Source organism: Paraburkholderia susongensis (genome assembly GCF_900177725.1).
Lineage (GTDB): Bacteria > Pseudomonadota > Gammaproteobacteria > Burkholderiales > Burkholderiaceae > Paraburkholderia > Paraburkholderia susongensis.
The window spans coordinates 115,343-173,013 of the sequence record NZ_FXAT01000004.1 but is presented as its reverse complement, the minus strand read 5'-3'; the positions used below and the strand labels follow the sequence as shown (position 1 = coordinate 173,013).

50 protein-coding genes and 2 pseudogenes (2 of these 52 running past the window's edge) are annotated in these 57,671 nt (G+C 60.8%); 37 read left to right on the top strand and 15 right to left on the bottom strand.

Annotated elements, in window-relative coordinates:
• From B9Z01_RS13685 to B9Z01_RS36220, 25 genes are all read left to right on the top strand, one after another.
• A protein-coding gene (locus B9Z01_RS13685) for a DUF3310 domain-containing protein (protein ID WP_143808933.1) crosses the window boundary here: on the top strand, nucleotides 1–148 show its final stretch. It extends 269 nt beyond the left edge of the window; only the last 148 of its 417 coding nucleotides appear in the window; its start codon lies off the left edge, out of view; it ends in the stop codon at nucleotides 146–148.
• A 109-nt stretch (nucleotides 149–257) separates the two neighbouring features.
• Complete coding sequence (locus B9Z01_RS35860; RefSeq protein WP_085483826.1) at nucleotides 258–449, top strand: hypothetical protein; 192 nt, start codon at nucleotides 258–260, stop codon at nucleotides 447–449.
• A 220-nt stretch (nucleotides 450–669) separates the two neighbouring features.
• Complete coding sequence (locus B9Z01_RS13675; protein ID WP_085483824.1) at nucleotides 670–2,232, top strand: portal protein; 1,563 nt, start codon at nucleotides 670–672, stop codon at nucleotides 2,230–2,232.
• Between the two features lie 181 nt (nucleotides 2,233–2,413).
• Entirely contained in the window at nucleotides 2,414–3,241 is an 828-nt protein-coding gene (locus B9Z01_RS13670) for a capsid assembly protein (protein ID WP_085483822.1), read from the top strand.
• 86 nt (nucleotides 3,242–3,327) lie between these two features.
• Nucleotides 3,328–3,492, top strand: a complete 165-nt coding sequence (locus B9Z01_RS35545) for a hypothetical protein (RefSeq protein ID WP_167387475.1) — start codon at nucleotides 3,328–3,330, stop codon at nucleotides 3,490–3,492.
• 152 nt (nucleotides 3,493–3,644) lie between these two features.
• Nucleotides 3,645–4,586: a major capsid protein gene (locus B9Z01_RS13660; protein ID WP_085483818.1), complete on the top strand. Its 942-nt coding sequence runs from the start codon at nucleotides 3,645–3,647 to the stop codon at nucleotides 4,584–4,586.
• Nucleotides 4,587–4,664: 78 nt separating this feature from the next.
• Nucleotides 4,665–5,279, top strand: coding sequence for a hypothetical protein (locus tag B9Z01_RS13655; protein WP_085483816.1), 615 nt, complete (start codon nucleotides 4,665–4,667; stop codon nucleotides 5,277–5,279).
• Entirely contained in the window at nucleotides 5,279–7,591 is a 2,313-nt protein-coding gene (locus B9Z01_RS13650) for a phage nozzle protein (RefSeq protein WP_085483814.1), read from the top strand. Before B9Z01_RS13655 ends, B9Z01_RS13650 begins: the two co-directional genes overlap by 1 nt.
• Nucleotides 7,588–8,052 carry a hypothetical protein gene (locus tag B9Z01_RS13645; protein WP_085483812.1) on the top strand — a complete coding sequence of 155 codons (465 nt, stop codon included), beginning with the start codon at nucleotides 7,588–7,590 and terminating at the stop codon, nucleotides 8,050–8,052. The genes B9Z01_RS13650 and B9Z01_RS13645 overlap by 4 nt, the downstream gene beginning before the upstream one ends.
• A gap of 17 nt (nucleotides 8,053–8,069) precedes the next feature.
• A complete protein-coding gene (locus tag B9Z01_RS13640; protein WP_208625991.1) occupies nucleotides 8,070–8,588 on the top strand; it encodes a virion core protein, T7 gp14 family in 519 nt (172 codons plus the stop codon).
• 108 nt (nucleotides 8,589–8,696) lie between these two features.
• Nucleotides 8,697–11,540 (top strand): glycoside hydrolase family protein, encoded by a 2,844-nt coding sequence (locus B9Z01_RS13635; RefSeq protein ID WP_208625988.1) that lies wholly within the window; start codon nucleotides 8,697–8,699, stop codon nucleotides 11,538–11,540.
• Between the two features lie 8 nt (nucleotides 11,541–11,548).
• Nucleotides 11,549–15,430 carry a hypothetical protein gene (locus B9Z01_RS13630; RefSeq protein ID WP_085483807.1) on the top strand — a complete coding sequence of 1,294 codons (3,882 nt, stop codon included), beginning with the start codon at nucleotides 11,549–11,551 and terminating at the stop codon, nucleotides 15,428–15,430.
• A gap of 3 nt (nucleotides 15,431–15,433) precedes the next feature.
• The gene (locus tag B9Z01_RS13625; RefSeq protein ID WP_143808931.1) at nucleotides 15,434–15,763 is read left to right on the top strand and encodes a hypothetical protein; all 330 of its coding nucleotides are present in this window, start codon (nucleotides 15,434–15,436) and stop codon (nucleotides 15,761–15,763) included.
• Nucleotides 15,764–15,813: 50 nt separating this feature from the next.
• Nucleotides 15,814–18,255, top strand: coding sequence for a phage tail fiber domain-containing protein (locus B9Z01_RS13620; RefSeq protein WP_085483803.1), 2,442 nt, complete (start codon nucleotides 15,814–15,816; stop codon nucleotides 18,253–18,255).
• A 55-nt stretch (nucleotides 18,256–18,310) separates the two neighbouring features.
• Nucleotides 18,311–18,610 (top strand): phage holin family protein, encoded by a 300-nt coding sequence (locus tag B9Z01_RS13615; protein WP_085483801.1) that lies wholly within the window; start codon nucleotides 18,311–18,313, stop codon nucleotides 18,608–18,610.
• Entirely contained in the window at nucleotides 18,607–18,885 is a 279-nt protein-coding gene (locus tag B9Z01_RS13610) for a hypothetical protein (RefSeq protein ID WP_085483799.1), read from the top strand. The genes B9Z01_RS13615 and B9Z01_RS13610 overlap by 4 nt, the downstream gene beginning before the upstream one ends.
• Before the next feature lie 100 nt (nucleotides 18,886–18,985).
• A complete protein-coding gene (gene terL / locus B9Z01_RS13605; RefSeq protein ID WP_085483797.1) occupies nucleotides 18,986–20,689 on the top strand; it encodes a phage terminase large subunit in 1,704 nt (567 codons plus the stop codon).
• A 1,067-nt stretch (nucleotides 20,690–21,756) separates the two neighbouring features.
• Nucleotides 21,757–21,987 (top strand): hypothetical protein, encoded by a 231-nt coding sequence (locus tag B9Z01_RS13600; RefSeq protein WP_085483795.1) that lies wholly within the window; start codon nucleotides 21,757–21,759, stop codon nucleotides 21,985–21,987.
• Between the two features lie 364 nt (nucleotides 21,988–22,351).
• Nucleotides 22,352–22,639: a hypothetical protein gene (locus tag B9Z01_RS13590; protein ID WP_085483791.1), complete on the top strand. Its 288-nt coding sequence runs from the start codon at nucleotides 22,352–22,354 to the stop codon at nucleotides 22,637–22,639.
• 146 nt (nucleotides 22,640–22,785) lie between these two features.
• Entirely contained in the window at nucleotides 22,786–23,136 is a 351-nt protein-coding gene (locus B9Z01_RS13585) for a hypothetical protein (RefSeq protein ID WP_085483789.1), read from the top strand.
• 9 nt (nucleotides 23,137–23,145) lie between these two features.
• Nucleotides 23,146–23,442 carry a hypothetical protein gene (locus tag B9Z01_RS13580; RefSeq protein WP_085483787.1) on the top strand — a complete coding sequence of 99 codons (297 nt, stop codon included), beginning with the start codon at nucleotides 23,146–23,148 and terminating at the stop codon, nucleotides 23,440–23,442.
• 190 nt (nucleotides 23,443–23,632) lie between these two features.
• Nucleotides 23,633–23,761 (top strand): hypothetical protein, encoded by a 129-nt coding sequence (locus tag B9Z01_RS36645; RefSeq protein WP_275937503.1) that lies wholly within the window; start codon nucleotides 23,633–23,635, stop codon nucleotides 23,759–23,761.
• Between the two features lie 697 nt (nucleotides 23,762–24,458).
• Nucleotides 24,459–24,623, top strand: a complete 165-nt coding sequence (locus tag B9Z01_RS35535; protein WP_167387472.1) for a hypothetical protein — start codon at nucleotides 24,459–24,461, stop codon at nucleotides 24,621–24,623.
• A gap of 17 nt (nucleotides 24,624–24,640) precedes the next feature.
• Nucleotides 24,641–25,027: a MarR family winged helix-turn-helix transcriptional regulator gene (locus B9Z01_RS13565; RefSeq protein WP_085483781.1), complete on the top strand. Its 387-nt coding sequence runs from the start codon at nucleotides 24,641–24,643 to the stop codon at nucleotides 25,025–25,027.
• Between the two features lie 52 nt (nucleotides 25,028–25,079).
• On the top strand, nucleotides 25,080–26,558 hold the full coding sequence (locus B9Z01_RS36220; protein WP_085483779.1) for a tyrosine-type recombinase/integrase: 1,479 nt from the start codon (nucleotides 25,080–25,082) through the stop codon (nucleotides 26,556–26,558).
• Between the two features lie 746 nt (nucleotides 26,559–27,304).
• On the opposite strand, the pseudogene B9Z01_RS36215 reads toward B9Z01_RS36220, so the two are convergent.
• The 6 genes and pseudogenes from B9Z01_RS36215 to katG all read right to left on the bottom strand — a co-directional run.
• A pseudogene (locus B9Z01_RS36215) lies at nucleotides 27,305–27,973 on the bottom strand (dynamin family protein); the annotation flags it as partial.
• Entirely contained in the window at nucleotides 27,970–29,232 is a 1,263-nt protein-coding gene (locus tag B9Z01_RS13550) for a GTPase (protein ID WP_085483775.1), read from the bottom strand. The pseudogene B9Z01_RS36215 and the gene B9Z01_RS13550, both read right to left, overlap by 4 nt.
• 11 nt (nucleotides 29,233–29,243) lie before the next feature.
• Complete coding sequence (catA, locus tag B9Z01_RS13545) at nucleotides 29,244–30,179, bottom strand: catechol 1,2-dioxygenase (protein ID WP_085483773.1); 936 nt, start codon at nucleotides 30,177–30,179, stop codon at nucleotides 29,244–29,246.
• Nucleotides 30,180–30,257: 78 nt separating this feature from the next.
• Nucleotides 30,258–30,548, bottom strand: coding sequence for a muconolactone Delta-isomerase (gene catC / locus B9Z01_RS13540; protein ID WP_085483771.1), 291 nt, complete (start codon nucleotides 30,546–30,548; stop codon nucleotides 30,258–30,260).
• 28 nt (nucleotides 30,549–30,576) lie between these two features.
• A complete protein-coding gene (locus B9Z01_RS13535) occupies nucleotides 30,577–31,713 on the bottom strand; it encodes a muconate/chloromuconate family cycloisomerase (protein WP_085483769.1) in 1,137 nt (378 codons plus the stop codon).
• Nucleotides 31,714–32,063: 350 nt separating this feature from the next.
• Nucleotides 32,064–34,298: a catalase/peroxidase HPI gene (gene katG, locus B9Z01_RS13530; protein ID WP_085483767.1), complete on the bottom strand. Its 2,235-nt coding sequence runs from the start codon at nucleotides 34,296–34,298 to the stop codon at nucleotides 32,064–32,066.
• Nucleotides 34,299–34,932: 634 nt separating this feature from the next.
• Here katG and B9Z01_RS13525 point away from each other — a divergent pair.
• Both B9Z01_RS13525 and B9Z01_RS13520 read left to right on the top strand, forming a co-directional pair.
• Nucleotides 34,933–35,295 carry a hypothetical protein gene (locus B9Z01_RS13525; RefSeq protein WP_338047368.1) on the top strand — a complete coding sequence of 121 codons (363 nt, stop codon included), beginning with the start codon at nucleotides 34,933–34,935 and terminating at the stop codon, nucleotides 35,293–35,295.
• 218 nt (nucleotides 35,296–35,513) lie between these two features.
• Nucleotides 35,514–36,332 (top strand): mechanosensitive ion channel family protein, encoded by an 819-nt coding sequence (locus B9Z01_RS13520; RefSeq protein ID WP_085483763.1) that lies wholly within the window; start codon nucleotides 35,514–35,516, stop codon nucleotides 36,330–36,332.
• Nucleotides 36,333–36,504: 172 nt separating this feature from the next.
• Here B9Z01_RS13520 and B9Z01_RS13515 read toward each other — a convergent pair whose 3' ends face one another.
• Complete coding sequence (locus B9Z01_RS13515) at nucleotides 36,505–37,176, bottom strand: VTT domain-containing protein (protein ID WP_085483761.1); 672 nt, start codon at nucleotides 37,174–37,176, stop codon at nucleotides 36,505–36,507.
• A gap of 229 nt (nucleotides 37,177–37,405) precedes the next feature.
• On the opposite strand from B9Z01_RS13515, the gene mutL reads away from it, so the two are divergent.
• Together mutL and miaA are read left to right on the top strand one after the other, a co-directional pair.
• A complete protein-coding gene (gene mutL, locus B9Z01_RS13510) occupies nucleotides 37,406–39,505 on the top strand; it encodes a DNA mismatch repair endonuclease MutL (protein WP_085483759.1) in 2,100 nt (699 codons plus the stop codon).
• A gap of 49 nt (nucleotides 39,506–39,554) precedes the next feature.
• A complete protein-coding gene (gene miaA, locus B9Z01_RS13505; RefSeq protein WP_085483757.1) occupies nucleotides 39,555–40,502 on the top strand; it encodes a tRNA (adenosine(37)-N6)-dimethylallyltransferase MiaA in 948 nt (315 codons plus the stop codon).
• Nucleotides 40,503–40,630: 128 nt separating this feature from the next.
• Here the strand turns inward: miaA and purM are convergent, their stop codons facing one another.
• Nucleotides 40,631–41,698, bottom strand: a complete 1,068-nt coding sequence (gene purM, locus B9Z01_RS13500) for a phosphoribosylformylglycinamidine cyclo-ligase (RefSeq protein ID WP_085483755.1) — start codon at nucleotides 41,696–41,698, stop codon at nucleotides 40,631–40,633.
• A gap of 293 nt (nucleotides 41,699–41,991) precedes the next feature.
• Between purM and hda the strand changes: the two are divergent.
• The 6 genes and pseudogenes from hda to panB all read left to right on the top strand — a co-directional run.
• Nucleotides 41,992–42,687, top strand: a pseudogene (hda, locus tag B9Z01_RS13495) (DnaA regulatory inactivator Hda); the annotation flags it as partial.
• Nucleotides 42,688–42,886: 199 nt separating this feature from the next.
• The gene (locus B9Z01_RS13490) at nucleotides 42,887–43,573 is read left to right on the top strand and encodes a histidinol-phosphatase (protein WP_085483753.1); all 687 of its coding nucleotides are present in this window, start codon (nucleotides 42,887–42,889) and stop codon (nucleotides 43,571–43,573) included.
• Nucleotides 43,570–45,153, top strand: a complete 1,584-nt coding sequence (pcnB, locus tag B9Z01_RS13485; protein WP_085483751.1) for a polynucleotide adenylyltransferase PcnB — start codon at nucleotides 43,570–43,572, stop codon at nucleotides 45,151–45,153. Before B9Z01_RS13490 ends, pcnB begins: the two co-directional genes overlap by 4 nt.
• A gap of 48 nt (nucleotides 45,154–45,201) precedes the next feature.
• Nucleotides 45,202–45,747: a 2-amino-4-hydroxy-6-hydroxymethyldihydropteridine diphosphokinase gene (gene folK, locus B9Z01_RS13480; RefSeq protein WP_085483749.1), complete on the top strand. Its 546-nt coding sequence runs from the start codon at nucleotides 45,202–45,204 to the stop codon at nucleotides 45,745–45,747.
• Nucleotides 45,744–46,424, top strand: a complete 681-nt coding sequence (locus B9Z01_RS13475) for a deoxynucleoside kinase (protein ID WP_085483747.1) — start codon at nucleotides 45,744–45,746, stop codon at nucleotides 46,422–46,424. Before folK ends, B9Z01_RS13475 begins: the two co-directional genes overlap by 4 nt.
• 46 nt (nucleotides 46,425–46,470) lie before the next feature.
• Nucleotides 46,471–47,286 (top strand): 3-methyl-2-oxobutanoate hydroxymethyltransferase, encoded by an 816-nt coding sequence (gene panB / locus B9Z01_RS13470; RefSeq protein ID WP_085483745.1) that lies wholly within the window; start codon nucleotides 46,471–46,473, stop codon nucleotides 47,284–47,286.
• A 59-nt stretch (nucleotides 47,287–47,345) separates the two neighbouring features.
• Here panB and B9Z01_RS13465 read toward each other — a convergent pair whose 3' ends face one another.
• The 4 genes from B9Z01_RS13465 to grpE form a co-directional block, all read right to left on the bottom strand.
• Entirely contained in the window at nucleotides 47,346–49,316 is a 1,971-nt protein-coding gene (locus B9Z01_RS13465) for a chorismate-binding protein (RefSeq protein WP_085483743.1), read from the bottom strand.
• Nucleotides 49,317–49,340: 24 nt separating this feature from the next.
• Nucleotides 49,341–50,480: a molecular chaperone DnaJ gene (gene dnaJ / locus B9Z01_RS13460; protein WP_085483741.1), complete on the bottom strand. Its 1,140-nt coding sequence runs from the start codon at nucleotides 50,478–50,480 to the stop codon at nucleotides 49,341–49,343.
• A 269-nt stretch (nucleotides 50,481–50,749) separates the two neighbouring features.
• A complete protein-coding gene (dnaK, locus tag B9Z01_RS13455; protein ID WP_085483739.1) occupies nucleotides 50,750–52,708 on the bottom strand; it encodes a molecular chaperone DnaK in 1,959 nt (652 codons plus the stop codon).
• 358 nt (nucleotides 52,709–53,066) lie between these two features.
• Entirely contained in the window at nucleotides 53,067–53,648 is a 582-nt protein-coding gene (grpE, locus tag B9Z01_RS13450) for a nucleotide exchange factor GrpE (RefSeq protein ID WP_085483737.1), read from the bottom strand.
• A 377-nt stretch (nucleotides 53,649–54,025) separates the two neighbouring features.
• Here grpE and B9Z01_RS35530 point away from each other — a divergent pair, with 377 nt between their 5' ends.
• A complete protein-coding gene (locus B9Z01_RS35530; protein ID WP_162842037.1) occupies nucleotides 54,026–54,187 on the top strand; it encodes a hypothetical protein in 162 nt (53 codons plus the stop codon).
• Here B9Z01_RS35530 and B9Z01_RS13445 read toward each other — a convergent pair.
• The 3 genes from B9Z01_RS13445 to hrcA form a co-directional block, all read right to left on the bottom strand.
• The gene (locus tag B9Z01_RS13445; RefSeq protein WP_085483735.1) at nucleotides 54,159–54,566 is read right to left on the bottom strand and encodes an RNA-binding S4 domain-containing protein; all 408 of its coding nucleotides are present in this window, start codon (nucleotides 54,564–54,566) and stop codon (nucleotides 54,159–54,161) included. The genes B9Z01_RS35530 and B9Z01_RS13445 overlap by 29 nt on opposite strands.
• A gap of 8 nt (nucleotides 54,567–54,574) precedes the next feature.
• Entirely contained in the window at nucleotides 54,575–55,645 is a 1,071-nt protein-coding gene (gene hemH, locus B9Z01_RS13440; RefSeq protein ID WP_085483733.1) for a ferrochelatase, read from the bottom strand.
• A 182-nt stretch (nucleotides 55,646–55,827) separates the two neighbouring features.
• Nucleotides 55,828–56,847, bottom strand: a complete 1,020-nt coding sequence (gene hrcA, locus B9Z01_RS13435; RefSeq protein WP_085483732.1) for a heat-inducible transcriptional repressor HrcA — start codon at nucleotides 56,845–56,847, stop codon at nucleotides 55,828–55,830.
• A gap of 279 nt (nucleotides 56,848–57,126) precedes the next feature.
• Here hrcA and B9Z01_RS13430 point away from each other — a divergent pair, with 279 nt between their 5' ends.
• On the top strand, nucleotides 57,127–57,671 hold the 5' portion of the coding sequence (locus B9Z01_RS13430; protein ID WP_085483730.1) for an NAD kinase. The gene runs 358 nt beyond the window's last position; only the first 545 of its 903 coding nucleotides appear in the window; the start codon lies at nucleotides 57,127–57,129; its stop codon lies off the right edge, out of view.

The window sequence follows — 57,671 nt, the reverse complement described above, 5'->3', positions numbered from 1 at the left end:
CGGGCTCAACGCATGTGCTCACACGGCCATCAAGTACATAACCCGTAAGAAGGGCGACAAGGCCAAGCGGCTCGAAGACCTGGACAAGGCCATCCATTCGATTGAGCTTTACAAGCAGTTCATCCTGGACGGAGTTCTGGAAGACTGAGCTGAACCGCTGGGAGCCGCTACCACAGGGCTTCTGGCGGATTAGCAGTGCTTAACCCTGACTCTCGCTCTACGCCAATTTTGCAATGTATTAGAGATACTGAGGCGTAATGTCCGATTCACTCTCATCCCGCATTGGCAGCCTCATCACGCTTGACCTCCTGAAGGCACTTGATGAGCTGTATCCCCTACGCCTCCCCGACCCGAAGGATTCCCCAGCGGAACTCTGGATTAAGGTTGGAGAGCGCCGCTTAGTCGAAGTCCTGCATGCGAAGTACGCAGAGGCTAACGACCCCTCCTGAGGTCCCTCCCCATGTGCATGTCAGCTCCTGACACTCCGAAGAAGCAGACGGTCGCACCAGCTCAAACCCCCAATCCGATGGCGAACCCTGACAACACCCCGAACAGTGCAACTGTAGGCGGTCAACGGGCAGCATCGGCTGGGCGTAATGCGCTGCGTATTGACCTGACCCAGCCAACCACCGCAGCCACAGCCGCGAATGGTCTCACGATTCCCCAAGGATGAGTGAAGCTGAAGGCAGTCTCCGGGGACGCTATGACAAGCTGAGCGGTGACCGGTACGCGTTCCTTGAACGTGGACGTGACTGTGCGAAGCTCACCATCCCCACCCTACTCCCTCCAGAAGGCTCAACGAGTGCAACGAAGTTCCGCACCCCGTACCAGTCCCTGGGCGCTCGTGGCGTCAACAACCTAGCAGCAAAGCTTCTGCTGGCCCTGCTTCCGCCTAACTCACCGTTCTTTCGCCTAGTGGTCGATGACGTGATGCTGGTGAAGCTGACAGGCCAGCAAGGGATGCGCGCACAGGTAGAGAACGCCCTGAGCAGCATGGAACGCTCAGTGATGAGCACCATCGAAACAAGCACTATCCGCACGTCAGCGTTCGAAGGTCTAAAGCTCCTGCTGGTGACCGGCAACGTTCTCTTCTTCCTGGCACCTGAGGGTGGCATGAAGGTGTTCAGGCTGGACCGCTATGTGGTCAAGCGGGACCCGATGGGGAACGTGCTGGAAATCATCACGAAGGAGAATGTCTCGCCTATGGAACTCCCGGCAAACATCCGGGATACGGTACTGGCGAACAAGACCAACGATGACAACAAGGACATCATTGAGGTCTATACCTGCATCAAGCGCACTCTCACGAACTGGGAAGTGTGCCAAGAGGCGAATGGTATCGACCTGCCTGATTCCCGTGGCTCGTACCCTCTGGGCAAGTCCCCCTGGATTCCTCTGCGGTTTATCGCAGTGGATGGGGAAGACTATGGCCGTGGCTTTGTCGAAGAGTATCTGGGTGACATTCAATCCCTGAACGCTCTCCGTAAGGCCATCGTACAGGGCTCCGCAGCGGCAGCCAAGGTTCTCTTCCTGGTCAAGCCGAACTCCACCACGAAGCTCCGAGTGCTCACCGAGAGTGAGTCAGGCGCTGTGAAGGAGGGCAATGCGGATGATGTCACAGTACTTCAGATGAACAAGCAGGCTGACTTCGCAGTAGCGAAGCAGACGTGCGACACCATCACACAAGAGCTTTCATTCGCGTTCTTGCTCAACACCGCAATCCAGCGGGACGGTGAGCGGGTTACTGCGGAAGAGATTCGCTACATGGCCAATGAGCTGGAGAGTTCTCTGGGCGGTGTCTACTCGACACTCAGCCAGGAGTTTCAGCTACCACTCGTACAACGGGTGATGTTCCAGATGGAGCGCCAAGGGAAACTCCCTGTGCTTCCTCAAGGGACCATTAAGCCAGCCATCACCACCGGCATTGAAGCCATTGGACGTGGTAACGACCTCACGAAGCTCCAGCAGTTCATGACCTCGCTTGAACAGCTTGGTCCTCAAGTAGCCCCCACATACGTCAACATGGGTGACCTCATCAAGCGTACCGGAGCATCGCTCGGTATCGACATGAACGGCCTCATCAAGACGGATGAACAGATTGCAGCAGCAGAGCAGCAGGCTCAGATGCAGAACATGCTTCAGACCCTCGGCCCTAACGCAGTGAATCAGATTGGTGGCTTGGCTAAACAACGTATGCAGGGCTCGCAGCAAGCAGCCCCACAAGGACAGTAATGGCAGACGCTATCCCAGCAGCTACCGGCGAAGCTCAAGCTCCGGTAGATGAAGCACCCGCAGCGGCGGCAGCCCCATCGAAGAAGGCTAAGGCCCCCGCAAAGACTCTGGCGGATGGCTTCCAGATTCCTGAAGGCGCTGTTCAGGTTGATTCGCACGAAGCATATCGGGTGGACTTCTGATGACCGAAAAGGCAAACGCGGCAGCCGACCAGGCCGCAGCTACTCCGCAGCCGGGAACTCCTGAACACGATGCAGCGATGGCTGCAAAGTTCGACGCAGCGAATACCGCAGCAGTTACGCCTGAGGCTCCAGCTCGCCCTGAGCATGTCCCGGAGAAGTTCTGGAATGCTGAGACTGGCGCTATCGACACGGCTGCGTGGGCTCAGTCCTACAAGGAACTGGAGCAGAAGCAATCGCAAGCCAAGCCGGTAGAGAACCAACCGGCAGCCGCAGCCGCAGCAGGAGCTGAAGGCGCAGCTACCGATGACGCGGCAAAGGCAGCACTGGAATCGAAGGGCCTCAAGCTGGACGAGTTCAGCACTGAGTTCCAGAAGTCTGGTGCGCTGTCTGAAGACTCGTACAAGAAGTTGGAGGATGCTGGCATCCCGAAGCCGATGGTCGATGCGTACATCGCTGGTCAGCAAGCTCTGGCAGCTCAGGTGCAGGCTCAAGGCTTTGAAGCCGCTGGGGGCAAGGAGCAGTTCGAACAGATGGTCAAGTGGGCAGCTACCGGCCTAACGCCTGGTGAGATTGCTGCCTATGACGCTGCTGTAACGAGCGGCACCGTGGACCAAATGAAGCTCGCTGTGACTGGCCTCCGTGCCCGCTACGAAGCTGCTAATGGCCGCGAGCCTGGTCTTCTGGGTGGCAAGCCTGGTAGCAGCAACGCACCTGGCTACGCATCCCGCGCTGAGATGACCACGGATATGAAGGACCCGCGCTATAGCAAGGACCCTGCATTCCGCGCCAAGGTTGAAGCCAAGCTTGCAGCCACCACGGCCTTCTGAGCATGGGCTTCCTCCACATGAAGGGCGCTACGGTCAACGCTAGTGGCATCCTCATCGCTACCGCTCGTCCCATTGGGACCAACAAGATGGACCTGACTGATGCCTCTCTGGATCACGGAACGTCCATCCTGTACGGTGGTGAAACCATCCCGATTCACGAAGCGATTCGCATGGGTCTCCTGTGGCGCGATGCCACGAACACGCTGGTAGAGCTGAATCAGGCTCAACCCGCCACCCGCACCAACGCTTAACCGCATCACCATCTCAAGCACACCTAGCAAGGAACACTTGGCCTCCCTGAGGGGAGACAACCATGCACACGTCCGAAGCTCTGCTGTAGCTCTGAAGTGAACCCTCCAAGGCCACCCTCTGGCCGCTATTCACTCATTCAAGGATTTACCAAATGGCAGACGCAACAGTCATCCGCCCTGGGCAGGTAAACGGCGCAGGCGCTACCGATGCTCTTTTCCTCAAGGTCTACGGTGGTGAAGTTCTGACCGCATTCGAGCAGAACAACATCGTGATGCCGCTCCATACGGTGCGTACCATCAGCTCGGGCAAGTCGGCTCAGTTCCCGGCAACGTGGCGCGTGAACGCTCGCTACCACACTCCGGGTACGGAAATCGTTGGTCAAGCTTCGAACGTGAACGAACGTGTCATCACGATTGACGACCTGCTGATTGCAGATGCGTTCATCGCGAACATTGACGAAGCGAAGAACCACTACGACTACCGTTCGATTTATTCGGCTGAAACTGGCCGTGCTCTCGCAGCGAACTGGGACAAGAACGTTCTCCAGGTGATGTGCCTTACGGCTCGCCTCTCGGCAACCGTTACGGGCGCTTACGGTGGTACGCAGCTCACCTCGGCTACCACGCTGTACAAGACGTCCGCTACGGACCTGGCTGCTGGTATCTACACGGCTGTCCAAACGTTCGATGAGAAGGACATCCCGGAAACGTCGCAGAAGAACGCGTTCGTTCGACCGGCTCAGTATTACCTCCTGGCTCAATCGACGGCCCTCCTGAACCGTGACTGGACCTCGGGCAATGGTGACTACAAGGATGGCAAGATTCTCCAGATTGGTGGGGCTTACATCCAGAAGACGAACCACCTCCCGAACAGCAACATCACCACAGGTCCGACCGCTTACCAAGGCGACTTCTCGAAGACTGCTGCTGTGGTCACCACGAAGGAATCGGTGGGCACGGTGAAGCTTCTGGACCTCGCTCAGGAGATGGCTTACGACATCCGCCGTCAAGGCACGCTGATTGTGAGCAAGTACGCAGTGGGCCACGGCTCGCTTCGTCCTGAATGCGCGGTTGAGCTTCTGACGACCACGTAACCCATGCAGTAACCCTAGGGGGATTCTCTTTAACCGGAGGGTCCCCCTTTTTTGTTTACCTCTCACAGGGCTTCCCCAATGGCTACAGCCTTCATGACCGAGTTGGAAGCAGTCAACATGTGCCTTGCGGCCATTGGCGAATCCCCGGTCAACACCCTCCAGAATTCCGGCCTTGCTGATGTGGCCAGCGCACGAGCCAAGCTGACTGAATTCAGCCGAACCGTTCAGTCCACCGGCTGGGCATTCAACACCGAACACGGGTTCCCACTCACGCGCGCTGCTGATGGAACCATCACGGCCCCGCTCAATGTCCTGAAGGTCTCAATCGACCGCCGCGTGTCAGCCGCTCAGGTGGCTCAGCGTGGCCAGAGGATTTACGACAAGAAGAATCACACCTACGTCTTCACGGAAGACCTGAAGGCTGACGTGGTGTTCTTCCTGGACTGGGACGAACTACCGCAGACAGCACGGCAGTACATCGCAGTGTGCGCAGCTCGGTCTTTCCAAGCCACGGCATTCACTTCAGACACCATCGACAAGCTCACGGAGAACGATGAGCTGAAAGCGCTGGTGGCCCTGAAGGATGCTGAAGGTGACAACGGGGAATACAACATGTTCTATGACAGCTACAGCGTGGCTGAGGCGTGGATTCGCCCTGACACCGCGCTTCTGTATAACGGCTCTTCGGCTTAATGCTGATTAACAAGAGCATCCCCAGCCTGTTCAATGGTGTCAGCCAGCAGCCCCCAACGCTTCGCCACGACACCCAGGCTGAACTCAGCGAGAACGCTTACCCCTCCATCGCAATCGGCCTCCGTAAGCGGCCTCCGCTGTCTTATCTCGCTTTGCTCTCCAGGGCCGTTATCAGCAATGCTGCGGTCCACATCATCAACCGTTCGGTCAATGAGCGGTACGTGGTGTTCGCCACGAGCGGTGGCATCCAGGTGTTCAGTCTACTTGACGGCACATCCCGCACTGTGGCATTCCCGAATGGGACTGGCTACCTGGCATCCGCAAGTCCCTCAACGGACTTCGGATTTGTCACTGTGGCTGACTACACGTTCATCCTAAACAGGTCCGTGACGGTCACGCAGGGCTCCGCTAGTGCCCTCAATCCAGCCAACGTGGCGTACTTCTCGGTCACCCTGGCTGAGCCGAACATGGCCTACAACATCACGATTGACGGCCAAACCGGAAGCTACTCCACTGGGGACACTGCGGATGATTCGCAGGTTATCGCGAGCAAGCTGGTCGATGCGCTGGCCCTGGCCATTCCAACCGGCTACACGTTTAGCGTTCTGCCCAGCACGTCCATCGTTAAGGTTGTGAAGAGCACCGGGAGTATCACCCAGTCAGCTTGTTCAGATGGCTATGCGAACACCGCAATGCTGGACATGACGAAGGCAGTTACCACTTTCTCCAAGCTCCCTCCGACATTCGAGCAGGGGTACACCCTGCACATCTCAGGTGACCCAACAGGGGGCACGAGCGACTACTACGTTCAGTGGGGCGGCTCTTCCTGGGTGGAGACCACTGCACCCGGCACGGTGAACACGCTGACTCCTGAAACCCTACCTTGGAAGCTGGTACGCCAAGCTGATGGGACGTTTCAGTTCTCACCAGTGGACTGGGCACCTCGCCGTGTGGGGGATGACAGCAGCAACCCAGCACCTTCGTTTGTGAACCGCACCATCGCTGACATCTTCTACTACCGTGGGAGGCTTGGATTCCTGGCGGATGAGAACGTGTGCATGTCCAGGTCTGGTGAGTATTACAACTTCTGGGCCAAGTCAGCCACAGCAGTGCTGGACACGGACCCCATTGACACCAACGTGGGTACGAACAAGGTGTCCATCCTCAAGTTCGCCGTTCCGTTTGACAAGAGCCTCCTGCTGTTCTCGGACCAGACCCAGTTCCAGCTCACGGGCGGTCAGGAGCTGATGAGCCCGAAGACGGTCAAGGCTGACGTGGCTACGGAGTTCGATAGCGGCACCGCAGCGCGCCCTGTTGGGATTGGACAAGCGGTGTATTTCGGTGTCACTGTAGGTCAGCATACGGGAATTCGAGAGTACTACGTAGATGCCACCACGCTGACTAACGATGCCACTGACGTAACGGCGCACGTCCCCACGTACCTCCCCGCAAACCTCTTCAGTCTGACCGCAAGCTCGTCTGAGGATGTCTTGTTCGCGCTGTGCAGGGATGAGCCTAACGTGGTCTACGTGTATAAGTTCTTCTGGTCAGGCAACACCAAGCAGCAGAGCGCATGGTTCAAGTTCGTGTTTGATTCTGGCACTACAGTACTGGGCGCTGAGTTCATCAACAACAAATGCTACTTCATCCTGAACAGGGCTGACGGAACGTATCTGGAAACGATGGACCTACAGCCTGACCTGTCCGATGCTGGGATTGGGTTCATTGTCCACCTGGATCATCGCGTGTACATCTCCGGGACTTACGATGCAACCAAGGGGGTGACCACGTTTGCGCTTCCCTATGCCCTGCAATCTACCGGCTACACGATGGTGGCTGGTCCTGCATTCACAGGCAAAGTAGGAAAGCGCATCCCATTCACCGTGACTGGGGCCTACTCCGTCACCGCGCAGGGGAATTGGTCCGCTGGTCCCGTGTTCTTCGGGCAGGACTACGTAGAGCGTTACGTGTTCTCCCAGCAATACGCCAAGGACCAGAACCAGGTGGCGATGACCAACGGTAAGCTAAAGCTGCGCCGCTTCTACATCGACTACACGGACAGCGGGTACTTCCGCGTGGAGGTTCAACCCAAGGCTCGCGATACGTACACCTACGTGTTCAGCGGCCACACCCTTGGGACTGGCTCATCCACGCTCGGAGTTCCATCAATCGAGTCAGGGACTTTCAAGTTCCCAGTGATGACCGCGAATGAGGGTGTCAGGATTGAAGTAATCAATGACACATACATGCCCTCCACACTCCAGTCCGCTGGGTGGGATGGGGAGTTCGTTACCTTCGGGAGGCGCATGTGATTATCCGCAAAGCAACTGAAGCGGATTGCCATGACCTCTTCCCACGCCTAAGAGTAAAGGACCGTGTGGAGATTGCGCTGTCCTCAGGTGACACTACGGTGGGCGTGATGCTGCGCTCACTGGAGGCTTCCGATGAAGCGTGGGTGGCGCTGAACGATCAAGGAGAACTCTTCGGTATCTATGGGGTGGCTGAGGTCCAAGGACTTGGTAGCCCCTGGATGGTGGCCACGCCTGAGGTCTACCGATACCAGAAGGAGCTTGTAAAGGATGGCCGTGAGTGGGTCAAGTCGATTCTCCCAAAGTACTCACGGCTGTTCAACTTCGTCCACGCGGAGAACACGCAGTCCATCGCGTGGCTCCGTAGGCTTGGATTCACGATTGGTGAGCTGGTCCCTGAATACGGCGCTGGGCGAGCCCCCTTCTACCTTTTCTATCAGGACCCCCAATGTGTGACGGAGTAAGTGAAGCAACAATGGTCATGATGGCCATCTCAGCGGCCTCAGCGGCTGCCAGTGCTGTGGAGCAGAAGCAGATGGCAGACCGGCAATCAGCAGCAGCTCAGCAGGCTTATGACTCTGATGTGGTGCAGACCAAGAATGCGATGGTAGAGCAGAGTCAACAGGCGGCCGGTCAGATGTCTGAGCGGGCTCGCCAAGCGATGGTAGAGACTGGACACCTACAGGCCCTTGCGAATGACTCAGGGACCAACGGGGGCGGCAGTAATGACCGAGTAACCAACGAAGCAAACTTCAATGCTGGCCAGGACATCGCAGCAATCCAGGCTAACGCGTCTTCGGCACAGCGTCAGTTAGTGGGCCAGCTCAATGGCAGCTACGCACAGGCAGTCTCCAGGGATGCGAGCATCCAGCAGCCTAGCTTGATTGGCACCGGCTTGCAGATTGCGAGCGGTGTTGGTAACGCGTACACCAGGGGGCAGGCAGCACAGGGACGAGCAACAGGCGCGGTCCCCACGAATCAGTACAACTTCACCACTTAACGCTATCTGAGGATAGGAATGCCACCGAACACCCCGCAGCAAATCACCCAACGAGGTCAGGGAGACCCCGGCCAACGTCAGGTTCTCTTCCAACCCCAGGAGCGGGTGGTGGACACCTATCAGGCTCCTGTCCAGGACGATGCCCTTCACGGTCTCCTTACGGGCCTCCAGAGCTTTAACCCAGCGCTCCAGCAGTACGTGGACCTTAAGAACCAACAGGACGCCACGCAGGCTTTCAAGCAGGGAACCGCTCAGGGCCAACTGGCTGACGCTGGTTTGGTCGATGCGAAGACTGGCGGTATTAAGGTCCCGCCACCTCCCGATGACCTGAAGATTGACCCAGCGTTTAACTCCACGTTCGCTGCTGGCTATCGCAATTCGGTTGGCGCGAAGATTGGCAATCAGGTTCAGACTGACATCCTGAGCGCCTATTCGCAGAACAAGAACACGGACGGCTTCAATCCTGAGCAGTTCCTTCATGACCAGGTAGCGCAGCACACAGCGGGCATCACTGACCCGGCTATCGTTGACCAAGTGGCAAAGAGCGTGGCCGCTACGGCTGACCACGTTCGCCAGGACTATGCTCAGGTCCAGCTCCAGCGCCTGAAGGAAACCGCAGTGGGGAATCTCTCCGCTGTGGCCGATGGCGTTCTGGACCCCACGAAGCCGCTCTCACAGATGTGGGAAGGTATCCAGAAGACTCTGGAGCCGATGCGCAGTCAGATGGGCATGCAGACACGCCCTGAGATGGCTGACATGCTTCTGGATAAGGTGGCCAATCTGTCTCAGCAGGCTGGTGGCCGTCCTGAGCTGTTTGACCTGTTCTCCCAGTTCAAGGACCCTAACACGGGCCTCACGTTGCAGCAGATGAATCCGAAGATTCAGACTGAAGCCACCCGTATGAGGGCTAGGGCTGTCGAAGAGCAGAACGCTCGCATCGAGCAGGGCCAGCAGACGGACTTCTTCAAGCGCACCGTGGCTGATGAGGACGCAGCGAGTAACGGCAAAGAGCCGGATATCAATGACTTCGTGAATCGCATTGGCCCGCTTAACCAGTTCAAGACTGCCAGTGCTGCCCTAGGTGAGTATCGACGTTTGCAGGGCATGGCTGACAAGGCTCAGGGGGACGCTCAGGCGGTCCAAGCGGTTGGCAATGGTACGGCCTGGGCTCTCGATAAGAAGACCGCTCAGGGGGCTCTGGACACGGCACAGCAGCCTGACGTGAACACACTCATGAAGGTGGCCTCCAGTGCAACTGCTGGTGACCCTTCGCAGCTCCCTGAGGTCCAGCAGGCTATCAAGTCCATCACGGACATCACGGGGCGCTCTGGCCGCAGCGACCTCGCTAACACCAACCTCAAGGCTCTCATTGATGGAACCGTAAATGCAGTCCCTCCGAAAGATGGCCAGCCTTCGAGTCAGTTTAAGTTGGCGGCAGCGCTTTATGCTGGCCTACCTGACCAGCTTCGCTCACTCTATTTCGATGAGAAGGCTTCGGCCCTCTTTGGCTCCTACAGCAAAGACCGCTCGGCTGGCGTAGACGACAGCACAGCGTACTCCACCGCGTACAAGTCGGCATCTCCTGAGGCTCAGAAGTTCGCCAAGGAACTCACGAGCAATCCTGAGTGGAAGGCTAACGTGACCAAGCAGGTGTCTGGGCTCACCACGGACTGGTATCAGCGCATTCCTGTGGTTGGTCGAATCTTCGGTGGGTCTCCGCAGAATGAGCAAGCCACGTCTACCTGGGCTCAGCTCCAGCTTCGGGACTTCTACACGCGGAACCCCACGGCATCCGACAGTCAGGCTAAGGACTGGATTCAGAATCAGGTGAAGACGAACTTCGTCTATGACCCTGTGAACAAGGTGGACCTACAGGTTCCCCCGAACCAGGCCAATGATCAGACCGCAGAGGCCATGAAGACGTACATCGAGAAGGCGCGGCAGACCTACGGCGAGGATGCAAACCCTGGCCTCATTTACGGCAAGGATGGGCAGTACACGCTGGCTGCGTTCATCAACGGCGCTCCGGTACACAAGCTGGCTGATGTGTCGTTTGACCAGATCATTCAGCAGAACGCCAGCACCAAGCTGCTGTCCTCGGATGAACGCACGGCAATGGCAGGGCTGCAATCTAAGCTGAACGCTGGCACTGCTACGACGCAAGACCTCATCGACAATGCGCCGCTCCTTGCCAAGGCGGGCAACCTCAGGCAGATCAACGACACCACCCAGGGGCAAATCGCTAGGGTCCGCGAAGACGCCTTCAATGGCTCCTTGAATAACGTCTTCAACTTCCCCACGATGCCAACGACCTTCGCTGGTCTATCTGGTTCCCGCCTCACGGGTCAGGGCTCGAAGATTCAGGTGAACCAAGCGGGCAACTTCATGGGCTCTCTCGATTACGCATCGGCTCTCACAGCGATGGGCGAAGGGCTTGTGCTTAAGGCGACTCCCGACCCGAACCCGAAGGCTGGCAACAACATCGGCTACGGCTACAACCTGAACGCTAACGCAGCGACCATCGGGGAAGACTTCCGGCGCGCTGGGATTCCCGCCACGTCCATTGAGGGAATCAAGAACGGCACCACTCAGATTACCCCTGAGCAGGCCGCTCGGCTTCTCCAGGTGACCATCCCGCGATACACGGAGCGCGCCAAGCAGGCGGTGGAAGCTGCACACCCCGGACTCTGGCCGATGATTAACGACAGCCAGAAGGCTGCCCTCACAGATGTGGCCTATCAGGTTGGCGATGTCAGTCAGTTCAACAAGGCCATCGGCGCACTTGCGCGCAAGGACATCCCGGCATTTCAGGATGCCCTGAAGGTGACCTACAAGGGGGATGACGGTAACCGGCATGAAGACGTGCGCCGGAACAACCTCCGTTCTCTCATGATTAATGGTCCGATTGCTTTCCTCCAAGGTCTCAAGGAGGCTGCGCGGACATCTAACTAACTCCGCACATGGCAGACACGACCACGCTTGACAGCGCAGTAGCAGCAGTACGGGCAGACCAGCAGGCGAGTCCGAGTCCAGCTCCGGTTATCCAGCAGACACCCTACCCCGTTGACCAATACTCGCAGCTTCAGGCGAAGCAGGCACGGGAAGCAGGCACGTCCAAGCTGGATTACCTTGGTGCTATGTGGCGACAGGACTCCTGGATTCCGGGAGCCATCGACCACTGGGCGGGCAACCAGCTACAGCCTGACCCGGCATACAACCCGTATGACGATGCAACGCATAAGGACCTGACGGATGGGGTATGGCCTGAGTTTCAGGGGCAGTTCGCCCAGGCCACCTCCGCTGGTCAGGCAGCATGGATCAAGCAGAACATCCTTCAGAAGCAGAAGGACCTGGAGACCCTTGGCGACCTCGGCACCTCAGGCAACGTTGGCCGCTTCGCTGCGGGTATGGCGTTCGGCTTGGTGGACCCCATCAACCTGGCAGCTATGGCAGCTTCAGGTGGCACCTCGCTAATCGCTAAGGGCGCAGCTCAGGCAGCGCGGGTGGCCGAAGGAATCAACGTGGCAGCTCAGGCTGCATCGGAAGCATCCCGCATGCGCCCCATCGCTACAGGGATGCTGACGGCTGGGGGGCTTGGTGTGTCCACTGAGCAGCTACGCCAGCAATACAACTTCGAAGACGACACCGCTGGTGTCCTGAAGGCTGGTGTGATGTCGATGGCGTTCGCAGCCCCGTTCGTTGGCCTCCACGCGCGCGAGCAGCTTCGCTTGCAGGAGAACGCGGGGATGGAGAACGCAGCTATCGACTCACTGGCGAAGCAACAGGCTGGCCACGAGCTGACCCCTGAGGAACACGCCAACCTCCAGCAGTACACAGAGAAGCTTCAGCAGGCAGCCAAGGTGGATGCTGGGGTGGCTGAGCAAGCTCCTGAGGTCACCGGCCCTAAGTTCGATGACGTGCAGCGTAAGAAGTACACGGATGCGTTCGACCAGTACGATGCTGAGCAAGCGGCGCTGAAGAGCAAGCAGCTCGGTGACCTGGCCTTGGACAGCCACATCGCTAAGGCATCCGAAGACCAACGCTTGGCTGACGTTCTGGCGCGTGTGAATGGCCCTGACGAAGCGCCTAACGCCATGCAGCAGGCGTTCGCTAAGGCACTCGGCAAGAAGCCTGAGGAAGTCACCGCGAAGCCTGTAGAAGGCTCTGAAGGTGGTGGCAGCCTGGATGCTCCTTGGGCTGGCGAGCGGGCACATGACGAAGCGCTCCCGGCTCTCCATCACGAGCACGTGTGGTGGGATGACGGCACGGGCATGAATGAAGGCCGCGTGGTCGATGAGAATCCTAAGACCGGGGACCTAACAGTGGAGCACCCGGAAACCGGGGAGACCACTCAGGTGAACCGTTCGGACCTCCACGAGCTTTCCCCTGGACGTGCTGAGCCGAAGCCAGCAGCAGGGTTCCTGGGCGGCTCTATCGGCGCAGCTCAGGTGGCTCCTGTACAGGGCCTGTGGGAGCAGTCCACGGCGATGGCGAAGTGGAAGAAGGTTCCCACGCGCTGGGACTTCTTCACCCACCTCAACCAATCGGAGAACCCGCACCTTCAGTTCCTCGGATTCAAGCTGGTCAAGGATGCTATCGGCATTGACCCGCACGAAGCTCAGGGCTGGTCAGCATCGGAGCTGAAGTCTCAGTATCGACGTGAGCTGGGCGGCGCATTCCACATGGAAGCTCGCCACGCCTATGACGACGCCATCAAGACCCGCAAGCTCCCCCTGAACAGAGCCATTCAGTTTCATCGGCAGTTCTATGCTGATGTCTCTCGCGTGGCCCGTGGTGACACTGATGTTCTCAAGGCCAATCCCGACATCGCCCCGCATCTCCAGAAGGCCGCTAAGGCTCAAACCGAGTTCTACGCAGAGATGCGTAACCGGTTGGAGAAGGCTGGCGTGGAGGGTGCGGATAATCTTCCCGATAACCCCCAGTACGTGAATCGCCAGTGGAGGCAGGACAACATCCGCCAAGCGTTCGCCAAGTACGGCAATGACCTCTATCAGGCAGTGGCTAACGCCATCCAGGTTCCGGGACTGACTGGTGACATCTCCAAGGCTAAGAGCTTCATGGATGCGGTGATGAAGCTGGAATTCAGCCACGCCATGCAGGACATCCACCTGTACTCCAAGGACCTCGTTACGCTCCGCGATGAGTTGGGCAAGGCGGGGCTGTCGGACCACGAGATTAACTCGCTGGTGGACCTGATGTTCGACCGCAAGGCTGGTAATGCTGGGGACGCTGGCCAAGCTCCAGCTCTGAAGTACCGCTTCGCTCTGGATGAGAACCACATGGAACGCATGCCTGACGGCTCCACGTTCAAACTCTCGGACCTCTTTGAGAACGACTCACGCATTCTGGTGGACCGCTATCTGAATTCGATGGGTGGTCACTTGGCATTGGCTGAAGTCGGCATCAGGTCCCGCTCGGAGTTCATGCGGCACATGCGGGCAGCGGAGAAGTATCACGAAGAAAACGCGTCGATGACGCAGAGCGCTGAGAAGTTCAACCGCAACAAGCAGTTTGCTCAGGACCTCTACGACCACATCACTGGCCGTCCGATGTCCACTCAGAGCTTCAATCGTGCTGACCGCTTCCTGACCGCTTCGCGCGCTGTGACTCGCTCCACGATGCTGGGCCAGCTTGGGCTGATGGCATCCCTGGAGATGAAGAACGCTATCGCGCTATCGTCAATGCGCGCTATGCGCCTCCATATGCCCACCTTCACGGGCATCCTCCGTAGCTTCAGGGCTGGCCATCAGCCAACGCTGGGGCTCGCTCGGGACATCGAGATGATTACCGGCTTTGGCCGTGAGCATGTGTCTTCGTACTCCCGGCAGCATGAGATTACGGACTACACCTATGACCGTGGTCTGACGCGATACGAGAATGCTGGTAACACGCTATCGCACATCGTTGACCACTTTTCAGGTAACTCGCACGTCACCTCAGCATCCCGCAACCTGACCGGACGCATGATGGTCCAGAAGCATCTGGACTTCGCCACGGAGCGGGTCAAGATGTCGGAGAAGCAGCGGGAGCGCATGGTTCATCAGGGGGTTTCCTACGATGACCAGCCGGATGTGCATGATGCCCTGAAGAAGTACACCACGATGGACCAGAAGACCGGCGCAGCACAGACGGTCAATTGGGAGGACTGGAGCAAGAACAACCCGGAGACGTACAGCAAGTTCCAACTGCTGCTGTCCCGTGAGGTTCGCGACGCCATCCAAGACCATGATGTGGGTGAGTCAATCCCGTTCATGCACACCACCGTGGGCAAAATCTTTACGGAGCTGAAGACCTTCGTACTGGCTGGCCATGCGAAGCAGTTCCTGAAGAGCCTGCACTATCGCGATGCGACTACGTTCGTTCAGTGGGCATACTCGTTCGTTGGCGCTGCGCTGGAATACTCGATGCAGCAATCCATCAACTACGCACACGACCCCGACAAGCTGAAGGACAAGCTCTCTCCCGCTGCAATCGCATGGGGAGCCATCCCCCGGATGCCTGTGCTAGGTCTCATGCCGAACTTGATGGAGACCGTGTACAACCCAATCAGCGGCGGTCAAACGCTGTTCACCAACGGTACTGCAAATACGGACAATCGCAACCTGTTCATCACCCCAACGATGACACAAGCGATGCGGATGATGTCTGCTGGTCAAGTTATGGGAACCGTTCTGAATCCATTCAGTGCCAACACCATCACCCAGAAGGACATGCGCGATGCTCTGTACGCAATCCCCGGAGGAAACATGTTCGGGATGCGTAACGTGAACGACATGATTAGCAGCAACTTCCCGAAGTTCAAGCCCCGCCCACAGAACTAAAAGATGGCGGAAGGTAAAGCAGTGAGACCCCGGCGCATTCGTGTGCTGGGGAAGCGTTACGACATCTCGTATGTAACTGAAGACCAGCTCCCTGACGCATACGGCTTGTGCCATCGCGGGGAGCAGCGCATTGAAATACGTGACGGACTTCCCGCTGGTGAGGAAGCCGATACGGTTCTACATGAAATCCTTCACGCCATCCTCCACGGAATGGGCGTGCAGCTTTCCGAAGCGGTTGAAGAGAAGTTCGTTCTGGCCACCGCTTCCGGCCTCATCAGTGTCCTTCAGGACAACCCTAAGTTCTCCAAGTGGCTCATTAAGCCGCGCGGCTGATTCCCTCCTGGCTCCCGTTCGCGGAGCCTACACAAACCTTCAGAGGCTCAATGTACTACTCTAGGTCCGTTTATAGCGGAGATGGGGCTACGTCCGTCTTCGCCGTCAGCTTCCCCTTCCTTGATCGCTCGCACGTACAGGTCAGTGTGGACGGGGTAGCGCTGACATCCGGTACAGGTTATTCCTGGATCAATAGCAGCACGCTCCAGCTCGCCACCCCGCCCAAGGTAGGCGCATCAAACATCGATGTTCGCCGCATCACCCCGAAGGATGCAGCCCAGGTTGTGTACAGCGCTGGCTCTACGCTGACTGACAGCGACCTGAACACTGAAACCCTTCAGCTCCTGTACACCCTTCAGGAGTTCCTTGACGATAACGCAGGACGCCTTGGGGTCATCAACCCGAACAGTAATACGGTTCAGGACTGGGATGCCCTAATGCGCAGGCTGACCAACGTTGCTGTCCCTATTGCAGGGGCCGATGCGGTCAACATGGGCTGGGTTCAGGGCCAGCTAGTGGGACTCGTAGCGAATGGCGTAGGGGCTCCTGTAGTCAGCTCTATGACTGCCGTGCGAGCCACGTCCAAGACCAAGGCCACAACCCTATTCGCTACTGGCTACAGCAGCGCTGGCGATGGTGGTGGGGGTGTGTTCTGGCTTGACCCTAACGACACGACCAGCGCTGACAACGGCGGCACCGTCATCGTGGCAGCAGACGGCGGGCGATGGAAGCTGCACCATGCGGGGAAGGTGTCTCTCAAGCAGTTCGGCGCTAAGGGTGATGGGGTATCCGACGATACAGCAGCCATTATCAGCGCGATTGCTACCGGCCTGACAATCTTCCTACCGAATGGCATCTATGTCATGGCGAACACCGTGTTCGCAACGGGCATGACGCTGGAAGGTGAGGACAAGTTTAAAACGGCCATCAAGTGGGCCGCCAACTCACCGGAATCAAACCTGTTCGGCTTTAATAACGCCAATGTCAGGGTTGCGATTAGCAACCTTACGATTGATTCAAACCAGCAAAACCAGACGGACTCTACCGGCTACTACGGTGCTATTGGTGGCTCATTTGCGAATGGCGCGCGCCTGCACCTGAGTGGAGTCGTGTTCAGGAATGGGCGCATCTCTGACATCTATCTCAGCGGGCCGGTTGGGGCCAATGAGTTTGCCTCCGTAGCCATCCAAAACTGCCTGTTCACTGATGGGCTTGTTGGGAACGCAACACGCGCGGCTCAGGCTCTTGGTCTGTCTGAAGGCTTAGCTATTGACTTCAGCAACAACCAGATGATTCAGACGGTAGCCCCTACGAGTTATGGGCGCGGTGGGTTGATCGTTCAACGTGTGCCTGGTTCTACATCCCTGGCGTTTGCTACTGTCTCGGTGAAGGATAACTACTTCCTGAACTTCGGCATCTCAAGTAGCAATGTGCTCGGCTGCGTCTACATCTACTCTGGCGCGGAGCAGGTGATTATCAGCGGTAATGAGGCGAAGAACAGCTACGGCGCTGCGTACTGCGCTAAGGCAGACTCCGGTAACGTCATCATCTCTAACAACAGCGTGGTGAACCACTATGATGCGAACGTGGCCGCCATCGTGTTCTTTAATCAGGCTGTCACCTACACATCGTCAATTGGCCTGAACCTTGTTATTGAAGGCAACGTTGTTAAGAACGCCCAAACGTCTGCCATCTTTGTGGACGGCGCTCGGGTTGGGTTGTCGAATTTCGGAAATGTCGTTATCGCCAATAACGTCACCTATGGTGGGGCATACGGCATCCGTTACCGGAACGTCAGCGGCATCCGAGTGAGCGGGAACTTCCTTAACGCGCCCACTGCTTCGTCAATCTTTGCAGAATCGCAAATCGGAGACTGCACTATTGTCGGAAACACTGTAGCGAATGGCTCTGTGGGTATTGACATCAACGGCACTACAGACAGTGCCCGCATGGAAATCTCACGCAACTTCGCTAGTGCGCTGACCGGCCCTGCAATTCGAATCCGCACTTCAGTGGAGAGCTTCCTTATTGAGGGTAATGACATTGTGGGCTGTTCCTCCGCATTCGTCACAACCGGCGCAACGCAGATGAGTTCGATTCGCAACAACACAGTACGTGGCGAAACAACTTCATGGGACAAGACGGGAACCTATTCCGGCTTGCAGTTTGAGAACAATATCTTCTCGGTAGCCGTCGGGTTTTCGACACGAACCCTAGCCATCTCGTCCGGAGCCATTACCGCGTTCGCAGATTGGCACTATGTGGACACGGACAGCGGAGCTTCGGCCAGTGACCTCAACACGATCAACGGCGCTTACGATGGTAGGCGGCTCGTTCTGTTCTGCGCTGCTACATCGCGGATTGTGACGCTCCGCAACGGCGTAGGTAACCTGAAGCTGGCTAGTGACTTTGCCATCGCCAAGGGGACCTCCACCATTACGTTGATGGCGCGCGGTGGTAGTTGGTACGAGCTGATGCGCAGCGCGAACTGATGTCACTCCTTCTAATCCTGTAGCCACCTTCGGGTGGCCTTCCTTTCCTAGAACCATGCAAATCGCAGAACACACGAAGACCCTCCTTACGCTGGCCGGTATCGGTGCAGCGATCACGCTCGGTAAGCTGCTGTCTGAAGGTGAGCCGATGAACCTCAAGCGAGTGGCCGGCCGTGTCATTGTCGGCTCTGGCTTGAGCATGATTGCCTCCGCTGTGGTGGCCGTCTACCCGAACCTCCCGATTGAAGGTGTGTGCGGTGTCTCCGCAGCGCTCGCCATCTTCGGGGTCCACTTCCTTGAAGACCTGGTGAAGGCCAAGTTTGGCATCGCTTCAGGCGGGGACCGCGCGCAGTGAGTCAGGCATCCAAAGAGGCCCTTAACGAGCTTCACGGTCTAATCGCTGAAACCCTCACGGGGGCCATCAAGGCCTTCAAGGGGAAGACCGACCCAGAGGATTTGAAGGGCCTTGCAGCCCTCGCTAACGTTGCCAAGAGCTTCCTCAAGGACAACGGCATCGAAGCCCTCCCATCCGCCAATAAGCCCCTCCAGGGGCTCGCTGAAGTTCTTCCGTTCCCCGGCCATGTTGGCGGGGAAGGTGAGGACGATGAGCCTCAGTCAGATTCCGGCTGATTTACAGCCCCTCTACGGGGCTCCCATCTTTTACCCACACGCTTCCACTAGGGAATGTCTCCCGGATGCGTGTGCGGCCTCCTGACGCTTCCTGGAGTCAATGACAGAGCAAGCCGTAGACCCACTGAAGCAAGACTTCAGAAACTTCCTGTATCTGGTGTGGCGTCACCTTAACCTGCCAACCCCCACCCCAGTCCAATACGACATCGCCCGGTTCCTCCAGCATGGCCCTAAGCGGCGCATTGTGGAAGCCTTCCGTGGCATCGGCAAGAGCTGGATCACCGCAGCCTATGTGCTGTGGCTGCTGTACTGCAATCCCGAAGAGCGCATCCTGGTGGTGTCCGCATCGAAGGGCCGCGCTGATGCGTTCTCAGTGTTCGTCAAGCGGCTCATCGCTGAGATGCCGCTGCTTCAACACTTGAAGCCGCGAGAGGGCCAGCGGGATTCCATCGTGGCCTTTGACGTTGGACCAAGCTCCGCTCACCAGGCCCCTTCAGTTCGCTCCGTTGGCATCACTGGACAGCTCACTGGTGGCCGCGCTACGCACATCATTGCGGATGACGTGGAGGTTCCGAACAACGCGCTGACCCAGACCATGCGGGACAAGCTGGCTGAGGCAGTGAAAGAGTTCGATGCTGTGCTGGTTCCTGGCGGTGTCATCACCTACCTGGGCACCCCGCAGACCGAGATGAGCCTGTACAACGTTCTCCCTGAGCGTGGGTATGTGGTTCGTGTGTGGCCCGCTCGTTTCCCTAACGCTGCCCTCAGGGCTCGCTACGGTGACCGGCTGGCTCCGTTCGTTGCCCGCAAGCTGGACAAGGACCCAACGCTGGCTGACCAGTGCAGTGGCCGTGGCGCTGCTGTTGAGCCCTCACGGTTCCATGACCTGGACCTACTGGAGCGCTCAGCATCGTATGGCCGTACCGGCTTCGCCATGCAGTTCATGCTGGACACCAGCTTCTCAGACCAGGACAAGTACCCGCTGAAGCTCTCAGACCTCATGGTTCTGAACCTCAGCATGGACATCGCTCCGGTTAAACTGGCGTGGGCATCAGGCCCTGACCAGATGCTGAAGGACCTCCAATCGGTTGGCCTTCAGGGTGACCGCTGGTATCGCCCACTGTTTGTCTCCAAGGACTTCGTTGAGTATCAGGGCTGTGTCCTCTCCATCGACCCATCAGGACGTGGCGGGGATGAGACCAGCTATGCTGTGGTGGCTATGCTCAATGGCTTCCTGTACCTTCTGTCTGCTGGTGGGTTCAAGGGCGGCTATGAGGATGCAACACTCCAGTCCCTTGCCGATGTCGCTAAGAAGTTCAGGGTGAAGCACGTGACCGTGGAGCCTAACTTCGGTGACGGCATGTTCACGAAACTGCTGACCCCGTTCCTGACCCGCACGTATCCCTGCACCACTGAAGAGGTCCGCAGTAGCGGCCAGAAGGAAAGGCGCATCATCGACGTGCTGGAGCCAGTGATGAACCAGCACAGGCTTGTGGTCGATGAAGCTCTGGTTGAGCGGGACATGGAGAACTACAACGAGTATCCCCATGAGAAGTTCCACCAGTACCAGCTCTTCTACCAGATGTCCCGCATCACCCGTGAGCGTGGGGCGCTGGCCAAGGATGACCGCATTGACGCCTTGGCTATGGCTGTGGCCTACTGGGTGGAGCAGATGGACAAGGACACCCAGAAGGTCCTGGATGACCACAAGGAAGAGATGCTGAGGCTGGAGCTTGAGAAGTTCTCTCAACACGTCCTTGGGTATGCCCCTCCGAGTGACAATTGGGGCGATGGGTGGGCATGATGAGCTGAACGGCTGTAAGCCTTACTGGCTGGGCGAGAGCGGGGATTCTGCGGTCTAAACCCTTACTCTCGCCCTAAATGGGCAGGGCGAAGCCCTATAGAGATACTCTTAGAGATAATCTATAGGGTATCTAGAGATGCCCTTAGGATTGTCTATTGGCTGCCCTAGCGCTCCGCTTAGCCCAGTACATCCACACAGCCACCACAAGAGCGATGACCACTCCGATGTAGAAGTAGGTCCCTTCGTTGGTGGCATTGCTGACACGGATGCCTGAGAGCACTGCGGCTATCATGATGGCGAGCTGTATGAGTTTCATAAGGGTCTCCTAGCGGGGGCCTAAATGTTACCCGGAAAAATCTCAGTGGGTATCTGATAAAGTCCCGGAGCGGAATTCCCCCCCCCGCGGCCCTCCCGTACGCACAGGCACCCGCACCCTCCTTGACGCGCATCAGGTAACACGCGCGAAACCCTGACGCACACGCGCGCATCCCATCAGCAGCGCGGCCAGGAAGAGCCCTTCTGGTCACGCTTTAAGGCACACCTAACGCTAAGCTGTTGATTCCATTAGGCTGCCAACGGATTAGTTATCCGGTATCACCATTCACAGACTCCTAACGGGCTGGCTCAGGTCATCGAGCTGGCCCATTTTTTTGGCCTCATGACTTCCAGTAATGCAACTCATGCTTATGTGCATGTTTGTGCATGTGCGTGAGCACACCTATTTTTTTTTCCTTGCTCAGCTCACCCTACGCCACCCTTCAGAACACCGCTAGGACCTCATCAGAAGCCCTACAGCGTCCCGCTACTAGCTCACTGATGCCAACCTATAGACCAACCCAGGCAGCCCGCTATGAGTGCATCAGTTCTATTTGAGATTTTTATCGTTTAGGGGTTGACATTCTCATGTGGAACTCTTTACAGTGGAGTCCTGTTGTACGGTTTCACTCGCAAACAAGCCATGAGGTAGCCCGATGGGCCTGGCATACAGGAAGAAAACGAAACGGATAATAGGTGCTCAGAAGTGAGCCCTTTCGTTTAGCCGAAGCATTCCACTAAAGGAACATATGATGACACTAACGCAGATAATACGAGCTGGCGCTGACTACGCTGGCGATGCTCACATTGAAGTCAACAGCGCCCAGGAATGGGTATCCATTGGTGATGAAGTCTTTTTGCAGGGCGATGAAGCAAGGGTCTTTATTGATGAGGCTGAGCGCCTCTGGAATGAAGCGGGCGATGTCGGCATTGATGAGTGCTGGGCGCACCTGGCCGGACCCTATCTTGATAGCCTGGAGTGACTGACTGTGTACAAAGAGGCAGACATTGCTTACGAGAATGCCACGCACTGGGTGCTGAGCGTTGGCGCTAGGGGTTATGAGGTCTACCGTAAGACCATCACGCATTCCGTGCGTTGCGCTCAGATTGGGCACGGTGCAGCGCCTAACCTTGGCATCACTCGCGCCATTGCTGAGGCAGACCTCAGACATGCCTTAAGCTTGGCCTAACAGTTCCACTGGAGCAACACATGTTCACCCTAGTCCACCGCTTAACCGGCTCAATAATACGGCGCTTCGATTCCCTGGGTGATGCCTTGGGAGCCTTGCAAGATGCCGCAGTGCCTGAGCTGTACTACATCACCAATCGAATCTAAGGGGAATCACCATGCAAGCTATCGTTACCACGTTCGTTAATCCGACCAACACACGTGGCCCGCGTATCCGCGCTAAGTGTGAAGCTGGCTCCGTTACTATCCCGTTCCCGCATGAATACAGCGATGTCAGGGCTTACGCGGTGGCAGCTATGGCACTGGTGCGTAAGCTGGGCTGGAATGAGAAAGGCTATGAGCAATCCTGGGTGGGCGGTGCAATGCCCGGTAACGCTGGCTACTGCTTTGTAATTCAGTCGAAGCTTGACACGTTCGCTCCTGACTTCGGGCAGCAGCTCATTTAACTCGCCCCTAGCGTTCCACTACAGCATCACATTAGCGCGCCTGTCGTCCACCTGACCCAGGCCGCTAGATAAACCGGATGAATGCCCTGAGTTGGCCGTCTGGTTCATCTAGCGATGTCCGCTAGTCCCCTTCTGGAGGCTCCACAGTGAATCCGCAAACCGTAACGAAGCATTACCTGATAGCCGCCCTGTGGTCATCGACGGATGAGCATGGCGAACCCCTTGATGCGGTCTATACGGTCGATGACATCGCACCGGAAGCCCAGGCTAAAGCGCTGGAAGACTGCACAGACTTTATTGAAGCTCACGCGCGCCAGCTTAGCGGCCTGTCTGCTGAGCAAATCGGGCACGACTTCTGGCTCACGCGCAACCATCACGGAGCGGGCTTTTGGGACAGAGGTCTGGGAGACCTGGGCCAAGCCCTGACTATCGCAGCTCACGTGTATGGCGGTTGTGACGCCTATGTGGGCGATGACGGCCTGATTTACCTGAGCTGAGGCTAAGCCATGCACCGTGATTCCATCCGCTTCCGTGATGTCTGGGCCGCTCCTGGCTCAGCTCTTCACCAAGCGCTTACCGATGGCGACACCGAGAAAGCGTCAGCCATCCATCGCCAATGCGAGCACGACATGTGGAAGTCTCAAGGGGAGAGCCTGTATCACCTGGTAGCCATCAATGAGCGCTCAGGCCGAAAGGTGTACCTGACCGGTTATCCAATGCTGCATCACATGTGCTGCGTGATGAAGAGCAAGACATCGACACATAAGGATGTCCGCATCCAATTAGAAGAGGTGGCCGCGTGATGCGCCCTGCTGCCTCTCACCTGTTCGCCCAGGCGCGCGCCTATGCCCACGCTCACAAACCCACTAGCGCACTGATTCACGCCCTGGCGGATGCCGTAGCGCGTGAGCTGGCGCATGTGATGGGCGGTCCCGTAACCATCTCGCTACCTGGCCGTGTGGTCATCACGAGGTCACCCGGAGACAAGCCGCAATGAATGAGCCGCTGCGCATGTTCCTGGAAACCTTCGCCCTGATTTTCGCCTGTGTGGTCATCGCTGGTGGCGCGGCTTACCTGGTCGATGCTGTTCGTCTGTTCCTGGGGAAGGGCAATGATGAGTGATCTGGGCTATCGAATATTGAAGCGCATGAAGCCGCTAGTCCCCATATAAGCCCGCTCAGGGCTTCCGTTTGTTTACCCGTAGCGTTCCACTAGGGAATCATAACCAAGGGCGCTATGGGCCTGTAAATCAGTCCTGGAGGTGTTGCTATGCCTTACTTGATTGAAGCCCAGGCTACACGGGGTTATGTGTGCAGGGTCAGTTTCAGGGTCAAGCGTGATGCTTTTGCAGTGGCTCAGATGTGCGCCTGTCTGTTGCATTTTCCAGACAGCGAGCGGGACCTTCTGAAGGAATCTCGCTTAGGCCCAGCGATGCCTGAGCTGACCGTTACAGCGAGCACTGGCAGGGTAACGGTTAGGCGGGTTCAGTAAGGCCCAGCGCAGTCCCGCCCTGGAAGCTCAGGGCGCTCCCTAGGTCACCTTGATATGGCCCAGTTTTGCCTAATCAGGATGGCCCAGTGAGCTTTGAATCAGAATTGTTGCAGGACCTGTAAGAGAAATTGGGTTCGTATGAAGATTCCACTTGAGGAACATATTACCGTTTGCAAGTCAATTCTATGTAAATGCTGCATGTAATAGCGTTTAACAATTTGAAAGGCTGTGCATCCATACAGTAATCTTCATACCTTCCCGTTACAACTCGTAACAGCTTGCTGATTCAAATCCCTCAATCCATTCCTTCCACATGGGGAACTGTTGTATGCTGCTGTCTTTTGCTGGTTTTGCCGCCCACATTGGCCACGATTACATAGAGCGCAACGGGCGCAAGGTATCGCTATTCGAGTTTCGACGGGAAGAAACCGGGGGCCTTGAAGTTCTCATTCTGCGGCGCTGGCTGTTGTCCATTGGTCGCAGCATTCAATAGAAGACAAGGGGTAGGAAATGAGCATCACCGCACTTCACGTGGCAGCAGAGGTTCTGCAAATCTTTCGCCAGCTCAGTGCTGACAAACTGGAAAAGCAGGACGTCCCGCCTAACCTGGTAGTGGTGTTTGCAGCAGTGGCAGCAAATCCTGGCCGTTCCCTCAAGGAACTCCAGGAGACCACAGGACTAGGCCAGGCGGTTATGTCCCGCTCATGTGCGATGCTGGGCAGAGGGAAGCCCGCAGCAGGCATTCACGGCCTTGGTCTGGTCAGTGTAGAGGAAGACCCAACAAACTACAGCCGCAAGATTGTCAGCCTGACACCGGAAGGTGAGCAGCTACTGGCAACCATTGACGAGCAGTTAGGCAGGTTCGTAAGACAGCGACCTGGTAAGGCCCAGCAGTAAGCATTCAGGCCACCTTTGTGTGGTCTGTTTCGTTTCATAGGAGGGACCTTTGATGATTAAGCTGAGAGGCAAAACCTGGTGGACTGACTTCTACGATGACTCGGGTGAGCGCGTCAGGAAGTCCCTCCACACGAAGGACAAGAAAGAGGCCCTACAGCGAGCAGCCAAGATTGCCTCAGGAGGCTCGCTCAGGCCAACCTCAGGAGCTGAGCCTTCGTATGGCCCAACCCTGGAGCAAGCCTGGAAGCGCGGGCTGAAGGAGTACGGCAAGTGGCGCGATGCGAAGTCGCCCAAGACTCTTGAGGGGACGTGGAAGTTCGTTGAGAGCTTCTTCGGGGCTGACACCCGGCTGGCTTCAATCGACACCGCGCGCATCACGGAGTACGCGAGCAGCATGCGGGAGGCTGAGCTGTCAGGGAGCACTATCAACCAGCGGCTGTCGTTTATCTCTGTCCTGTTCAAGGAGGCCATCACTGTCTGGGGCTTCACCGAGTTGGTCATCCCCAGGATTGCACGGGCCAAGGTGGGCCAAGGCAGGACGCGGCGCATCACCCCTGAGGAAGAAGCTCAGGTCATCCACCTGTTCAGTCAGAAGATTCGCCCCAAGCATGCCGACATGGCGGACTTGGTGGCCGTGCTGGTCGATACCGGGATGCGCCTCTCTGAGGTCCTGAGACTGACTGACCAGGACTACAACCTGAAGGAACGCTTCGTTACCTGCTGGGAGAACAAGGCGAGCCACCCGAAGGTGGTCCCGATGACAGACCGGGTGCATCGCATCCTGACCGAACGGGAGAGCATGACGTGTCCGTTTGGGATGCTGGACAAGTTCGCAGCGGCCAACGAGTGGGCATGGGTCAGGACAAAGATGGGGCTCGATGAGGATAAGGAGTTCGTCCTTCACACGCTGCGCCACACAACAGCCTCACGGCTGGCTGATTCTGGAGCTGATGCGTTCCTGATCCAGCGCTACATGGGCCACAAGTCCATCCTGACGACCCAGAAGTATGTTCACGTATCGCCCACCGCCCTGCGTGGTCTAGCAAGCGCCCTTGAAGGCAAGCCAAAGGGTGTGCCCAAGTCACAAAATCCGCGTGACCAAAGGGGCTCAAAAGGAGCGAAAACTAGGGGCCACGTACAGGGAACGAACCGCCAAACCCCCGATGAAAGCGTTAGGATGGACGGTAGGTTTCGGACTTTTAATCCGTTGGTCACAGGTTCGAATCCCGTACGGCCTACCAAAAAATCAAAGGGTTACAGTGCTTCGGCCTGTAACCCTTTGTCGTTTCTGGCGCAGCGTGAACACGGTGCGCAGCATGTGCGAAGGCCTATCACCGCGCAGATTCACTGCGCCCAGAAGGCCCTCCCCTCTCAACCAGACTCCGCCCGCAATTCACTCTTCAGGCCGGATAAGTCCTGCGCGTGCAGGCTCAAAACGTTTTTCAACCGTTCTGCGAGTTCCATCAACTGTTCGATCGAAGCGTGGCATTGTTTGCCGGCATCGCTGGAGAGGCGAGACAGGTTTGCGTGAATCGCCTGCTTCAACGCGGCGTGTAATTGCTGATAATCGACACCCACGATCTCGCGCACATCGGCTTCGGGATGCGTGAGCGCGATGCTCTCGAAATCAGCTTTGTCATCGAAACTGATTTCCGCGAGCGCAGCTTCAATTGCAATGACGTAGTCGGCGAACTGCTCATTCGCCTCACGAGAAAACGTCTCATGGATCGATCGTGACAGGCTGTCGCAGATCGCCTGCACGTCGCGTTGCGCAGCGTGTTTTTCGAGCAAGGCCGGCAACGTCGGCAGGACGCTGCGCCACACCGCATTGACGGTCTGCTCCCGCTGTCGCTCGAGCAGATCGAGGGCCGCCTGCGACGAAGCACGCAACCCGGCGAACAAAGGCAGCACTTCGCCGCACAAGTGGCCGAGCACGTTCTCCTCGAGATGATGGAGCAGTATTTCAGCCCGTTTGCGCCGCTTGTAGGCAAGCGACGGCTCGGCGATTGAGAGCAAAGCCGCGTAAAGCCTCTCGAACCCCGCTTCGACCATGGCCGCCTGCGTTTGACGCTGTTCGCGCGCCATGTACGCGGAAATGGACACCGGCCGTTTCAGCAGCGCCGCGTCCACGCCCATCGCCACGAGCTTTTCTTTCGCGCGCGCCTCGACGTCGGCCTCCTGTTGCGCACGGCCCTGCACTGTCTTGTTGCACAGAAGCTTGACGATCTCGCCATCGACTTCGTCTTCTTCGTACATGTCACTACGTGTCACCACCGGCAGCAGCGGTTTGTTGCGATGCAGTTCGCGGCCCAGTTCGTCCAGCTCCTGCACTTGCCCGGGCGAAGTCGAACTGGTCAACCAGATCACGGCATCGGCACTATCGATGAAGCGCTGCGTCAGCGCCGCATTGTCCGGCGTCACCGAGTGCAATCCCGGCGTGTCCAGCAGCACCAGCTTTTCGCCGAGGCGCACGCCTTGCAGACGCGACGTGGTTTCAGTCGCGCCCTCCCGGAAGCGTTCCGATGTCTCGACGACACTGCCGGCCTCGACGTGGAAATACTGCGCTGACTTGCCGTGCGCAACAAAGCGGTCCGCGAGAAAATTGCAGAACGAACTCTTGCCGGCGTTGAACTTGCCGAACACGAGCAGCAATGCCTTGTCGTCAAAAGAATCGGCCAACGTCTGAGCAGATTCCAGATTGGCCCATTGCCGTGACCACGCTTGCGGGCTTTTCCGCAGCACGGTGTTGATGGCGTCCGCCTGAGCGGCCAACGCGCTTTGTTCCTTCAAGCCTGTGCATGCGAGAAGATTGCTCTGCAGATCGGCGTCCAACTTCGCAAGCCAGGCGTCCAGCGAATGCAGGATTTGTCCAATATCCCGCTCGCCGAACTCGAATGCATCGACTTCGGCGATAAAGCGCAGTTCGTTGCTCACGTCCGCTTTCATGCGCGCGCTTCCAGTGCGTGCAACGCAGCCGACGCTCTCTGCGCGGCGACGATGGCGGCTTCCATCTCCTCGATCTGCTTTGCCAATGCGCGCCTGTCGTCGGACAGTTCGTAGTACTGGGTAAACTCGCGCTGCATGCGTTCGCGGCCCGATGCTTCGCAGAACATCTTGCGCAGGTCCTTGCGGAATTTCACGGACACGCCCATGACGGCGATCATCACCGAATTGAGGCTGCGCGCTTTGGTCTCCTGCTCGGACGGCAGGCCTACAACGCCGTGCCCGGCCAGAAAACCATCCATTTCGATGCAGGCACGCGAGTAGGCAATCTGGATATGCGCGCGCTCCACTTTTCCCGCGGTGATCGCGTAAGCGTCCTTCGCGGAATCCGGTATCGAAGCGTGGTCGGCACCAAGCGCATTCAGCATCGCATCGATGTCGCCACCGACCTTTTCGATGACGGCCTGCAGGCCCCGACGAAAATCGAGCCCCTGTTGCTGCTGCGTCTCGCGCAGAACGTCGCGCGATTTTTCCTGTGCGGCACGAAGCGTGCGACACTCCTCGCGGATGTCGTTGAACACGAGCGCGAGTTCATGCGCTCGCGCGCTCGGCACCCGGTCGAGCGCCGAATGCAGCGTCGCACGCAGCGCGAGAATGCCGCTTTTTTCAAGCAGAAGTTTCTTGCCGCCCTCGAGCGCTTTGCGATTGCGCGTCGACGAAACGACGTTCAGCACGGTGCCCGGCACCTGCTCGCCGATCGCTTTGCAAACGTTCTCGAGTTCGTGGTCGTCGGCCAACTGATCCACTTGCGAAAGCACGAACAACGTTTGACGCTTCGTCCTCTCGCCGTCTGCGCTCAATTCGGCCAGCAGCGCCGTTTCCTTCGTGTCGAGCTCGCCTTCCTTGGCAGCATGCACGAAGAGGCGAATGTCCGACCTCAACCACGCCGCTTGCAACGCGTGGCGATCGTCTTCGGTGCCGACGTCCGCGTCGAGTCCCGGCGCGTCGAGCCAGTGCACACCGAGATGGACACTATGCGCGAGACTCACCGTCTCGCGTTTATCGGATACCGCAAAGGTGTCGCGACCGGTCAATTCGTTGAGCAGGCTGCTCTTGCCGTGATTGTATTTGCCGATGACAGTGACGACAGGTTCATCGCCATTGACGAGGATGTGCAGCCTCGCCAGATCGTTGGCGCGATCAGGCAGCACGGCGAGGACATCGCGTGCCGCCTGCTCACGAATTTCGCTGGATACCGCCATTGCCCGGATCGTCAGGCCGCGACCGAAGCACGCAGACGATTGACGACCTGGTTGTCCTTGCCCTGGACCAGCGGAGTCAGCTTGACGTCGAACTGAATCGATTTGTACGCGTCGGCCTTCAAGCCCAGCGCTTCACCACCGGTCTTCTCGACGACGCCCGGAATCAGTTCCTCGCGAGTCGCGTAAGCGAAATCGTCCCAAATCAGCGGATCGCCTTCGATGTTGAATTGCGTCGTCAGCTTGCGGTGCTTGTCGTCGGTGACGAAGAAATGCACGTGTGCGGGACGGTTGCCGTGGCGGCCGAGACCGTTCAGCAACTGCTGGGTCGCGCCGTGCGGCGGGCAGCCGTAGCCGACCGGCATGAGCGTGCGGAATTCGTACTTGCCGTCGGCGCCGGTCTTGACCGCGCCGCGCAGGTTGAACTCGCTCTGCGCGCCCGTCGGATCGAAGTGCGAATAGAAGCCCTTCGAATTGGCATGCCAGCATTCGACGACCGCGTCAGCGACCGGCTTGCCGTCCAGGCCAGTGATCGTGCCGTGGATCACGAGCGGGCCTGCATCCGCATCGGGGTTGATGTCGATCTTCGACACGCCATCACGCACGGGCGCGCCGGCGACGTACAGCGGGCCTTCGATGGTGCGCGGCGTGCCGCCGTCGAGACCGACCTGCTTGTCGGCGGCATCCATGCGGATGTCGAGATACTTCTCGAGACCGACACCCGCGGCGAGCAGCGCCGCTTCGCCGTCCTGGCCGAGCTTGTTCAGATAGTTGACGCCGGCCCAGACTTCATCAGGCGTGATGTCGAGATCGTCGATGGCCTTGAACAGATCGCCCAGCAGACGATGAACGATCTGCTGGAAACGTGCATTGCCGTTGCTGCCGTCGAGGTTCGACGCGGCCTTCAGCAGGTCCTGCACTTCTTTGGTCTGGAATACTTTGACGCTCATGATTACTGTCTCCACTTGGTATTTGGGGAAAATGTCTCGTGACGTGCCCGTTCCCGAAAGAACGGCCACTCCGCTGGCTCAGGCGTCGTCGTCGCGAATCGACGACGGGTGACGGCACAGCGGCGTCACCGAAATCTTCATGTACGGGAACAGCGGCAAGCCCGTCAGGATGTCGTGCAACTCGGTATTGCTCTCGACATCGAAAATACTGTAGTTCGCGTACTCACCGGCGAGGCGCCAGATATGGCGCCACTTGCCGCTGCGTTGCAGGTCCTGCGAATACGCCTTCTCGCGCGCCTTGATTTCATTGGCGACATCGGCCGGCATGTCGAGCGGGATGTTCACATCCATTCGTACGTGGAAAAGCATTGTCAACGTCCTCCTGACAGGTTTGGATTTACTTGGTGACTTTCATCAGCCCATCGCGGGTGAAACGCTTGACCTTGGCTTCGTCCAGTTCGATGCCCAGGCCCGGGCCATTCGGCACGGTCAGCTCGAAGTCGCTGTAATCCAACGGGTTAGTCAAAATTTCTTCGGTAATCAGCAACGGCCCGAACAGTTCGGTGCCCCACTGCAGATTCGCAAAGCTCGCGAACAGATGCGCCGATGCAATCGTGCTGAACGCGCCTTCAAGCATCGTGCCGCCGTAGAGTTCGATGCCGGCGGCATCGGCGATCGCAGCGACGCGCTGCGCGGCGAAAAGACCGCCGCTCTGTTCGATCTTGATCGCGAATACATCGGCGCCGTCGTGCTTCGCGATCTCGAACGCGCTCTCCGGACCTTGCAGGATTTCGTCGGCCATCAGCGCGACCGGGAAACGGCGCGTGAGGCGCGCGAGTGCCGCAGCCGAAGCGACCGGTTGCTCGACCAGTTCGCAGCCCGCCTCGGCGAGAGCAGGAATGGCCCATCCCGCCTGCGTCTCGCTCCAGGCCATGTTCACGTCGACGCGCACCGCGGCGCGCTCACCGACCGCCTTCTTGATGTCGGCAACGTGTTTGATGTCGGTCTTCAGTTCTTTGGCGCCGATCTTCAGTTTGAAGATCTTGTGGCGGCGAACCTCGAGCATATGCTCGGCTTCGGCGATATCTTTTGCGGTATCGCCCGAAGCCAGCGTCCACGCAACCGGCAGACGCTCACGGCGGCGGCCGCCGAGCAATTCGCTGACCGGCACGCCCAGGCGCTTGCCCTGCGCATCGAGCAGCGCGGTTTCCAGCGCGCTCTTCGAGAAGTGATTGACCTTGACCAGCTTGCCGAGGTGGGCCATCAGCGCCTGGATGCGGGTGGCGTCCTTGCCGATCATTGCCGGCGCGAAGTAGGCGTCGATCGCCAGCTTCATCGTTTCCGGGCTTTCCGGGCCGTAGGCCATGCCGGCAATCGTGGTGCCTTCACCGACGCCCACGACGCCATCGCTGCAATATACCTTCACCAGCATCAGGGTTTGCCCGTGCATCGTGGCAACCGAGAGCTTGTGGGGGCGAATCGTCGGTAAATCGACGAGACAGGTTTCGATACGTTCAATCGTCGGTGTGGTCATGTCGGACGCTGCTTCAGTGCGGTTCACAGTGTGTGTTTTATACACGTGACACGCTGGCAGCGTCCAATACTGTTCCAGTCGTTTTTCATACCTTGGCGGTATGGTAGCGATTCAGGTGGCCGTTACGAATGGCTATTGGGCCACACCATGTTTTCCAGGTATCAAGTTTCAGACGTCTCATATGGCCCGCCGGAAAAAACAAAGGGCTACAGCCAGGAAGCGCTGTAACCCTTTGTCGTTTGCTGGCGTCGTGCGTACTTCACGCCGGCTTTCCTCGTTCGCATCGACTTTCGCGCGGCGTGACCCCGTCAGGACGAATCATCCCGGCGGGGTCATGCGCCCTCGCCCGATCAGGCGAGGTCGAACCGGTCGAGGTTCATCACCTTGACCCAAGCCGCGACGAAGTCGCGAATGAACTTCTCCTGTCCATCTCCGCATGCATAGACTTCGGAGAGCGCCCGCAACTGCGAATGCGCGCCGAAGATCAGATCGACACGCGTACCGCTCCACTTGACCTTGCCGGTCTTGCGATCACGTCCCTCGAACGCATCGCTCGCTTCGGAAAGCGGCTTCCATTCCGTGTTCATGTCGAGCAGGTTGCGGAAGAAGTCGTTGGTCAGCGTTTCGGGACGGTCGGTGAAAACGCCATGCGTATCGTTGCCGGCATGGACGTTCAGTACGCGCAGGCCGCCTACCAGCACCGTCATTTCCGGAGCGGTGAGGGTCAGCAGTTGCGCCTTGTCGATCAACAGCGCTTCGGCCGGGAGCCCGAACTTGCCCTTGAGGTAGTTGCGGAAACCGTCGGCGACCGGTTCGAGCATCCCGACCGATTCCACGTCGGTCTGCTCCTGCGAGGCATCCATACGGCCCGGCGAGAACGGGACTTCGACGGTATGGCCGGCCTTCTTCGCCGCCTGCTCGATGCCCGCGCCGCCGGCCAGCACGATCAGGTCCGCCAGCGAGATTTTCTTGCCGCCCTTTTGCGCGCCGTTGAACTCGCTCTGGATACCCTCCAGAGCCTTCAGCACCTTCGCCAGTTCCGCGGGCTGATTGGCATCCCAGTCCTTTTGCGGCGCAAGACGGATGCGCGCGCCGTTGGCGCCGCCGCGCTTGTCCGAGCCGCGGAACGTGGAGGCCGATGCCCACGCGGTCGTCACCAGTTGCGGCACGCTAAGCCCCGATGCCTGGATTTTCTGCTTGAGCGCGGCGATGTCCTGTGCGTCGACGAGCGGATGATTCACGGCGGGAATCGGGTCTTGCCAGATCAGCTCTTCGGCCGGGACTTCGGAGCCGAGGTAGCGGGCGCGCGGGCCCATGTCGCGGTGCGTCAGCTTGAACCAGGCGCGCGCGAACGCATCCGCGAACGCGTCGGGGTTCGCCATGAAGTTGCGCGAGATTTTTTCGTAGACCGGATCGAGGCGCAGCGAGAGATCGGTGGTGAGCATCGTCGGCAGCTGCTTTTTCGACGGGTCGTAAGCGTGCGGAACCGTAGCTTGCGCATTCTTCGCAACCCATTGATTCGCGCCGGCCGGGCTCTTCGTCAACTCCCATTCGTTGCCGAACAGGGTCTCGAAGAAGCTCATGTCCCACTTCGTCGGTGTCGCGGTCCAGGTCACTTCGAGGCCGCTCGTGATCGCGTCGGCACCGCTGCCCGTGCCGAAGCTGTTCTTCCAGCCAAGCCCCTGATTTTCAAGGCCGGCGGCTTCGGGTTCGAGACCCACGTTGCTCGCGGGACCCGCGCCGTGCGTCTTGCCGAAGGTATGGCCCCCGGCGATCAACGCGACGGTTTCCTCGTCGTTCATCGCCATGCGCCCAAAGGTCTCGCGGATGTCGACAGCAGCGGCGAGCGGATCCGGATTGCCGTCCGGCCCTTCAGGGTTCACATAGATCAGGCCCATCTGCACCGCGCCGAGCGGATTTTCGAGGTTGCGGCCATTATCGGTGCGGCTGGACTCGCTGCCATGCAGTTGCTGATCCGCGCTGACGATACCCTTGCCGTAACGGAGATCGCCGCCCAGCCAGGTCTTTTCGTTGCCCCAATAGACGTCCTGATCGGGCTCCCAGGTGTCCTCACGACCGCCGCCGAAACCGAAGGTCTTGAAGCCCATGGTTTCGAGCGCGACGTTGCCGGTGAGGATCAGCAAATCGGCCCAGGAGATCTTCTGGCCATATTTTTGCTTGATCGGCCATAGCAGACGGCGCGCCTTGTCCAGGCTGACGTTGTCCGGCCAGCTATTGAGCGGCGCGAACCGCTGCTGACCGCGACCGCCACCTCCACGGCCATCGCCGATGCGATACGTGCCGGCGCTATGCCACGCCATACGGATAAATAGCGGCCCATAGTTGCCGAAGTCGGCCGGCCACCAGTCTTGCGAGTCGGTCATCAGCGCCGCGAGATCCTTCTTCACGGCGGCCAGATCGAGACTCTTGAATGCTTCAGCGTAGTTGAAGTCCTTGTCCAGCGGATTGGACTTTGCGGAATGCTGGCTGAGCAAGTCCAGCCGCAACTGCTTCGGCCACCAGTCGCGGTTGGTCGTGCCGCTGCCGGCAGTGTGCTTGAACGGGCATTTTGCTTCGCTTGACATACGTGTCTCCTTCAACCGTTGTCACTCGTCACCTACCCGGCCACGGCTAAAGAGCGGGTAGCCTTACACATAATATTGACTTCTACCCGGCAGTGGAAATTGACTTCTTCGATCCCGGCAAAAGAAAAAATCTAACGCTGCTGCTTTCGCGCGCCGCCATCGGCCACACCAGGACATGACGCGCGAGCGTTGACTTTACGCGCAATCCGCCAATCGTGCTGCGAATACATCGGAGTGCAGCAATTAAGTGCGTCTTCTGGAGCGCAAACTCAGGCCGCGCCGCGGGACAGACTACCGCCGGCTAACGACATTGATGTGTCAGATAGGGGGTGAAGTTGTGAGCCGGCGGAATCGTGGTTCTGCCAGCGCGCTTCGGATCGACGATCCGTTGAACACGCCATGACACCACTTCCGTCGATCAAAATTTATATCGCAATCACATATAAAAAAGATCGCAGCCCTCACAGCGATCCGCTATGCATGATGACGTCGAGCGCTTATTTATCGAGACGGAAAGATATGTAATGATCGCCGCCGGGCCAGCAAAGCCCGATACGTCCGAGCCTTGCGCAAGCAGACGTTTCGGCAACGCCGCGACGCACGACGCTTTCATTAGACCGATATGACCAATTTTTTGTTAGATCTCCTTGTCAACCTCGCCCTGTTCGCAATCGTATCGCTCGCCTGTGCGCTGTACAACCGGCTCGGCGCCAGTGCCACACTGAGTGGTCCGCGTATGTTCGCTGTGTTCGCCCTGCTCGCACTCGTGTTCGATGCCGTGCTGACTTTTTTCGTGTTTGCCGATGCCCAGAGCCACTACGGGCAGTTCTCGCGCGCGGCGGCATTTTTCCAGCGTGCGGGCGCCTACGTGCTGGCTATCGTGGCCGCGTTCGTGTTGCATCACGTGGTACGCCGCAGACGCTCGACGAAACTGGACGCCGGCAAGACGATCGTCATCTCCACCTCGCCGTATTCGGAATCGCGTCTGCGCGTCTAAGCCAGCGCGCACCAGCATGACGCCTGACGAAACCCCACCGCGTACGGCGCGAGCCGCGCTTGCGGACAGCGGGAACGGTCCTTGCGCATGCGGGCGCCGTCGGGTATAACTCCCGAAGACCGAGTCTTACCCGTTGCACCCGTCGCTTAAGCATTTGCCGCTGTATTGCTCCACCGTCGTTCAATCAGTCATTGGCAACTTATCCAACGAGGTACATCTTGGATCTCGAAACCGTACGCGTCTTCATCATGACCCGGGGCATCGACCTCGGCACCAAGGTCGTCGGGGCAATCGTCCTGTGGATCGTCGGCCGCTGGGTCATCGGTCTCCTTACAGGGCTGCTGCGCAAGCTGGTCGTGCGCAACGGCCGGGTCGATCCCACACTCGCTCATTATCTCGGCTCGATTGTCGGCGGCCTGCTGAACCTGCTGCTCGTTCTCGCGATTCTGCAGATATTCGGCGTGCAGACCACGTCGTTCGCGGCGTTGCTCGCTGGTCTCGGCCTCGCGATCGGCACCGCATGGGGCGGTCTGCTCGCGCACTTCGCGGCAGGCGTATTCATGCAGGTGCTGCGGCCGTTCAAGGTCGGCGATTTCGTCACCGCAGCCGGCGTCACCGGCACGGTCACGGAACTGGGCCTGTTCGGCACCACGATCGTGACGCCGGACAACGTGACGACGATCGTCGGCAACAACAAGATCTTCTCCGACACGATCTCGAACTACAGCGTGTTGCCGGTGCGCCGCGTCGAGCTGACAGCGAAGATCGCCAATGGCGTCGATCCGGCCGATGCGATGACGCGCTTAAGAGCAGCCATCACGAAAATTCCCAATGTAGTCGAGACCCCCGCGCCGGACGTCGAAGTGTTGAGCTTCACGCCCGAAGGACCGCTGCTGTGCGTGCGACCCTACACGTCGAATCAGAACTACTGGCAGGTCTATTTCGACACGAATCGCGCGATCGTGCAGACCTTCAAGGATGCCGGCTACCCGACGCCGGAGACGCCGCTGGCACCGCGCGCGGTCACGCGTGACTGAACAGGACGGCTGAGTCGGGTAAGCAAAAGCCGCTTCAGCGCAGCACCATGAAAAAAGGCGTCGCGAGATTCGCGACGCCTTTTCTATTTTCATTGACCCGATTTTATTAGCCCGATTTCATTGACCGATACGGGCCGACGATACAGCGCAATGCCGATACGACACTAGCAGGTCAGCGGCTGCCCGCGTTCGCGCCGTTCTTGCGCAGCATCTTCCATAGCGCGCCGAGCAGAACCGGCACGATGGCCGCGCAGATACCGACTAGCACGATCACGTTCAGATACTGACGGATGAACGGAATGTTGCCGAAGAAGTAGCCGAGCAGCACGAGCAGCAGCACCCACAACAGCGCGCCGGTAACATTGAACAACTGGAAGCGGCTCCACGTCATCGTCGAGGCGCCCGCGACGAACGGCGCAAAAGTCCGCACGACCGGAATGAAACGCGCGAGCACGATGGTCTTGCCGCCGTGCTTCTCGTAGAAGTTGTGGGTTTTCTGCAGCGCGGCGCGATCGAGAAAACGCTCGAGCACCGGAATGTGTGAATTGAACACGCGCGGCCCGATAGCCCTCCCGATCAGATAATTGGTGGTATTGCCGGTGACCGCCGCAATCAGCAGCAGCACGATCAACGCCACCAGATTCATCTGCCCGGTCGCGCAGAAAGCGCCGCCGATGAACAGCAGCGAATCGCCCGGTAGAAACGGCAACACGACGAGCCCGGTTTCGGCGAACACGATCAGGAACAGCACCGCGTAGACCCAGGCGCCGTACACGTGAATGAAGTCCCCAAGGAACTTGTCGATGTGCAGGACAAGGTTGGCGAAATGTAGCAACGTATCCAAGGAACGTCCTTTGTTAAACGAATATGAGCGTGGAAAAACTGCCGTCGCGCGACCCGCGCAGCGAGGCGACATGCAGCATGGCAAACCGCTGCGAATTGACCGCGACATGATACAGAAAGTGCCTTACCGCGCTTAAAAATCTGCCGGACTCACCACATGATGAGCCGCACGATCGAGCCACGCGAGGCATGCCCGCGAGCCCCGCGCGCCAAATCGCTATAATTTCGCCATGTCAGAATTTTCCGAAACGCCAGCCGGCTCCCCCGCCGCGGCCACGCGCTCCGACACCGCCGACGCGGCGCCCGCGCCGCGTCCGTTGCGCGCGATCCAGCCCCTTCCCGATCAACTGATCAGCCAGATCGCCGCCGGCGAAGTGGTCGAACGGCCGGCCTCGGTGGTCAAGGAACTGCTCGAAAATGCCCTCGACGCGGGTGCGCAAACGCTGCGCATCCTGCTCGACGAAGGCGGCGTCAAACGCATTTCGATCACCGACGACGGTAGCGGCATCCCCGAGAACGAGCTCGCGCTCGCACTGACGCGCCACGCGACCAGCAAGATCCGTTCGCTCGCCGAACTCGAAGCGGTCGCGACGCTCGGGTTCCGCGGCGAGGCGCTCGCGTCGATTGCGTCGGTCGCACAGATGAGCATTACGAGCCGCACGGCAGACTCGCCGCACGCCGTGCGCATCGACGCGCAAACCGGCGTGCTGAGTCCCGCGGCCGGCACTCAAGGCACGACGATCGAAGTCCGCGAGCTGTACTTCAACACGCCCGCGCGCCGCAAATTCCTGAAAAGCGAACAGACCGAACTCGGCCACTGCCTCGAGCAGATCCGCCGGGCCGCGCTGGCCCGCCCCGACGTCGCGATCTCGGTGCTGCACAACGGCAAGGCCGTCGAACACTGGAACGCGAGCGAACCGCCCGCGCGCGTCGCGAAAATTCTCGGCGACACGTTTGCGACCGCCCATCTACCGCTGGACGAATCCGCCGGGCCGCTCGCGGTCTACGGCTGCGCAGGTCTGCCGACCGCGAGCCGCGGCCGCGCCGATCAGCAGTATTTCTTCGTCAACGGCCGTTTCGTGCGCGACAAGCTGCTGACGCACGCGGTGCGTGCCGCTTACGAAGACGTGCTGCACGGCGAGCGCTTTCCGTCCTACGTGCTGTTCCTCGATCTGCCTCCCGAAGGCGTCGATGTGAACGTGCATCCGTCGAAAATCGAAGTGCGCTTTCGCGATTCGCGCTCGATCCACCAGTTCGTGTTCCACGCGGTGCAGCGCGCGCTCGCGCGGCACGCGGGCGCGTCGCCGGAAACGACGGCGGGCGGGCACGCCGCGCATCTGGAGCCGTCCGCGGGCGGGCCGGCTTCGTTCGGCTCGACGCCTTTGGGCGGCGCAGGCGGTGCGGATCGCACGAGCGATGCCACCGGTTTCGGCGCGTCGAGCGGCCCGAGTGGCCGGAGCGGTTCCCCGGGCGCGGGCGAACGCAGCGGCTTCGGCGGATTCGGGGGCGCGCAGTCTGGCAACACCTGGATGCGCCAGGCGCGCATGACCCAAGGCACGCTGCCCGTCGCGCAACCGCTGGCAGGCTACGACGCGCTGTTTGGCCGCAAGGACCCGCTCGCCGGTCGAGTGGAAGGCGCATCGCTTTTCGAAGCGCGCGACTCGGCCGCCGAAACAGCGCCACCGTACGACACGACGGCGCCGTTTTCCGCAGCGCCGTCGGCCTCCGCCACGTTCAGCGCCGACGACCAGCCGCTCGGCTTCGCGCTCGGCCAGGTCCACGGCATCTACGTGCTCGCGCAGAACCGCCTCGGGCTCGTGATCGTCGACATGCACGCCGCGCACGAACGCATCCTCTACGAGCAGTTCAAGAACGCGCTTGCCGATCGCGCGATCGCCGTGCAGCCGTTGCTGATCCCGCAGACGATGCAAGCCGATCCCGTCGAAATCGGCACGGTCGAGGAAGAACGCGACACGCTCGACGCGCTCGGCTTCGACCTCGCCGTGCTCTCGCCGACCACCCTCGCGATCCGCGCGGTCCCCGCGCTGCTGAAGGACGCCGATCTGCAATCGCTCGCGCGCGCGGTCCTCGCCGACCTGCACGCGTTCGGCGGCTCGCGCGTGTTGACCGAGCGTCAGCACGAACTGCTCGGCACGCTTGCCTGCCATCACGCAGTGCGCGCGAACCGGCGCCTGACGCTCGACGAAATGAACGCGCTCCTGCGTCAGATGGAAGCGACCGAGCGCGCCGACCAATGCAACCACGGGCGGCCGACCTGGTATCAGCTAACGCTGTCCGATCTCGACCGGCTGTTCATGCGCGGACAGTGAGCGCGTCGCATCCGATGAGTCCGCTTTTCCGGCGCGTGCCGGCTTGCCCATGACGCCACACCCTCCCACACCGATCCCCTGCCTGCTCGGCCCGACCGCGTCCGGCAAGACCGCCGCCGCGCTCGCGCTCGCCGCGCGGCGGCCGGTCGAGATCATCAGCGTCGACTCGGCGCTCGTCTATCGCGAGATGGACATCGGCACCGCCAAGCCGACCGCGGAAGAACGCGCGCTCGCGCCGCATCATCTGATCGATATCGTCGATCCAGCCGACGCCTATTCGGCCGCGCAATTTCGCGACGACACGTTGCGGCTCGTCGGCGAAATCCTCGCGCGCGGGCGGCTGCCGCTGCTGGTCGGCGGCACGATGCTTTACTACAAGGCGCTCACCCAGGGGCTCAACGACCTGCCCGCCGCCGACCCGACCGTGCGCGCGACGCTCGACGCCGACGCCGCGCGCGACGGCTGGCCCGCGTTGCACGCGCGGCTCGCCGCGCTCGATCCGGTCACGGCCGCGCGTCTCGCGCCGAACGACTCGCAGCGTATCCAGCGCGCGCTCGAGGTGTTCATGCTGACCGGACAGCCGATGTCGACGCTGCTCGCCGCACCCGCGCACACCGGCGCGGCCGCGTCGGCCTGGCGCTTCGTGCCGTTCGCGCTTGAGCCATCCGAGCGCGGCGTGCTGCACGCGCGCATCGAGCAGCGCTTCGATGCGATGCTCGCGAACGGTTTCGTCGACGAAGTGGTGAAGCTGCGCGCGCGCGGCGATTTGCAGCCCGAGATGCCATCGATGCGCTGCGTCGGCTATCGGCAGGTGTGGGAATACCTCGACGGCGCGGTCAATTACCGGACCATGCGCGACAAGGGCATTTTCGCGACGCGTCAGTTATGCAAGCGGCAGCTCACGTGGTTGCGCGGCATGACGGAGCGAAAGGTGGTGGATTGCTGCGATCCGCACGCGACGGCGCGAGTGGTTGATCTGATCGAAGCGCTGGTCTGAAGCGCCGGGCTAAGCGGGGGAATCGGGGGAATCGGGAAAAGGACCTGAAGCGAGGAGTTTGAAGCGAGCCTGAACAGCACGGCCCGCGCGGCGCCTTTGCGCACGCCGCGCGGGCCGTCAAAAAACTTTTAGACCACGACCGTCTGCGCTTCACCGGCCGCGCTTTCGCGAATCACGCCGATCTTCCAGACCTGCTCGCCCGCCGCGGACAGCAGACCGATCGCCGCCTCGGCGTCAGCCGCCGAGAGCACCACCGCCATGCCGATGCCGCAATTGAACACGCGGTGCATTTCCGCATCCGCGACACCGCCGTGCTTCTGCAGCCACGAGAACAGCGGCGGCAGCGGCCACGCGCGATGATCGAGCTCGGCCGTGAGACCTTCGCGCAATACGCGCGGAATGTTCTCGACGAGGCCGCCACCCGTGATGTGCGCCATGCCCTTGACCTCGATCTGCTGCATCAGCGCGAGCAGCGGCTTCACGTAGATGCGCGTCGGCGCCATCAGCGCGTCGGCGAGCGTGCGGCCGTCGAAGTCCGCGTTCAGATCGGGATTGGCGCGCTCGATGATCTTGCGCACCAGCGAAAAACCATTCGAATGGATGCCGCTCGACGCGAGACCGAGCACCACGTCGCCCGGAGCGATCTTGCTGCCGTCGATGATCTTGCTCTTTTCCACCGCGCCGACCGCGAAGCCGGCCAGATCGTATTCGCCGTCCGGGTACATGCCCGGCATTTCCGCGGTTTCGCCGCCGATCAGCGCGCATCCCGACAGTTCGCAACCGTGAGCGATGCCCTTCACGACCGTGGCCGCCGTACCGACCTCGAGCTTGCCGCAGGCGAAATAGTCGAGGAAGAACAGCGGCTCGGCGCCCTGCACGAGAATGTCGTTGACGCTCATCGCCACCAGATCCTGGCCCACCGTGTCGTGCCTGTTCAGCTGGAACGCGAGGCGCAGCTTGGTGCCGACGCCGTCGGTGCCGGACACGAGCACCGGCTCCTTGTACTTCTTCGGCACTTCGAACAGTGCGCCGAACCCGCCGATGCCGCCCAGCACGCCGTCGCGCAGGGTCTTCTTGGCAAAAGGCTTGATCGCGTCGACAAGGGCGTCGCCCGCGTCGATGTCCACGCCGGCGTCGCGATACGACAAACCTTGGGCCGAATCGGTTGACTGCTGGGTGGATTTCGGTTGATTCATGGGGAAGTGCTCGAAGGTCGGTAAAATACGATTTTACCCGATGCTGGCCGCCTGGCTGGAATTCGCGCGTTCGACACATCAGGGAAACAGGTTTGCAATACAGAGCTTGCAATACGACTTCCCGATGCCGCCGGCGAGCGCGATCCTGTCCGTCGCGATCCGCGAGGCAGGGCGAGCCGCCCCAGCGAGCGTTTCACCACCACCGATTACTGTTTGACCCGCTTGATCGACGTTTCAGGCCCCGAGGTCCGGGCCATTTACAGCCTGAGCCTTATTTCCGGTATTAACCCACTGTGCTTCGTCAACTGACGCTCGATCTCGGCACCCCGCCGCCATCGACATTCGACAATTTCTTCGCCGGCGCGAACGCCGAGCTGGTCACGCGCCTGCGTGAGCTCGACAATGCGCTCGCCGCCGGGCCGCTCGCCGATCGCACCTTCTACGTCTGGGGTGAAACCGGCAGCGGCCGCACGCACCTGCTGCAGGCGCTCGTGCACGAAGCGCCGCCGGGTCATGCGCGCTTCGCCGGTCCGCAGAGCAGCCTCGCCGCGTTCAGCTTCGATCCGCGCGTCGCGCTCTATGCGATCGACGATTGCGACGCACTGTCGGCCGCGCAGCAGATCGCCGTGTTCAATCTGTTCAACGAAGTGCGCGCGCATCCGACGAGCGCGCTGGTCGCCGCGGGCAACGCGCCGCCGATCGGCATGACCGTGCGCGAGGATCTGCGCACGCGCCTGGGCTGGGGCCTCGTGTTCCATCTCGCGCCGCTGCCCGACGAAGCGAAAGCCGCGGTGCTCAAGCACGCGGCGCGCGAGCGCGGCATCATGCTCGCCGACGACGTGCCGGCCTACCTGCTCACGCATTTTCGCCGCGACATGCCGAGCCTGATGGGGCTGCTCGACGCGCTCGACCGCTTCTCGCTCGAACAGAAGCGCGCGGTCACGCTGCCGCTGTTGCGCACGATGCTCGCCTCGCCCGGTGCGAACGAGCGGCGCGGCGCGGCCGCTGGCTCCACCGGCGGCCCGGCCGCATCCGGCGCATCGGGCGCATGTGCCGCCTTGGCCGACTCAACCGCCACCTCATCGGCCGCCTCAGCCGCCACGCTCGCAGGCCCGGACACGGGCGCCTCTCCGGCTGACCCGGCGAGTTCACACGCCGCCTTTTCCGCTTCAAGTAAAATAGGCCCCCATGGCTAACCTCGCACTCTTCGATCTCGACCACACACTCATCCCCACCGACAGCGACCACGAATGGGGCCGCTTCATGGTGAAAAAAGGCATGGTCGACGCCGAAAATTTCGCCCGTGAAAACGACCGCTTCTACGCCGACTACAAGGCCGGCAAGCTCGACATTCACGCCTATCTGATCGCCATGCTCACGCCGCTCGCGAAGTACTCGCGCGCGCAGCTCGCCGACCTCCATGCGCAGTACATGCACGAAGTCATCACGCCGGCCATCCAGCCAGCCGCGCTCGAACTCGTGAAAGAGCACCGCGAAGCGGGCGACCTGTGCTGCGTCGTCACCGCCACCAACGAATTCATCACGCGTCCGATTGCCCAGGCGTTCGGCGTCGATACGCTGATCGCGTGCGAAGCGGAGACCGTCGGCGGCGATCCGCACGGCGCTTACACAGGCCACCCCACCGGCACGCCGAGCTACAAGGAAGGCAAGATCGTACGCACCGAAATGTGGCTCGCCTCGCTCGGCAAGAGCTGGAGCGACTTCGAGCACAGCTATTTCTATAGCGATTCGCACAACGACATCCCGCTGCTCGAAAAAGTCACCGACCCCATCGCGACCAATCCGGACGACACGTTGCGCGCCCATGCGCAAGCCAAAGGCTGGCGCATCCTCGAACTCTTTCAACCCTCGTGATCAAGAAACTCATCCGCAAGCTATTGGGCCAGGACGCGGCGACCGCTGACGGCGCGGCATCCGCCGAGGCCACGGCAGACGCCCCCGGCAGCGCGCCCGCCCGCGCGAAATCCGCCTCCGGCGGCGCCAGCAAGCCGCGCCGCAAAGCCGCGGCCGCGACGGCCCCGCGCGAGCCGGACGTGCCCATCATCATTCCGCACGACGTGCACGGCATCGACCCCACGCTCATTTCGCGCAACGCAATCCGTGTGACCGAAGGGCTGCAGCAGGCGGGCTATCGCGCGTTCATCGTCGGCGGTGCGGTGCGTGACCTGCTGCTCGGCGTGAAGCCGAAAGACTTCGACGTCGCGACCGACGCAACGCCCGAACAGGTGCAGAAACTGTTCCGCCGCGCGCGCATCATCGGCCGCCGGTTCCAGATCGTGCACGTGCAGTTCGGCCAGGAAATCATCGAGACCTCGACGTTCCGCGCGCTCGTCGATCCGCCCGCGGCCGACGCCGCGCCGCCGAAGCGCCTGAAGCGCGACGAACTCGACCGCCGCACCCATGCGGTCGACGCGAGCGGCCGCGTGCTGCGCGACAACGTCTGGGGCGAGCAGCACGAAGACGCCACGCGCCGCGACTTCACGATCAACGCGATGTACTACGATCCGGCCACGCAAACCGTGCTGGACTATCACAACGGCATGGCCGACATGCGCGCCCGTCTGTTGCGCATGATCGGCGACCCGGCCACGCGCTATCGCGAAGATCCGGTGCGCATGCTGCGTGTCGTGCGTTTCGCCGCCAAGCTCGACTTCGACATCGACGACGCCACGCGCGCGCCGATCGCGAAAATGGCCGACCTCATCAACAACGTGCCCGCCGCACGTCTGTTCGACGAGATGCTGAAGCTCATGCTCTCGGGTCACGCGCTCGCCTGTTTGAAGCGGTTGCGCCAGGAAGGCCTGCATCACGGCCTGCTGCCGCTGCTCGACGTCGTGCTCGAACAACCCACCGGCGAGCGCTTCATCTCGCTCGCGCTGTCCAACACGGACGCCCGCGTGCTCGCCGGCAAGCCGGTGTCGCCGGGCTTCCTGTTCGCGACGCTGCTGTGGCACGACGTGCAGCAGCGCTGGCAGAAATTCGAGGCGGACGGCGAGTACCCGGTGCCCGCGCTGCATCGCGCGATGGACGAAGTGCTCGACATGCAGACCGAAAAGCTCGCGATCCACAAGCGCTTCTCGGCCGACATGCGCGAGATCTGGGGCCTGCAGTTGCGTCTCGAGAAGCGCTCGGGCCGAAGCGCGCTGAAGCTGCTGGAACACCAAAGATTTAGAGCAGGGTATGATTTCCTCCTGTTGCGCTGCGCATCGGGCGAACTCGACGAGTCGGTCGGTGCCTGGTGGACGGAGTTCATCGAAGGAGACGCCGCCGCGCGCGAGACATTGCTCACGCAAGGCGGGAAGGACCGGAGCCCAAGAAAACGACGGCGGCGCGGTGGCGCCAGGAACCGCAAATCAGGTGACGGAATGGAGGGCGGCACGCCAGCCGAACGCACGGACAACGACGCGGGCCGCGAAGGCTCGCCCGAAGATTGACGCAGCGTTCGCGGAAGCCGTTGAACGATAGTTGCAGGAAGTTATGCCATGACGGTTGCTTATCTTGGCCTCGGCGCGAATCTCGGGGACGCGCGCCAGACCCTGAAAGACGCGGTGGTGTGCCTCGCCCAACAGCACACCATCACCGTGCTCGCCAAATCGAGCCTGTATCGCACCGCCCCGATCGACGCGGGCGGCGATGACTATTTCAACTGCGTCGTGAAGCTCGAGACGACGCTCCCCGTGCGGCATCTGCTCGCGCTGTGCCACAAGATCGAGCATCAGTTCGGCCGTGAGCGGCCGTTTCGCAATGCTCCGCGCACGCTCGATCTCGACATCCTGCTCTACGGCGAGCAGTCGATCGACGAAGCCGATCTGATCGTCCCGCATCCACGCCTCGTCGAGCGCGCGTTCGCGCTCGTACCGCTCGTCGAGATCGACGAGGCGCTGATCATCCCGCAACACGGCCGCGCCGCCGCGCTGCTCGACGGCGTCAGTGACCAGCGCATCGAAAAGGTGAAGTCGCCCTGCCAATGCCCGCTGCTCAACGCGCTGACCGGCAACGGCTCGGCCGGCAAGGGCCGCTGCGAATGAGTTCGCCGCCGCTCACAGTCACCGCGCCGCAACTGCGCCCGCCGTTCGGCTATATCGCGATCGAAGGGCCTATCGGCGTCGGCAAGACATCGCTCGCGCGGCGCCTCGCGCAACGCTGGTCGATGCAGGAGCTGTTCGAACGCCCGCAGGAGAATCCGTTTCTGGAACGCTTCTATCGCGACACCACGCGCTACGCGCTGCCCGTGCAACTGCACTTCGCACTGCAACGGGCGCAGCAGGCGCAGGAAGTGAGCGCGGCGCAGGCAACCGGCACGCCGCTGATCGCCGATTTCCTCACGCAGAAAAACGACATCTTCGCGCGCCTGACCTTGCAGGAAGACGAGTGGCAACTGTATCGCGCGCTCGCCGCACGGCTCGACGTGAGCGCGCCGGCGCCGGACTTCGTCGTCTATCTGCAGGCGAGCCCCGAGGTGCTGTTCGCGCGCATCCAGAAACGCGCGGTGCCGATGGAACTGCAGATTTCCGACGCGTATCTGCGCGCGCTCTGCGACGCGTACAACGAGTTTTTCTACCACTACGACCGCACGCCCCTATTGACGGTCAACGCCGAACACCTGAATCCGCTCGACTCCGACGCAGACCTTGCGCTGCTCACCGAACGCATCGAGACGATGCGCGGGCGCAAGGAGTTCTTTGTCAAAGGCACGTCGCTCTGAGCGGCTCCAGGCGGCACGGCCATTTCTTTTTTTCATTGGATTGACCATGACTTATTTGCAGGAAGCGAGCCGGAGCGCGATCACCGTGCCGAAACTGCAGGCAATGCGCGACGCGGGAGAAAAGATCGCGATGCTCACCTGCTACGACGCGAGCTTTTCCGCGCTGCTCGATCGCGCGGGCGTCGACGCGCTGCTGATCGGCGACTCGCTCGGCAATGTGCTGCAAGGCCAGGCGACGACGCTGCCGGTGTCGCTTGGCGACATCGCGTATCACACGGCGAGCGTCGCGCGTGCGCGGCCCTCGGCGCTGATCGTCGCGGACCTGCCGTTCGGCACGTACGGCACGCGCGAAGACGCGTTCCGCAGCTCGGTCGAACTGATGCGCGCGGGCGCGCAGATGGTGAAGCTCGAAGGCGGTGAATGGCTCGCGGACACGGTACGCTTTCTGGTCGAGCGCTCGATTCCGGTGTGCGCGCACGTCGGCCTCACGCCGCAGTCGGTGCATGCGTTCGGCGGCTTCAAGGTGCAGGGCAAGACCGAAGCCGGTGCGAGCCAGTTGCTGCGCGATTCGCTCGCGATGCAGGCGGCCGGCGCGCAACTGATCGTGATGGAAGCGATTCCGTCGCAGCTTGCGGGCGAAGTCACGAAGCAGTTGCGCATTCCGACGATCGGCATCGGCGCGGGGCTCGACTGTTCGGGCCAGGTGCTGGTGCTGCACGACATGCTCGGGATTTTCCCGGGCAAGCGTCCGCGCTTCGTGAAAGACTTCATGCAGGGACAGCCGAGCATTCAGGCGGCGGTGGAAGCGTATGTGCGCGCGGTGAAGGAAGGGGCGTTTCCTGGTGCTGAGCACACGTTTTAATGCGGGCGTTTTGAAGTAGGCGTTCTGAAGTACGCGTTCTGATATCCCGCTTCCGTGTTCTAGCGAACGACCCGCGCTGGCACCGCGCCGCGCAACGCGTTGCACACCAGCAGCGCTTCAGCGTTCAGCACATCTGCCTCCGTCAGCACTTTTTCGCCGGCCTGCAGGCCCGATGCCTCTTCGAGCAACACGCCTCGCATCACCCCGGGCAGCACGCCCGACGCCAGCGGCGGCGTCCACCATTGCCCGACGAGCTTCACAAACACGTTCGACCGGCCGCCTTCGGTCAACTCACCCCGCTCGTTGAAAAACAGCGTATCGAACGCGCCCTTCGCTTCGGCTTCGCGCCAGCCGCGGTCGTAGTCGGCGCGGCGCGTTGTTTTGTGGCGCAATAGCGGATCGTCAGCACGTGTCGGCGCGAACTGCTGTCTGGAGCCGAGCAGAACGCCAACGGTCGAATCCGCTAACGGCGCGAGTATCGCGACGGCGATCTGCGCCGTGCCGCTCTTGCCCAATGCGAGCCGCATGCGATACGGCGTTTGCGCAGGCAGTGCCGCGCACTGCGCGGCAATCTGAGCGCGGATGCTGCTTTCGTCGAAGCTGAAGCCGAGCGTCGCGGCGCTCGACGACAGGCGCCGCAAGTGGCGCGCCAGATGCCGCACGCCGTCTTCCCGCGTCGCATACATCGTTTCGAAGAGTTCGAAGCCCGGCTCGGCGCCGGTCAGGAAACGCGCTTTCAATTGACACTCCGCATGTTCGTCGGCGGCGACGCTGTCGAGGACGATGCCCGCACCGATACCCAGGCTGCCTTGCAGAGCGGCCGTCTCGCCCGTTTGCGCGGAGGGTTTCAATGTCAGCGTGCGGATTGCGACCGACAGGCAGAAATCGCCGCAGAGATCACTGCCGGAAGAGCCGTTCGCCGCCGCTTCGCCGGCGTCACCGGCGTCACCGGCAGCGTCCGACTGCAACGCGCCTCCAACACCCGCACGAGGCGCATCGAGCCAGCCGATCGCGCCGGTATAAAGTCCGCGCGGCGTGCTTTCGAGTTCGTCGATCAGTTGCATCGTGCGATGCTTCGGCGCGCCGGTGATCGAGCCGCACGGAAACAGCGCGCGCAGGATCGCGGCGAACGGGGTGCCGTCTGGCAACGCCGCCTCCACCGTCGACGTCATCTGCCAGACCGAGGCATACGGCTCCACCGAAAACAGCGCCGGCACCTTCACCGAGCCGATCTGCGCGACGCGCGACAGATCGTTGCGCAGCAGATCGACGATCATCACGTTCTCGGCGCGGTTTTTCGGATCGTTGGCGAGGAATTCGGCGGTCCGCTGGTCAGCGGCTGGATCGTCCGAGCGCGGGGCCGTGCCCTTCATCGGCCGCGCGCGCAAGGTGGCGCCCTGCTTCTCGACGAACAGCTCCGGCGAGCACGACAGCACCCAAGCGCCGCCCGGCAACGCGATGAGCGCGCCGAACGGCACCGGCTGACGCGCACGCAGGCGCCGGTACAGCGCGACGGGCGGCCCGAATACGTCGAAGCCGAGCCGGTACGTGTAGTTGACCTGATAGGAATCGCCCGCGCGCAGGGCGGCGTGAATCGCCCCGATCGCCGCATTGAACTGCGCGGAATCGACGCTCGCGCGCACGTTGGCTGTGCCCGCGACTGAAGGCTCGAACGCGTCGTTGTCGCGCGCCATCAGCCACGCGTCGACCTCTTCGCGCGAAAGCCTCGCGCAGCGTTCGAACAATAAAAAACGCAGCGCGGCATGGCCACGCTGCGTTTCAGTTTCTGCGAGCCGGCGCGCACCGAGACCCACGAGCGCGCGGCCAAATTCATAATCGGCGAGCACGACGGCGTGCAAACCGCTGCGCGTGTCCGCTACGACGCTTTCGCACACGGCTTCGAGCTGCGCGGCCTCCGTGCAGACCCGCTCATGCGTAAAACCCGTATACAGACGACTCGAACGGCGCGCCGCCGTTGCGCCGCAATCGTCGAGCAGCGCGAACACCGCGCCGCGCTCATCCGCCGTCATGCTTACCGCCAAATCAGACTGCGATTAATCGAAGAAGCTCTTCACCCGATCAAACCAGCTCTTGCTCTGCGGGCTGTGCCGCGAGCCACCTTCCACGAGCGCCTTCTCGAACTGCTTGAGCAGATCGCGCTGCGTATCGGTGAGCTTGACCGGCGTTTCGACCTGCACGTGCACGTACAAATCGCCGGCGATGCTCGAACGCAACCCCTTGATGCCCTTGCCGCGCAGACGGAACGTCTTGCCCGACTGCGTGCCTTCCGGCACGGTGAAGCTCGCGCGGCCCGCGAGCGTCGGCACTTCGATCTCGCCGCCGAGCGCCGCCGTGGTGAACGGAATCGGCATCTGGCAATGCAGGTCGTCGCCGTCGCGCTCGAACACCGAGTGCTGCTTGATGTGAATCTCGACGTAGAGATCGCCCGACGGACCGCCGTTGATGCCCGGCTCGCCGTTGCCGGCCGAGCGGATACGCATGCCGTCGTCGATACCGGCCGGAATCTTCACTTCCAGCGTCTTGGTTTCCTTCACCTTGCCCGCGCCATGGCAGTGGCCGCACGGGTCGGGAATATAGGTGCCGGTGCCGTGGCACTTCGGGCAGGTCTGCTGGATGCTGAAAAAGCCCTGCGACATCCGCACCGAACCCGAACCGCTACAGGTCGGGCAGGTTTCCGGCTTGGTGCCGGGCTTCGCGCCCGAACCATGACAGACTTCGCACGAGACCCAGCTCGGCACGCGGATCTGCGTATCGTAGCCGTGCGCGGCCTGCTCGAGCGTAATTTCCATGCTGTAGCGCAGATCGGCGCCGCGATACACCTGCGGGCCGGCACGGCCGCCGCCGCGTGCAGCGCCCCCGGCCGCCTGGCCGAAGATGTCGCCGAAAATATCGCCGAACGCATCGGCAAAACCGCCGAAGCCTTGCGCGCCGGCCCCGCCCATGTTCGGATCGACGCCCGCGTGGCCGTACTGGTCGTACGCGGCACGCTTTTGCGAGTCCGAGAGCATTTCATAGGCTTCCTTCACCTCCTTGAAATGCTCTTCCGCATCCTTGTTGCCCGGATTGCGGTCGGGGTGGTGCTTCATCGCGAGCTTGCGATAAGCCTTCTTGATTTCGTCGTCGCTCGCGTTCTTTGCGACGCCCAGAACCTCGTAGTAATCCCGTTTCGCCATATCGGTTCAACGCCACTCGCGCAATGCAACGCGGTGGCTCCTCTTGAATGCTGGAGTCTCACGACTCGTCCGGCCGCTGTTTTCGCCCGCTTCGACACGGTTCAAAACAACGCCCTCCATAAAACAAATGTGCCCGGAGAGCCCAAAAGGCTCGCCAGGCGCGATAACCGCTCTTGCACATAGGCCGTCCGAAGGGACGCCGGTCCTACTATGCAGCCGGGCCGCGCACATTGCTGTGCGCGGCTTTACGGTCGGATGACGACCTGGCTTTAGTCCTTCTTCACTTCCTTGAACTCGGCGTCGACCACGTCGTCGGCCTGCTGGCTCGCGCCCGCCGATGCACCGGCACCCGCCGCGCCTGCCGCACCCGCTGCTGCCGCTTCGGCACCTTGCGCAGCCTGCATGTCGGCGTACATCTTCTCGCCCATCTTCTGCGAGGCGGTTGCCACCGCTTCGATCTTCGCTTCGATTGCAGCCTTGTCGCTCGACGCGCTCTTCAGCGTGTCTTCGAGGTCCTTCAGCGCAGCTTCGATCTTTTCCTTCTCGCCGCCTTCCAGCTTGTCGCCGTATTCGGTGAGCGCCTTCTTCGTGCTATGGACGAGCGCGTCACCCTGGTTGCGGGCATCGGCCAGCTCACGCAGCTTGTGATCTTCTTCCGCGTTCGCCTCGGCGTCCTTCACCATCTTCTCGATTTCGGCTTCGGACAAGCCCGAGTTCGCCTTGATCGTGATGCGGTTTTCCTTGCCGGTCGCCTTGTCCTTCGCGCCGACGTGCAGAATGCCGTTCGCGTCGATGTCGAAGCTCACTTCGATCTGCGGCACACCGCGCGGTGCCGGCGGAATGCCTTCGAGGTTGAACTCGCCGAGCAGCTTGTTGCCCGCTGCCATTTCGCGTTCGCCCTGGAACACCTTGATCGTCACGGCGCCCTGATTGTCGTCAGCCGTCGAGTAGACCTGCGCGTGCTTGGTCGGGATCGTGGTGTTCTTGTTGATCATCTTCGTCATCACGCCGCCGAGCGTTTCGATGCCGAGCGACAGCGGGGTCACGTCGAGCAGCAGCACGTCCTTGCGGTCGCCCGAGAGAACCTGGCCCTGAATCGCGGCGCCCACGGCCACGGCTTCGTCCGGGTTCACGTCGCGGCGCGGATCCTTGCCGAAGAACTCCTTGACCTTTTCCTGCACCTTCGGCATGCGGGTCATACCGCCGACCAGAATCACGTCGTCGATTTCGCCGACCTTCACGCCCGCGTCCTTGATCGCGACGCGGCACGGCTCGATGGTGCGTTCGATCAGCTCTTCAACCAGCGCTTCCAGCTTGGCACGCGTGATTTTCAGGTTCAAATGCTTCGGACCCGACGCGTCGGCCGTGATGTACGGCAGGTTGATTTCGGTCTGCTGGCTCGACGACAGTTCGATCTTCGCCTTTTCAGCCGATTCCTTCAGGCGCTGCAGCGCGAGCACGTCTTTCGACAGATCGACGCCCTGCTCCTTCTTGAACTCGCCGATGATGTAGTCGATGATGCGCTGGTCGAAGTCTTCACCGCCGAGGAACGTGTCGCCGTTCGTGGACAGCACTTCGAACTGCATTTCACCGTCGACGTCAGCGATTTCGATGATCGACACGTCGAACGTACCGCCGCCCAGGTCGTACACCGCGATCTTGCGATCGCCTTTTTCAGCCTTGTCCAGACCGAAAGCCAGAGCAGCGGCAGTCGGTTCGTTGATGATGCGCTTGACTTCCAGACCGGCGATGCGGCCAGCGTCCTTGGTTGCCTGGCGCTGGCTGTCGTTGAAGTACGCCGGAACCGTAATCACCGCTTCGGTGACCGGCTCGCCGAGGTAGTCTTCAGCGGTCTTCTTCATCTTGCGCAGCACTTCCGCGGAAATCTGCGGCGGAGCCAGCTTCTGATCGCGCACTTCGACCCATGCGTCGCCGTTGTCGGCCTTCATGATCTTGTACGGCATCAGGCCGATGTCCTTCTGCACTTCCTTTTCTTCGAAGCGGCGGCCGATCAGGCGCTTGACCGCGTACAGCGTGTTCTTCGGATTCGTGACCGACTGACGCTTGGCCGGCGCGCCAACGAGAATCTCGCTGTCTTCCATGTAAGCGATGATCGACGGCGTGGTGCGCGCGCCTTCCGAGTTCTCGATCACCTTGACCGAGTTGCCTTCCATGATCGCCACGCACGAGTTGGTCGTGCCCAGATCGATGCCGATGATTTTGCCCATTTTTACTAATCTCCTGACTTTGATCGCTGCGGGAAGCGCCCTGTTGGCCCATCTGGCCGGGAGGCGCCCGCTCTCAATTCATACCTGCACTCAAAATGAGTGCGGCCACATCGTTTTCAAGACCTCTTTTGCGATGCGGTCTTTAAATTTCTTCAATTGCGGGACTGATTGCCCGAGCCTGCTCCCTCAGCCGGTGCGCCGTCTGCGGCGGAGGCCACCGGCCCGGTTCGCAATGTTCGCGGACGGGGCCCTGAAACCACTGCGGACCGGGCGCGCGGACCGCGTCGGACTGCGCGGGCATCGCCTGCTTCGCAATCTCGCCATTGCAGTACGGCAGGTACCGGAAGCCCCGTGGCGCTTACTTCGGCGCCGCGACGGTCACGAGCGCGGGGCGCAGCACGCGATCAGCGATCACGAAACCCTTTTGCAGCACCGTGACGACGGTGTTCGGCTCCTGCTCGGCCGGCACCATCGAGATAGCCTGATGACGGTGCGGGTCGAACTTCTCGCCGACCGGGTTGATGGCAACGACGCGCCCCTTCTCGAGCGCGCCGCTCAATTGACGCAGCGTGAGTTCGACGCCTTCGCGAACCTTCTGCAGGTCGTCGGACGAGTGGGCGACGGCCGCTTCGAGACTGTCGACCACCGGCAGCAGATGCTCGGCGAAGTTCTCGATCGCGAACTTGTGCGCCTTGGCCACGTCTTCCTGAGCGCGGCGACGCACGTTCTCGGTTTCGGCCTTTGCGCGCAGGAAGCTCTCCTGCAACTCGGCGATCTTCGCCTGAGCTTCGGCCAGCGCCTGTTCGCCGGCTGCCGGCGCTTGCGCCTCGGCGCCCGCGGCCGTTTCCTGGCTGGCGGCTGCGGCCTCGGCGGCCTGACGCGCGGCTTCGTCCGCGGGCGTGGGATTCTGGCTCGTCGGGTTCTCTTGCGTGTTTTCCATGTCGCTGAAAGTCGTTAAAAAGTAAAAGCCAACGGCGGCGCTATCACATGAAACGCCCCGCGATTTGTGCGTTGCAAAATCGCGACACGCGCTTTCGCGCGCAACCGCATATTAAAACTGCAGATGGGGCCGGAAGGAGCCGTTTCAAGCGGCTCCCCGAGGTCTTTTCGCACCACCGGCGGGCAGGCGAAACGCGCCGTAACAACCATTAACGTGGCGCAATCATATTGAGATTGAGTGCGGCCAGTAACTGGCCTATTCTCCATTCATACACCGGAAAAGCCACGTTAACCCTAATCTGACGTAGGCCTTACCGACGTCTGACAGTTGTACCGATTCAGCCTGTTTCGGTCCTCAATCTTCCCAAGGGGATTACCGTGAAACTGACCTTTGCAATCGGGGTGGTCGCATTGGTACTGATCGCGGGCACCACGACCATCTGCATGTCCGGTGCGGTCAACGACCACACCACCGAATACGGCGGAGTGCACGCCACGATGGAGCAGTTTTTCAATCCCCATCTGAAAATCTGTCGATAGAGCGCCGGTCGCGCTTGGTCGGCCGCCCATGCAACGCGGCGGCCGGCTCGCGATACATCCTGCGCCGTTCGTGCTCGACCTGCCGCTTCACCTTGCTCTCCCCGGTTTCCGCATAGAGCGTCTGCGCGACGCTTGCCGGGCCGCGCACGTCACACACGCCCAGCACTTCCACCTGCCACACGATGTGCTCGATCTCGACCTCGACGAGATCGCCAACGCGCACCTCCTTGGCCGGCTTGACGACCGCTCCGCCGATGCGCACCCGCCCTTTCTCGACCGCGTCGGCCGCCAGCGAACGCGTCTTGAAAAAGCGCGCCGCCCACAGCCATTTGTCGATGCGCAGTTTCGCGCCCGGTTCGGTTGAAATGCGGTAATTCATCGGCGTATTCAAGCTCCTGTGGTGTGCGGCACCGGCACCGCCTGCACCGGCCAGCCCTGCAGATTCTGCGCGACGATTTCGCCGAGCGCGGCGATCCAGGGCTGCGACGCATTCAGGCACGCGATCCGGTGAAACTCCTTGCCGCCCGCGTGCAGAAACTCGTCACGCACTTCCATGCCGACTTCCTCGATCGTTTCGAGGCAATCGGCGGTAAAGCCCGGACAGAACACGTCGGCACGCCGCACGCCGGCCGCGCCCAACTCCTTGAGCGTGGGCGCCGTGTAGGGCTGCAGCCACTCGGCCTTGCCGAAGCGCGACTGGAACGTGATGCGGCATTCGACCGGCGTGAGCTCGAGCGCCTGCATAAGCAGCGTACCGGTCTGCTGGCATTGCTCGTGGTAGGGGTCGCCGAGATCGAGGGTGCGCTTGGGCACGCCGTGAAAACTGAGCACCAGCTTGTCGCCTGCCGCGAAGTCGGGGCGGCCGTGCTGATGCCAGTAATGGCGCACCTGCGCGGCGAGCGCCGCGATGTACGCCGGATGATCGGCGTACTGGCGCACCGTGCGGATTTCCGGCTGGTTGCGCATGCGCTTCAGTGCCGAAAAGGCGTCGTCGAAAGCGGTGGCGGTGGTCGACGCCGAGTATTGCGGATACATCGGCATCAGCAGCACGCGCTCGGCGCCCGCGAGCTTCAACTGGTTCAGCATCGCCGGAATGCCGGGCGTGCCGTAGCGCATCGCGTAGTCGACGAGCACCGTGTAGTCGTTCACCTGCAGCAGATGGCGCAAGCCTTCCACCTGCTTTTCCGTATGCACGCGCAGCGGCGAGCCCTCGGGCATCCAGACCGCCGCGTACTTCTTCGCGGAACTGCGGCCGCGAGACGGCAAAATCAGCAGACGCAGAATGATCTGCCAGAGCAGCGCCGGAATTTCGACCACGCGCGGATCGGACAGAAACTGGGCGAGATAGCGGCGCACCGCGCGCGGCGTCGGCGCGTCGGGCGTGCCGAGATTGATCAGCAACACGGCGACGCGATGCGACGAAGCGTTCTGGGAAGGCCGCTCGAGGTCGAAGCGCATAGGCAACAGAAGTAACCGCTTCACGCGGGAAGTCGATTCAGTGGAGATTCATTATAGCGGCGCAGGTCACGCGCGGCGCCGCCAAGCCCCCTGGCCATTCGGACGATTGGCAGTCCGCGCGCCGTCGCGCATCATTGCCGGCACGGCCCGCGGCAACGCAGGCGCGCAGCGGCCGGCGCAGATTATTTCTGGCTCAAGGTCATGGAGAGCAGCCGCGCGGTGATGTCGACGATCGGAATCACGCGGTTGTAGGCCATGCGGGTCGGCCCGATCACGCCGAGCGTGCCGACGATCTTGCCGTTCACCTCGTACGGCGCGGTGACGACGCTCATTTCCTCGATCGGCACGAGAGTCGATTCGCCGCCGATGAATATTTGCACGCCCGCCGCGTGACTCGACACGTCGAGCAACTGAAGGAGGCTGGTCTTCTGGTCGAACACATCGAACAGCTTGCGCAGGCGCGCCATGTCCGACGAAAGATCGGCGACTTCGAGCAGATTGCGCTCGCCCGAGATCAGCACGGTCTCGCCGGTATCGGATTCGTCGGTGCTCGCGGTGACGGCTGCATGCATCAGCGAGGTCATGTCGCCGCGCAACTCGTCGATTTCCTCGCGCAGGCGGCGCCGCACTTCGTCGAACGAGAGGCCCGCGAAATGCGCATTGATGTAATTGGACGCCTCGACCAGTTGCGACGGCGAGAAGTCGCGCTGAGTGGCGAGGATGCGGTTCTGCACGTCGCCTTCGGGCGTCACGATGATGAGCAGGATGCGCTTGTCGGACAGGCGCATGAACTCGATCTGCTTGAACACGTGGCTGCGGCGCGGCGTAAGCACGACGCCGGCGAACTGCGAGAGGCTGGACAGCACGCTCGCCGCCGCGGCGACGATTTTTTGCGGCTCGCCCGCCTGCAGCGTGGTCTTGATGGTGCGCATCACCGCTTCTTCGTCGGCGGCGGATTCGACCGTCAGCATCGTGTCGACGAAGAGCCGGTAGCCGCGCGGCGTCGGAATGCGCCCCGCCGACGTATGCGGACTGATCACGAGCCCCAGATCCTCGAGATCGGACATCACGTTGCGAATCGTGGCCGGACTCAGCTCGAGGCCCGAATAACGTGACAGCGTGCGCGAGCCGACCGGCTGACCTTCGGCGATGTAGCGCTCAATCAGCGTTTTGAGGAGGGTTTGTGCGCGAGGATCTAGCATGACGGAAAATTTTAGCTCAATGGCTCGACTACCGCGAGCACGCACGGCGCCCGCTCCCGGCCGATGCCTCGCCGCCTGCGGGCGCGCTGCGCGGCTGCGCTTGCACACGGCGCCAGGCTGCTGGCTGCACGCCACACCGCACTTTAACCGGCAAGCATGTCATCAGGTCTTCACCATTCTAACGATAATCGCGACATGCGCCGAAGGCCCGCGTGCACCGGCCCGCCACCGGGTCTGTCTGCGGTTCTTTTCAGGCCCTACCTATGGTGTAATGCCGGCATGCAAGTGACCAGCCAGTTCAAGACCGTCGCGCTCGTCGGGCGCAACAACACGCCGGGCATCAGCGAGCCGCTCACCGCGCTCGCCTCGTGCATCGCGAAGCTTGGCTTCGAAGTCGTGTTCGAAGCCAACACCGCCGCCGAAATCGGCGTGACCGACTATCCGGCGCTGCGGCCTGCCGAGATCGGCGCGCGCGCGGACGTCGCGGTGGTGCTCGGCGGCGACGGCACGATGCTCGGCATCGGCCGCCAGCTCGCGCCTTACCGCACGCCGCTGATCGGCATCAATCACGGGCGGCTCGGCTTCATCACGGACATCCCGATCTCCGACATGCAGGAGACCGTCCCGCAGATGCTCTCCGGCAATTTCGAGCGCGAGGAACGCGTGCTGCTCGAAGCACGCATCATGCGCGACGGCACTCCGATCTACCATGCGCTCGCCTTCAACGACGTGGTGGTCAACCGCAGCGGCTTCTCGGGCATGGCGGAGCTGCGCGTGTCGGTGGACGGGCGCTTCATGTACAACCAGCGCTCGGACGGCCTGAT

Coding starts and splice junctions, on each gene's coding strand:
- B9Z01_RS35860 (WP_085483826.1), top strand. CDS start 258: ATGTCCGATTCACTCTCATCCCGCATTGGCAGCCTCATCACGCTTGAC.
- mutL (WP_085483759.1), top strand. CDS start 37,406: ATGTCAGAATTTTCCGAAACGCCAGCCGGCTCCCCCGCCGCGGCCACG.
- B9Z01_RS13465 (WP_085483743.1), bottom strand. CDS start 49,316: ATGACGGCGGATGAGCGCGGCGCGGTGTTCGCGCTGCTCGACGATTGC.
- panB (WP_085483745.1), top strand. CDS start 46,471: ATGACTTATTTGCAGGAAGCGAGCCGGAGCGCGATCACCGTGCCGAAA.
- B9Z01_RS13660 (WP_085483818.1), top strand. CDS start 3,645: ATGGCAGACGCAACAGTCATCCGCCCTGGGCAGGTAAACGGCGCAGGC.
- B9Z01_RS13615 (WP_085483801.1), top strand. CDS start 18,311: ATGCAAATCGCAGAACACACGAAGACCCTCCTTACGCTGGCCGGTATC.
- hrcA (WP_085483732.1), bottom strand. CDS start 56,847: ATGCTAGATCCTCGCGCACAAACCCTCCTCAAAACGCTGATTGAGCGC.
- B9Z01_RS13640 (WP_208625991.1), top strand. CDS start 8,070: ATGATGGCCATCTCAGCGGCCTCAGCGGCTGCCAGTGCTGTGGAGCAG.
- B9Z01_RS13655 (WP_085483816.1), top strand. CDS start 4,665: ATGGCTACAGCCTTCATGACCGAGTTGGAAGCAGTCAACATGTGCCTT.
- dnaK (WP_085483739.1), bottom strand. CDS start 52,708: ATGGGCAAAATCATCGGCATCGATCTGGGCACGACCAACTCGTGCGTG.
- katG (WP_085483767.1), bottom strand. CDS start 34,298: ATGTCAAGCGAAGCAAAATGCCCGTTCAAGCACACTGCCGGCAGCGGC.
- grpE (WP_085483737.1), bottom strand. CDS start 53,648: ATGGAAAACACGCAAGAGAACCCGACGAGCCAGAATCCCACGCCCGCG.
- B9Z01_RS13475 (WP_085483747.1), top strand. CDS start 45,744: ATGAGTTCGCCGCCGCTCACAGTCACCGCGCCGCAACTGCGCCCGCCG.
- B9Z01_RS36220 (WP_085483779.1), top strand. CDS start 25,080: ATGATTAAGCTGAGAGGCAAAACCTGGTGGACTGACTTCTACGATGAC.
- dnaJ (WP_085483741.1), bottom strand. CDS start 50,480: ATGGCGAAACGGGATTACTACGAGGTTCTGGGCGTCGCAAAGAACGCG.
- B9Z01_RS13580 (WP_085483787.1), top strand. CDS start 23,146: ATGCACCGTGATTCCATCCGCTTCCGTGATGTCTGGGCCGCTCCTGGC.
- B9Z01_RS13670 (WP_085483822.1), top strand. CDS start 2,414: ATGACCGAAAAGGCAAACGCGGCAGCCGACCAGGCCGCAGCTACTCCG.
- B9Z01_RS13445 (WP_085483735.1), bottom strand. CDS start 54,566: ATGAATTACCGCATTTCAACCGAACCGGGCGCGAAACTGCGCATCGAC.
- catA (WP_085483773.1), bottom strand. CDS start 30,179: ATGAGCGTCAAAGTATTCCAGACCAAAGAAGTGCAGGACCTGCTGAAG.
- B9Z01_RS13600 (WP_085483795.1), top strand. CDS start 21,757: ATGACACTAACGCAGATAATACGAGCTGGCGCTGACTACGCTGGCGAT.
- B9Z01_RS13620 (WP_085483803.1), top strand. CDS start 15,814: ATGTACTACTCTAGGTCCGTTTATAGCGGAGATGGGGCTACGTCCGTC.
- B9Z01_RS13490 (WP_085483753.1), top strand. CDS start 42,887: ATGGCTAACCTCGCACTCTTCGATCTCGACCACACACTCATCCCCACC.
- catC (WP_085483771.1), bottom strand. CDS start 30,548: ATGCTTTTCCACGTACGAATGGATGTGAACATCCCGCTCGACATGCCG.
- B9Z01_RS13675 (WP_085483824.1), top strand. CDS start 670: ATGAGTGAAGCTGAAGGCAGTCTCCGGGGACGCTATGACAAGCTGAGC.
- B9Z01_RS13630 (WP_085483807.1), top strand. CDS start 11,549: ATGGCAGACACGACCACGCTTGACAGCGCAGTAGCAGCAGTACGGGCA.
- B9Z01_RS13625 (WP_143808931.1), top strand. CDS start 15,434: ATGGCGGAAGGTAAAGCAGTGAGACCCCGGCGCATTCGTGTGCTGGGG.
- terL (WP_085483797.1), top strand. CDS start 18,986: ATGACAGAGCAAGCCGTAGACCCACTGAAGCAAGACTTCAGAAACTTC.
- B9Z01_RS36645 (WP_275937503.1), top strand. CDS start 23,633: ATGAATGAGCCGCTGCGCATGTTCCTGGAAACCTTCGCCCTGATTTTC.
- folK (WP_085483749.1), top strand. CDS start 45,202: ATGACGGTTGCTTATCTTGGCCTCGGCGCGAATCTCGGGGACGCGCGC.
- hemH (WP_085483733.1), bottom strand. CDS start 55,645: ATGCGCTTCGACCTCGAGCGGCCTTCCCAGAACGCTTCGTCGCATCGC.
- miaA (WP_085483757.1), top strand. CDS start 39,555: ATGACGCCACACCCTCCCACACCGATCCCCTGCCTGCTCGGCCCGACC.
- B9Z01_RS35535 (WP_167387472.1), top strand. CDS start 24,459: ATGCTGCTGTCTTTTGCTGGTTTTGCCGCCCACATTGGCCACGATTAC.
- B9Z01_RS13565 (WP_085483781.1), top strand. CDS start 24,641: ATGAGCATCACCGCACTTCACGTGGCAGCAGAGGTTCTGCAAATCTTT.
- B9Z01_RS13590 (WP_085483791.1), top strand. CDS start 22,352: ATGCAAGCTATCGTTACCACGTTCGTTAATCCGACCAACACACGTGGC.
- B9Z01_RS35545 (WP_167387475.1), top strand. CDS start 3,328: ATGGACCTGACTGATGCCTCTCTGGATCACGGAACGTCCATCCTGTAC.
- B9Z01_RS13650 (WP_085483814.1), top strand. CDS start 5,279: ATGCTGATTAACAAGAGCATCCCCAGCCTGTTCAATGGTGTCAGCCAG.
- B9Z01_RS13535 (WP_085483769.1), bottom strand. CDS start 31,713: ATGACCACACCGACGATTGAACGTATCGAAACCTGTCTCGTCGATTTA.
- purM (WP_085483755.1), bottom strand. CDS start 41,698: ATGAATCAACCGAAATCCACCCAGCAGTCAACCGATTCGGCCCAAGGT.
- B9Z01_RS13550 (WP_085483775.1), bottom strand. CDS start 29,232: ATGGCGGTATCCAGCGAAATTCGTGAGCAGGCGGCACGCGATGTCCTC.